The 53,277-nt window shown below is 69.4% G+C and carries 60 protein-coding genes and 1 pseudogene (1 of these 61 only partly in view); 28 read left to right on the plus strand and 33 right to left on the minus strand.

Annotated features, from left to right (window positions below; all coding sequences use genetic code 11):
• Nucleotides 1–220: 220 nt before the first annotated feature.
• From H5T77_RS12200 to cobA, 4 genes are all read right to left on the minus strand, one after another.
• Nucleotides 221–1,024: a TrmH family RNA methyltransferase gene (locus H5T77_RS12200; RefSeq protein ID WP_292649593.1), complete on the minus strand. Its 804-nt coding sequence runs from the start codon at nucleotides 1,022–1,024 to the stop codon at nucleotides 221–223.
• A gap of 3 nt (nucleotides 1,025–1,027) precedes the next feature.
• Nucleotides 1,028–1,348: a helix-turn-helix domain-containing protein gene (locus H5T77_RS12205; protein ID WP_292649595.1), complete on the minus strand. Its 321-nt coding sequence runs from the start codon at nucleotides 1,346–1,348 to the stop codon at nucleotides 1,028–1,030.
• 62 nt (nucleotides 1,349–1,410) lie between these two features.
• Nucleotides 1,411–1,695 (minus strand): type II toxin-antitoxin system RelE/ParE family toxin, encoded by a 285-nt coding sequence (locus H5T77_RS12210; protein WP_292649598.1) that lies wholly within the window; start codon nucleotides 1,693–1,695, stop codon nucleotides 1,411–1,413.
• Between the two features lie 121 nt (nucleotides 1,696–1,816).
• Entirely contained in the window at nucleotides 1,817–3,043 is a 1,227-nt protein-coding gene (gene cobA, locus H5T77_RS12215) for a uroporphyrinogen-III C-methyltransferase (protein ID WP_292649600.1), read from the minus strand.
• Between the two features lie 69 nt (nucleotides 3,044–3,112).
• On the opposite strand from cobA, the gene H5T77_RS12220 reads away from it, so the two are divergent.
• Entirely contained in the window at nucleotides 3,113–3,640 is a 528-nt protein-coding gene (locus H5T77_RS12220; protein WP_292649602.1) for a YbhB/YbcL family Raf kinase inhibitor-like protein, read from the plus strand.
• A 50-nt stretch (nucleotides 3,641–3,690) separates the two neighbouring features.
• Here H5T77_RS12220 and H5T77_RS12225 read toward each other — a convergent pair whose 3' ends face one another.
• The 3 genes from H5T77_RS12225 to H5T77_RS12235 form a co-directional block, all read right to left on the minus strand.
• Entirely contained in the window at nucleotides 3,691–4,353 is a 663-nt protein-coding gene (locus H5T77_RS12225) for a response regulator (RefSeq protein WP_292649605.1), read from the minus strand.
• Between the two features lie 115 nt (nucleotides 4,354–4,468).
• Nucleotides 4,469–5,113, minus strand: a complete 645-nt coding sequence (locus H5T77_RS12230; RefSeq protein ID WP_292649608.1) for an FMN reductase — start codon at nucleotides 5,111–5,113, stop codon at nucleotides 4,469–4,471.
• A complete protein-coding gene (locus H5T77_RS12235; protein WP_292649702.1) occupies nucleotides 5,110–6,285 on the minus strand; it encodes an LLM class flavin-dependent oxidoreductase in 1,176 nt (391 codons plus the stop codon). Before H5T77_RS12235 ends, H5T77_RS12230 begins: the two co-directional genes overlap by 4 nt.
• 149 nt (nucleotides 6,286–6,434) lie before the next feature.
• Between H5T77_RS12235 and H5T77_RS12240 the strand changes: the two genes are divergently transcribed.
• From H5T77_RS12240 to H5T77_RS12250, 3 genes are read left to right on the plus strand one after another with little or no spacing between them, the layout of a single operon-like run.
• Complete coding sequence (locus tag H5T77_RS12240; protein WP_292649611.1) at nucleotides 6,435–7,256, plus strand: ABC transporter permease; 822 nt, start codon at nucleotides 6,435–6,437, stop codon at nucleotides 7,254–7,256.
• Nucleotides 7,249–8,076 (plus strand): ABC transporter permease, encoded by an 828-nt coding sequence (locus H5T77_RS12245; protein WP_292649613.1) that lies wholly within the window; start codon nucleotides 7,249–7,251, stop codon nucleotides 8,074–8,076. Before H5T77_RS12240 ends, H5T77_RS12245 begins: the two co-directional genes overlap by 8 nt.
• Nucleotide 8,077: 1 nt before the next feature.
• Nucleotides 8,078–9,025, plus strand: a complete 948-nt coding sequence (locus H5T77_RS12250) for an ABC transporter ATP-binding protein (RefSeq protein ID WP_292649615.1) — start codon at nucleotides 8,078–8,080, stop codon at nucleotides 9,023–9,025.
• A gap of 40 nt (nucleotides 9,026–9,065) precedes the next feature.
• On the opposite strand, the gene H5T77_RS12255 is transcribed toward H5T77_RS12250, so the two are convergent.
• From H5T77_RS12255 to H5T77_RS12265, 3 genes are read right to left on the minus strand one after another with little or no spacing between them, the layout of a single operon-like run.
• Nucleotides 9,066–10,466: a condensation domain-containing protein gene (locus H5T77_RS12255; protein WP_292649617.1), complete on the minus strand. Its 1,401-nt coding sequence runs from the start codon at nucleotides 10,464–10,466 to the stop codon at nucleotides 9,066–9,068.
• Entirely contained in the window at nucleotides 10,447–11,871 is a 1,425-nt protein-coding gene (locus H5T77_RS12260; protein WP_292649618.1) for a condensation domain-containing protein, read from the minus strand. Before H5T77_RS12260 ends, H5T77_RS12255 begins: the two co-directional genes overlap by 20 nt.
• Nucleotides 11,872–11,902: 31 nt before the next feature.
• Complete coding sequence (locus H5T77_RS12265) at nucleotides 11,903–13,288, minus strand: condensation domain-containing protein (RefSeq protein WP_292649620.1); 1,386 nt, start codon at nucleotides 13,286–13,288, stop codon at nucleotides 11,903–11,905.
• A 310-nt stretch (nucleotides 13,289–13,598) separates the two neighbouring features.
• On the opposite strand from H5T77_RS12265, the gene H5T77_RS12270 reads away from it, so the two are divergent.
• From H5T77_RS12270 to H5T77_RS12290, 5 genes are all read left to right on the plus strand, one after another.
• The gene (locus tag H5T77_RS12270) at nucleotides 13,599–14,951 is read left to right on the plus strand and encodes a hypothetical protein (protein WP_292649621.1); all 1,353 of its coding nucleotides are present in this window, start codon (nucleotides 13,599–13,601) and stop codon (nucleotides 14,949–14,951) included.
• Nucleotides 14,952–14,955: 4 nt separating this feature from the next.
• Nucleotides 14,956–16,374 (plus strand): hypothetical protein, encoded by a 1,419-nt coding sequence (locus H5T77_RS12275; RefSeq protein WP_292649623.1) that lies wholly within the window; start codon nucleotides 14,956–14,958, stop codon nucleotides 16,372–16,374.
• Between the two features lie 12 nt (nucleotides 16,375–16,386).
• Nucleotides 16,387–17,328, plus strand: coding sequence for an alpha/beta hydrolase (locus H5T77_RS12280; RefSeq protein ID WP_292649625.1), 942 nt, complete (start codon nucleotides 16,387–16,389; stop codon nucleotides 17,326–17,328).
• A gap of 152 nt (nucleotides 17,329–17,480) precedes the next feature.
• Entirely contained in the window at nucleotides 17,481–19,259 is a 1,779-nt protein-coding gene (locus tag H5T77_RS12285) for a BCCT family transporter (protein ID WP_292649626.1), read from the plus strand.
• 51 nt (nucleotides 19,260–19,310) lie between these two features.
• Nucleotides 19,311–20,990 (plus strand): BCCT family transporter, encoded by a 1,680-nt coding sequence (locus H5T77_RS12290; protein ID WP_292649628.1) that lies wholly within the window; start codon nucleotides 19,311–19,313, stop codon nucleotides 20,988–20,990.
• Nucleotides 20,991–21,037: 47 nt separating this feature from the next.
• Here the strand turns inward: H5T77_RS12290 and H5T77_RS12295 are convergent, their stop codons facing one another.
• Genes H5T77_RS12295 through H5T77_RS12310 form a run of 4 tightly spaced genes read right to left on the minus strand, consistent with a single transcriptional unit; the run spans nucleotide 21,038 to nucleotide 24,120 of the window.
• The gene (locus H5T77_RS12295; RefSeq protein WP_292649630.1) at nucleotides 21,038–21,706 is read right to left on the minus strand and encodes a nitroreductase family protein; all 669 of its coding nucleotides are present in this window, start codon (nucleotides 21,704–21,706) and stop codon (nucleotides 21,038–21,040) included.
• Nucleotides 21,707–21,755: 49 nt separating this feature from the next.
• On the minus strand, nucleotides 21,756–22,517 hold the full coding sequence (locus H5T77_RS12300) for a sulfite exporter TauE/SafE family protein (protein ID WP_292649632.1): 762 nt from the start codon (nucleotides 22,515–22,517) through the stop codon (nucleotides 21,756–21,758).
• 14 nt (nucleotides 22,518–22,531) lie between these two features.
• A complete protein-coding gene (locus H5T77_RS12305) occupies nucleotides 22,532–23,611 on the minus strand; it encodes an SPFH domain-containing protein (RefSeq protein WP_292649634.1) in 1,080 nt (359 codons plus the stop codon).
• 47 nt (nucleotides 23,612–23,658) lie between these two features.
• Nucleotides 23,659–24,120 carry an NfeD family protein gene (locus tag H5T77_RS12310; protein ID WP_292649636.1) on the minus strand — a complete coding sequence of 154 codons (462 nt, stop codon included), beginning with the start codon at nucleotides 24,118–24,120 and terminating at the stop codon, nucleotides 23,659–23,661.
• A 166-nt stretch (nucleotides 24,121–24,286) separates the two neighbouring features.
• Between H5T77_RS12310 and H5T77_RS12315 the strand changes: the two genes are divergently transcribed.
• From H5T77_RS12315 to H5T77_RS12330, 4 genes are read left to right on the plus strand one after another with little or no spacing between them, the layout of a single operon-like run.
• On the plus strand, nucleotides 24,287–25,000 hold the full coding sequence (locus H5T77_RS12315; RefSeq protein WP_292649638.1) for a WXG100-like domain-containing protein: 714 nt from the start codon (nucleotides 24,287–24,289) through the stop codon (nucleotides 24,998–25,000).
• Nucleotides 25,001–25,009: 9 nt separating this feature from the next.
• Nucleotides 25,010–25,582 carry an HNH/ENDO VII family nuclease gene (locus tag H5T77_RS12320; protein ID WP_292649640.1) on the plus strand — a complete coding sequence of 191 codons (573 nt, stop codon included), beginning with the start codon at nucleotides 25,010–25,012 and terminating at the stop codon, nucleotides 25,580–25,582.
• Nucleotides 25,583–25,591: 9 nt separating this feature from the next.
• The gene (locus tag H5T77_RS12325) at nucleotides 25,592–26,155 is read left to right on the plus strand and encodes an ankyrin repeat domain-containing protein (protein ID WP_292649642.1); all 564 of its coding nucleotides are present in this window, start codon (nucleotides 25,592–25,594) and stop codon (nucleotides 26,153–26,155) included.
• A 36-nt stretch (nucleotides 26,156–26,191) separates the two neighbouring features.
• A complete protein-coding gene (locus H5T77_RS12330) occupies nucleotides 26,192–26,521 on the plus strand; it encodes a DUF2185 domain-containing protein (RefSeq protein WP_292649643.1) in 330 nt (109 codons plus the stop codon).
• 151 nt (nucleotides 26,522–26,672) lie between these two features.
• Here the strand turns inward: H5T77_RS12330 and H5T77_RS12335 are convergent, their stop codons facing one another.
• Nucleotides 26,673–27,470 carry an ABC transporter ATP-binding protein gene (locus H5T77_RS12335; RefSeq protein WP_292649645.1) on the minus strand — a complete coding sequence of 266 codons (798 nt, stop codon included), beginning with the start codon at nucleotides 27,468–27,470 and terminating at the stop codon, nucleotides 26,673–26,675.
• Nucleotides 27,471–27,533: 63 nt separating this feature from the next.
• On the opposite strand from H5T77_RS12335, the gene H5T77_RS12340 reads away from it, so the two are divergent.
• Nucleotides 27,534–28,304, plus strand: a complete 771-nt coding sequence (locus H5T77_RS12340; RefSeq protein ID WP_292649647.1) for a hypothetical protein — start codon at nucleotides 27,534–27,536, stop codon at nucleotides 28,302–28,304.
• A gap of 34 nt (nucleotides 28,305–28,338) precedes the next feature.
• Nucleotides 28,339–29,583 (plus strand): phosphoserine phosphatase SerB, encoded by a 1,245-nt coding sequence (gene serB / locus H5T77_RS12345; protein WP_292649648.1) that lies wholly within the window; start codon nucleotides 28,339–28,341, stop codon nucleotides 29,581–29,583.
• Between the two features lie 141 nt (nucleotides 29,584–29,724).
• Here the strand turns inward: serB and H5T77_RS12350 are convergent, their stop codons facing one another.
• From H5T77_RS12350 to fabG, 3 genes are read right to left on the minus strand one after another with little or no spacing between them, the layout of a single operon-like run.
• Nucleotides 29,725–30,231, minus strand: coding sequence for a SixA phosphatase family protein (locus H5T77_RS12350; RefSeq protein ID WP_292649650.1), 507 nt, complete (start codon nucleotides 30,229–30,231; stop codon nucleotides 29,725–29,727).
• A gap of 17 nt (nucleotides 30,232–30,248) precedes the next feature.
• Nucleotides 30,249–31,022, minus strand: coding sequence for an enoyl-ACP reductase FabI (gene fabI / locus H5T77_RS12355; protein WP_292649651.1), 774 nt, complete (start codon nucleotides 31,020–31,022; stop codon nucleotides 30,249–30,251).
• 2 nt (nucleotides 31,023–31,024) lie between these two features.
• Nucleotides 31,025–31,753 carry a 3-oxoacyl-ACP reductase FabG gene (gene fabG, locus H5T77_RS12360; protein ID WP_292649652.1) on the minus strand — a complete coding sequence of 243 codons (729 nt, stop codon included), beginning with the start codon at nucleotides 31,751–31,753 and terminating at the stop codon, nucleotides 31,025–31,027.
• A gap of 140 nt (nucleotides 31,754–31,893) precedes the next feature.
• Between fabG and H5T77_RS12365 the strand changes: the two genes are divergently transcribed.
• From H5T77_RS12365 to H5T77_RS12375, 3 genes are read left to right on the plus strand one after another with little or no spacing between them, the layout of a single operon-like run.
• The gene (locus H5T77_RS12365) at nucleotides 31,894–32,217 is read left to right on the plus strand and encodes a DUF3099 domain-containing protein (protein WP_292649654.1); all 324 of its coding nucleotides are present in this window, start codon (nucleotides 31,894–31,896) and stop codon (nucleotides 32,215–32,217) included.
• Entirely contained in the window at nucleotides 32,217–32,411 is a 195-nt protein-coding gene (locus H5T77_RS12370) for an acetone carboxylase (RefSeq protein ID WP_292649656.1), read from the plus strand. The genes H5T77_RS12365 and H5T77_RS12370 overlap by 1 nt, the downstream gene beginning before the upstream one ends.
• 25 nt (nucleotides 32,412–32,436) lie before the next feature.
• Nucleotides 32,437–33,375, plus strand: a complete 939-nt coding sequence (locus H5T77_RS12375; RefSeq protein ID WP_292649658.1) for a nucleoside hydrolase — start codon at nucleotides 32,437–32,439, stop codon at nucleotides 33,373–33,375.
• Between the two features lie 95 nt (nucleotides 33,376–33,470).
• On the opposite strand, the gene moaA is transcribed toward H5T77_RS12375, so the two are convergent.
• Nucleotides 33,471–34,490, minus strand: coding sequence for a GTP 3',8-cyclase MoaA (gene moaA / locus H5T77_RS12380; RefSeq protein ID WP_292649659.1), 1,020 nt, complete (start codon nucleotides 34,488–34,490; stop codon nucleotides 33,471–33,473).
• 66 nt (nucleotides 34,491–34,556) lie between these two features.
• On the opposite strand from moaA, the gene H5T77_RS12385 reads away from it, so the two are divergent.
• A complete protein-coding gene (locus tag H5T77_RS12385) occupies nucleotides 34,557–35,444 on the plus strand; it encodes an SURF1 family cytochrome oxidase biogenesis protein (protein ID WP_292649661.1) in 888 nt (295 codons plus the stop codon).
• Nucleotides 35,445–35,461: 17 nt separating this feature from the next.
• Here the strand turns inward: H5T77_RS12385 and H5T77_RS12390 are convergent, their stop codons facing one another.
• Nucleotides 35,462–37,345 carry an ABC transporter ATP-binding protein gene (locus H5T77_RS12390; protein ID WP_292649662.1) on the minus strand — a complete coding sequence of 628 codons (1,884 nt, stop codon included), beginning with the start codon at nucleotides 37,343–37,345 and terminating at the stop codon, nucleotides 35,462–35,464.
• Nucleotides 37,346–37,572: 227 nt separating this feature from the next.
• On the opposite strand from H5T77_RS12390, the gene H5T77_RS12395 reads away from it, so the two are divergent.
• Genes H5T77_RS12395 through H5T77_RS12415 form a run of 5 tightly spaced genes read left to right on the plus strand, consistent with a single transcriptional unit; the run spans nucleotide 37,573 to nucleotide 41,545 of the window.
• Complete coding sequence (locus tag H5T77_RS12395; protein ID WP_292649664.1) at nucleotides 37,573–38,931, plus strand: ATP-binding protein; 1,359 nt, start codon at nucleotides 37,573–37,575, stop codon at nucleotides 38,929–38,931.
• Entirely contained in the window at nucleotides 38,928–39,314 is a 387-nt protein-coding gene (locus H5T77_RS12400; protein ID WP_179658319.1) for a roadblock/LC7 domain-containing protein, read from the plus strand. The genes H5T77_RS12395 and H5T77_RS12400 overlap by 4 nt, the downstream gene beginning before the upstream one ends.
• A gap of 13 nt (nucleotides 39,315–39,327) precedes the next feature.
• The gene (locus H5T77_RS12405) at nucleotides 39,328–39,684 is read left to right on the plus strand and encodes a DUF742 domain-containing protein (protein ID WP_292649667.1); all 357 of its coding nucleotides are present in this window, start codon (nucleotides 39,328–39,330) and stop codon (nucleotides 39,682–39,684) included.
• Nucleotides 39,665–40,279 carry a GTP-binding protein gene (locus H5T77_RS12410; protein WP_292649668.1) on the plus strand — a complete coding sequence of 205 codons (615 nt, stop codon included), beginning with the start codon at nucleotides 39,665–39,667 and terminating at the stop codon, nucleotides 40,277–40,279. Before H5T77_RS12405 ends, H5T77_RS12410 begins: the two co-directional genes overlap by 20 nt.
• A 33-nt stretch (nucleotides 40,280–40,312) precedes the next feature.
• A complete protein-coding gene (locus H5T77_RS12415) occupies nucleotides 40,313–41,545 on the plus strand; it encodes a cytochrome P450 family protein (protein WP_292649670.1) in 1,233 nt (410 codons plus the stop codon).
• Nucleotides 41,546–41,561: 16 nt separating this feature from the next.
• On the opposite strand, the gene H5T77_RS12420 is transcribed toward H5T77_RS12415, so the two are convergent.
• Entirely contained in the window at nucleotides 41,562–43,160 is a 1,599-nt protein-coding gene (locus tag H5T77_RS12420) for an ABC-F family ATP-binding cassette domain-containing protein (RefSeq protein WP_292649672.1), read from the minus strand.
• Nucleotides 43,161–43,222: 62 nt separating this feature from the next.
• Here H5T77_RS12420 and ypfJ point away from each other — a divergent pair, with 62 nt between their 5' ends.
• A complete protein-coding gene (gene ypfJ / locus H5T77_RS12425; protein ID WP_292649673.1) occupies nucleotides 43,223–44,182 on the plus strand; it encodes a KPN_02809 family neutral zinc metallopeptidase in 960 nt (319 codons plus the stop codon).
• 128 nt (nucleotides 44,183–44,310) lie between these two features.
• Here the strand turns inward: ypfJ and H5T77_RS12430 are convergent, their stop codons facing one another.
• Nucleotides 44,311–45,222 (minus strand): phosphotransferase, encoded by a 912-nt coding sequence (locus H5T77_RS12430; RefSeq protein ID WP_292649675.1) that lies wholly within the window; start codon nucleotides 45,220–45,222, stop codon nucleotides 44,311–44,313.
• A 102-nt stretch (nucleotides 45,223–45,324) separates the two neighbouring features.
• Between H5T77_RS12430 and H5T77_RS12435 the strand changes: the two genes are divergently transcribed.
• Nucleotides 45,325–45,765, plus strand: coding sequence for a hypothetical protein (locus tag H5T77_RS12435; protein WP_292649677.1), 441 nt, complete (start codon nucleotides 45,325–45,327; stop codon nucleotides 45,763–45,765).
• An 11-nt stretch (nucleotides 45,766–45,776) separates the two neighbouring features.
• On the opposite strand, the gene H5T77_RS12440 is transcribed toward H5T77_RS12435, so the two are convergent.
• Genes H5T77_RS12440 through H5T77_RS12465 form a run of 7 tightly spaced genes read right to left on the minus strand, consistent with a single transcriptional unit; the run spans nucleotide 45,777 to nucleotide 49,413 of the window.
• Nucleotides 45,777–46,391, minus strand: a complete 615-nt coding sequence (locus H5T77_RS12440; protein WP_292649679.1) for an acVLRF1 family peptidyl-tRNA hydrolase — start codon at nucleotides 46,389–46,391, stop codon at nucleotides 45,777–45,779.
• Nucleotides 46,392–46,400: 9 nt separating this feature from the next.
• Nucleotides 46,401–46,763 carry an MmcQ/YjbR family DNA-binding protein gene (locus H5T77_RS12445; protein ID WP_292649681.1) on the minus strand — a complete coding sequence of 121 codons (363 nt, stop codon included), beginning with the start codon at nucleotides 46,761–46,763 and terminating at the stop codon, nucleotides 46,401–46,403.
• A 7-nt stretch (nucleotides 46,764–46,770) separates the two neighbouring features.
• Nucleotides 46,771–47,064, minus strand: a complete 294-nt coding sequence (locus H5T77_RS25650; protein ID WP_366816624.1) for a DapH/DapD/GlmU-related protein — start codon at nucleotides 47,062–47,064, stop codon at nucleotides 46,771–46,773.
• Entirely contained in the window at nucleotides 46,973–47,329 is a 357-nt protein-coding gene (locus H5T77_RS25655; protein WP_366816625.1) for a maltose acetyltransferase domain-containing protein, read from the minus strand. Before H5T77_RS25655 ends, H5T77_RS25650 begins: the two co-directional genes overlap by 92 nt.
• Nucleotides 47,330–47,335: 6 nt before the next feature.
• A complete protein-coding gene (locus tag H5T77_RS12455) occupies nucleotides 47,336–47,884 on the minus strand; it encodes an ASCH domain-containing protein (RefSeq protein WP_292649684.1) in 549 nt (182 codons plus the stop codon).
• A gap of 25 nt (nucleotides 47,885–47,909) precedes the next feature.
• On the minus strand, nucleotides 47,910–48,752 hold the full coding sequence (locus tag H5T77_RS12460) for a GNAT family N-acetyltransferase (RefSeq protein ID WP_292649686.1): 843 nt from the start codon (nucleotides 48,750–48,752) through the stop codon (nucleotides 47,910–47,912).
• 31 nt (nucleotides 48,753–48,783) lie between these two features.
• Nucleotides 48,784–49,413, minus strand: coding sequence for a maleylpyruvate isomerase family mycothiol-dependent enzyme (locus tag H5T77_RS12465; RefSeq protein ID WP_292649688.1), 630 nt, complete (start codon nucleotides 49,411–49,413; stop codon nucleotides 48,784–48,786).
• A gap of 233 nt (nucleotides 49,414–49,646) precedes the next feature.
• Between H5T77_RS12465 and H5T77_RS12470 the strand changes: the two genes are divergently transcribed.
• The gene (locus tag H5T77_RS12470; protein WP_292649689.1) at nucleotides 49,647–49,988 is read left to right on the plus strand and encodes a WhiB family transcriptional regulator; all 342 of its coding nucleotides are present in this window, start codon (nucleotides 49,647–49,649) and stop codon (nucleotides 49,986–49,988) included.
• Between the two features lie 53 nt (nucleotides 49,989–50,041).
• Here the strand turns inward: H5T77_RS12470 and H5T77_RS12475 are convergent, their stop codons facing one another.
• Nucleotides 50,042–50,710 carry a TetR/AcrR family transcriptional regulator gene (locus H5T77_RS12475; protein ID WP_292649690.1) on the minus strand — a complete coding sequence of 223 codons (669 nt, stop codon included), beginning with the start codon at nucleotides 50,708–50,710 and terminating at the stop codon, nucleotides 50,042–50,044.
• 53 nt (nucleotides 50,711–50,763) lie between these two features.
• Here H5T77_RS12475 and H5T77_RS12480 point away from each other — a divergent pair, with 53 nt between their 5' ends.
• Nucleotides 50,764–51,147, plus strand: coding sequence for a hypothetical protein (locus tag H5T77_RS12480; RefSeq protein WP_292649692.1), 384 nt, complete (start codon nucleotides 50,764–50,766; stop codon nucleotides 51,145–51,147).
• A gap of 56 nt (nucleotides 51,148–51,203) precedes the next feature.
• Here the strand turns inward: H5T77_RS12480 and H5T77_RS12485 are convergent.
• The 3 genes and pseudogenes from H5T77_RS12485 to H5T77_RS12495 all read right to left on the minus strand — a co-directional run.
• A pseudogene (locus H5T77_RS12485) lies at nucleotides 51,204–51,293 on the minus strand (metal-sulfur cluster biosynthetic enzyme); the annotation flags it as partial.
• Nucleotides 51,294–51,610: 317 nt separating this feature from the next.
• Nucleotides 51,611–52,237 carry an HAD-IA family hydrolase gene (locus H5T77_RS12490; RefSeq protein WP_292649693.1) on the minus strand — a complete coding sequence of 209 codons (627 nt, stop codon included), beginning with the start codon at nucleotides 52,235–52,237 and terminating at the stop codon, nucleotides 51,611–51,613.
• On the minus strand, nucleotides 52,230–53,277 hold the 3' portion of the coding sequence (locus tag H5T77_RS12495) for an ABC transporter ATP-binding protein (RefSeq protein WP_292649695.1). The gene runs 14 nt beyond the window's last position; 1,048 of the gene's 1,062 nt are visible here — the last part of the coding sequence; its start codon lies beyond the right edge, outside the window; the stop codon is at nucleotides 52,230–52,232. The genes H5T77_RS12490 and H5T77_RS12495 overlap by 8 nt, the downstream gene beginning before the upstream one ends.

Consider the following 53,277-nt stretch of genomic DNA (forward strand, 5'->3'; position numbering starts at 1 on the left):
AGGACCCACGCGCAGCGCTCCGTCGCGTCAGCAACCACACCTGACCCAGCAAGGCCCGACCAAGCAGCGCCACGTGTCCTCGATCTCAGGCACACTCCGGTCGGCCGAGCTGGCACCACCTCGCCAACTCGGCCAGCACACCAGGCCCTTCACCCGACGCACGTGACGCCTCGGCCGACGCACGTGACGCCTCGGCCGACGTACGGGACGCCTCGGCCGGTTAGCGGCGGGCGGTGACGTAGCAGGCGACGGCGGTGGCGGCGGCTACGTTGAGGGAGTCGATGCCGGCAGACATCGGGATGATGGCTCGGCGGTCTGAGGCCTGCTGCCAGCGCGGGGAGATGCCGTGGCCCTCGGAACCCAGGACGAGGGCGACCTTGTCGACGCCTTCGACGGCCTTCTCGATGTCGACGGCGTCGTCGGCCAGGGTGAGGGCGACGGTGGTGAAGCCGGCGGCGGAGAGGGTCGGGAGTGCTTCGTACCAGTCCGGCAGGCGGGTCCACGGCAGCGCGAAGACCGCGCCCATCGCGACCTTGATCGAGCGCCGGTAGAGCGGGTCGGCGCAGCGGGGTGCCAGCAGCAGCGCGTCGAACCCGAGCGCCGCGCCCGACCGGAAGATCGCGCCGACGTTGGTGTGGTCGACGATGTCCTCGAGCACCAGGACCGAGCGGGCGCCCGCCAGCACGGAGTCGACCGACGGCAGCGGTCGCCGCTTCAGCGATGCAAGCGCACCTCGGTGCACATGGAACCCAGTCACCTCCTCAGCAGCCTTCTCGCTCATCACGTAGCACGGCGCATCGGTCGTGGCGAGCACGTCGGAGAGCCCGTCGAGCCACTTCGGCGCCATCAGGAACGACCGCGGCTCGAAGCCACCGGCCACCGCGCGACGTACGACCTTCTCCCCCTCGGCCAGGAAGAGTCCCTCGGACGACTCCATCGACTTGCGCAGCTCGACGTCGCGCAGGTCGCGGTAGTCGGCGAGCCGTGGATCGGCGGGGTCGGAGATCTCGATCAGCTCAACCATGGGTCAGGCGACCTGCACCGAGTCCTTCATGTCCCCGGGCACTTCCTCGGGGAAGGAAAGGACCAGGTGTCGACCGAGTGCGGTCGCAACCCGGGCCAGGGTGTCGATCCGGTTGCGAGCTCCGCCGCCTTCCTCGAGACGGGAGATGACCGACTGCGTCGTGCCCATCCTCGATGCCAGCTCGCGCTGGCTCAGCCCCGCTCCCGTACGCAGGTCGTAGATCAGCTGTCCGAGAGCAAGATCCTGCTCGACGCTCGCCCGGGTCTCGTCGGACGGGGCCGGACGCTCGGCCCGAACCTCGGACCAGCGGGAGTAGTTCGCCATCGTTGCTCTCCTAGGGATAACGCCGAGCACATTCGGCCGCGGCCTTCCGGGCCCTGGCGACCTCAGCGCTCGTTGTCTCGTTGCTTGTGAAAGGTCGTCAGAAGAATGATCCGCGCGTCGTTGGTGAATCTGTAGGTGATTCTCCGGGCAGTCGGCCCCAGAGTGAAGCGGAGCTCGAAGAGACCCTCGCCCAAACTCCGCGAGAGCGGCATCCGGGCACGAGGACCCATGTCCGCCAGCCGATCCACGATCACCACGACCCGGCCCCACTCCTCATCGCTAAGAGAATCCAGCCAACTCACGACCTCGTCGTGGAGCTCGATATACATTCTCATGATCGCATCCATGCGATCATCGCACAAGTGCGATCAACGAGAGGCAGTTCACCGCTCCGACAACGCGCCACATCCATGCGTCGACCGTAGGCGCCTACTCATGGCAACGAGTCGACGCGCGCCGACCCGAGTACTAGAACGCGTCCGGGTGGGCGACGCGGACGACCTCGCCGATGACGATGATCGCGGGGGGCTGGACGTTCTCGTCGACGAGTACCTTCTCGAGAGTCTCGAGGGTCGCCAGGACCGTACGCTCCGTGGGCATCGTGCCGTCGCAGATGACCGCGACCGGGGTCGACCGGGAGCGGCCGCCGTCGAGCAGGGCGGCGGCGATCGCGGGCGCGTTCTGGACGGCCATGAGGAGGACGAGGGTGCCGCCCAGGCCGGCGACGGCGGGCCAGTTGGTCAGCGAGGTGGGGTCGTCGGGCGGGACGTGGCCGGAGATGACGGTGAACTCGTGCGCGACGCCGCGGTGGGTCACGGGGATCCCGGCGACGCCGGGCACCGTCACCGGCGAGGTCAGGCCGGGGATGACGTGCACCGGGACGCCGGCCTCACGGCAGGCCAGCACCTCCTCGAAGCCGCGCCCGAAGATGAAGTTGTCTCCGCCCTTGAAGCGCGCGACCGCCTTCCCCGCCTTGGCCGCCTCGACGATGATCCGGTTGATCTCCTCCTGCTGCGCCGAGCGGCCACGCGGAAGCTTGGCGACGTCGACGAGTTCGACGTCGGCGGGCAGCTCGGAGAGCAGCTCTCGCGGCGCCAGCCGGTCGGCGACGACGATGTCGGCCTCCATCAGGGCCTTGCGCCCGGCGACGGAGATCAGGCCGGGGTGTCCCGGACCGCCGCCGACCAGGGTCACTCCGGGGACGCGCTGGCGCTCGTGCGGCGCCATCAGCTCACCGGAGCGCAGCCCGTCGAGGATCCGGTCGCGAACGCCCGCGGAGCGCCGCGGGTCACGGTTGGCGAGCACAGCGACGGTCAGGTCGCCGTCGTGGCCGGTCGCCGGTGTCCAGGCGGTGGCCTGCGTGCCGTCGTCGGAGCGTACGCAGAAGATCCGACGCTCCTCGGCCGCGGCCGAGACCGCTTCGTTGACGTCGGCATGCTGGGCCGCGGCGATGACGTACCAGGCGCCGTCGAGCACGTCGGCCGAGAAGCGGGCCTGGTGCCAGGTGATCTCCCCCGACCCGAGCAGACCCTCCAGCGCGGGCGTCAGCGACGGCGAGACGACCTCGACCCGCGCCCCGGCGGCGATCAGCGCCGGCACACGCCGCTGCGCGACCCTGCCACCACCGACGACGACCACCCTCCGCCCCTCCAGGATGAGACCGGCGGGATAGGGAACGGCATGCTCAGAACTCATGGGTACATCCTCGCCCAACACCGGGGTGCGGCCTGACAACGGGTCGATTCGCGGACTACGTTGGTGGGCATGGCACTCGATCGCCCGGTGAAGCCGGATCCCTACTCGCTCATGCCCGCCCTCCCCTCCTTCACGCTGACCAGCGAGGACGTGACGGATGGACAGCCGCTGAAGCAGGACCAGGTCCACGACGGTGGCAACACCTCCCCGCAGCTCAGCTGGAGCGGAGCGCCGGAGGGGACGAAGTCGTACGTCATCACCTGTTTCGACCCCGACGCGCCCACCCCCAGCGGGTTCTGGCACTGGGCGCTGGTCGACGTCCCCGCCGACGTGACCGAGATCCCCGCCGGCGCCGGTGCCGGCAGCGCCGAGCTTCCGGGCAAGGCGTTCCACGTCGCCTCCGACTTCGGCACCAAGGAGTTCGGCGGCGCCGCACCTCCTGCCGGCGACCAGGTCCACCGCTACTACTTCGTGGTCCACGCCGTCGGCGAGGAGACGCTGGGCGTGAACGACGAGGTCACTCCCGCTGTCGTCTCCTTCAACCTGGCCTTCAAGGCGCTGGCCCGCGCCGTCCTGGTGGGCACCTACCAGCACTGAGACGCGCGTGGGGCCCGGGGCGACCCGGGCCCCACGCGACTCAGCACGTCTCAGGAGAGATGGGTCAGCGGCGTCGGTGTACGTCGATGCTCGACGTCGAGAGACAGCCCGAAGGCGAGGAACATCTCGCTCAGACACTGCTCGAACTGCCGTCGTCCGCTGAACAGCCTGCCGATGATCGCCCGCTCGGGGAACCCGGCGTGGATCAGGCCCAACACCTCGCTCTGCCGCATCGTCAGCCTCCCCATCGCCTCGGCATCGGCGTCCGGCGACGCCTCGACCATCCGCGAGATGACCTCGGGGTCGACGACGACCTCACCCGACGCCACCCGGCCGACGACGTCGAAGAAGTGCGGGACGGTGCGTACGCGCGACTTGCGCAGGTAGCCGAGACCGCCGGTGCCGGCGCTGGCGAAGACCGAGGCGGCGTAGGCCGTGTCGACCGAGTCGGCGAGCACGACGATGCCCATCTCCGGCACCTTCTCGTGCAGCCGGAGCGCGGCGCGGATGCCCTCGTCGGCCAGTCCCTCGCCCAGCCGCGCGTCGGTCACCACCAGCGTCGGCAGCGTGTCGGTGGCGGCCTGGATGAGCCCCTCTGCGTCCTCGGCGTCGGCGACCACCTGGTAGCCACCGCGCGCAAGCAGGGCCGTGAGTCCAGCACGAAGGAGAGGCGACTCGTCGGCAACGACGACGCTCGGCTCATAGCTGTGCACAACGGCTCCGCTCGCGGTTCGGGGTAGCGGTCGACACGCATTCTGTCGCACGCCACCGCAAACCCCCGGGATCTCGCGCCCGTGTTCGCACCGACGCCCCCGAAAGAACCCCGGGTCAGAACTGCTGCGGCCCCTCGGAGGCGCGCTTGAGCAGCGTCTCGAAGGAGGTCGGACTGGCGAACTCGTCCTCCACCAGCGTCCGATGGGGCGCCGGAGCGGGCGCGCCGTCGGACACGGCGAGCAGAGCAGCCAGCTCGGCGGCACCGCGGTCGACCCGCTTCGCGAGCTCCGGGCCTCCGGCGAAGTCCTCCGTCGCTGCGAACACGCCGGTCGGCACCACCACTGCGTGCAGGTAGGCGAAGAGCGGCCGCAGCGCGTGCTCGAGCACCAGCGAGTGCCGGACGGTGCCGGCCGTCGCGGCGACCAGGACCGGCTTGGCGTCGAGGACGCCCTGCTCGAGCACGTCGAAGAACGTCTTGAACAGGCCCGAGTACGACGCGGAGAAGACCGGGGTCACCGCGATGACGCCGTCGGCACGGCGCACCTGGTCGATGGCCGCCTGGAGCGCCGGCTTGGCGAACCCGGTGAGCAGGTTGTCGGTCAGCTCGTGCGCCAGGCCTCGCAGCTCGACGTGCTCGACCTCGACCTCGGCGCCCCGGGCCTGCACGGCCCGGGTCGTCGCCTCGCCGAGCATGTCGGCGAGCAGCTTGGTCGAGGACGGGACCGAGAGCCCCGCGGAGACCACTACGATCTTGGTCACAGCTCCCCCTCGAGCACCTTGTCGACCTCAGGGTCGGAGAGGTCGCGGTCGGACGAGCCGGTGGCGGAGTCGCCCTCGGCATAGACGGTCGAGTCCTTCGCGCCGCCGGCCTTCGCCACCAGGGAGGCGTGGGTCGGGGCGTCCGGGACACCGGGCTTACGCAGCTTCTCGAACTCCGCGCGCAGCGTCGGCAGGATCTCGCCGTAGAGGTCGAGCTGCTCCAGCACCGTCTTCAGCGGCAGCCCGGCGTGGTCGAGCAGGAAGAGCTGACGCTGGTAGTCACCGACGTACTCCCGGAACGAGAGCGTCCGCTCGATGACCTGCTGCGGCGAACCGACGGTCAGCGGCGTGGCCTCGGAGAAGTCCTCCAGCGAGGGGCCGTGACCGTAGACGGGCGCGTTGTCGAAGTAGGGCCGGAACTCGTCGACCGCGTCCTGGGAGTTGGGCCGCATGAAGAACTGCCCGCCCAGACCCACGATCGCCTGGTCGGCGGTGCCGTGGCCGTAGTGCTCGAAGCGCTGGCGGTAGAGCTGCACCATCTGCTTGGTGTGCGAGGCCGGCCAGAAGATGTGGTTGTGGAAGAAGCCGTCGCCGTAGTACGCAGCCTGCTCGGCGATCTCCGGCGAGCGGATCGAACCGTGCCACACGAACGGCGCCACGCCGTCCAGAGGCCGCGGCGTCGAGGTGTAGCCCTGCAGCGGCGTACGGAACCGGCCGGACCAGTCGACGACGTCCTCGCTCCACAGCCGGCGCAGCAGGGCATAGTTCTCGATCGCCAGGTTGATGCCTTGGCGGATGTCCTTGCCGAACCAGGGGTAGACCGGGCCGGTGTTGCCGCGGCCCATCATCAGGTCGACGCGGCCGTCGGTGAGGTGTTGGATCTTGGCGTAGTCCTCCGCGATCAGGACCGGGTCGGTGGTGGTGATCAGCGTGGTCGCGGTGCTCAGGATGATGTTCTCGGTCTGCGCGCCGATGTAGGCCAGCGTGGCGGTCGGGTTGGAGGCGATGAACGGCGGGTTGTGGTGCTCACCGGTCGCGAAGACGTCCAGGCCCACCTCCTCGGCGTGCTTGGCGATCTCGACGGTCGCCTTGATCCGCTCGTGCTCCGTCGGGGTCCTGCCGGTCGTCGGGTCCGTCGTCACGTCGCCGACGGTGAAGATGCCGAACTGCATACCCATGTTCCCCTGCCCCTTTCGTGGCCCGAGACTGTCCCGGTCCACGGTAGTTGAAATCCGAACTACTCGGCAAACAGTTGCTCGATCAACGTTATTCCAGGAAACCCCTTGGCGTACGCGGGACCCCGTGTGCCAACGTACGTCAGGTGTCCGGGCCACTGCATCCACAGATCAGCCTGTACGCAGCGATCGCGACCCGGTCCTTCCGCCGCTACTCCACCTACACCGCAGCCACGCTCGCCGGGATCTTCACCAACTCCGTCTTCGGGATCATCCTCAGCTTCGCCTATCTGGCGCTGTGGGAGCAGAACCCCTCGGCGGGCGGCTACGAGGCCGACCAGGCGGTCACCTTCGTCTGGATCGGGCAGGCCTTGCTGATGACCGTCGCGCTGTGGAGCGGCGGCTCGACCGACGACCTCGCCGAGCGGATCCGCACCGGCGACATCGCCGTCGACCTCTACCGCCCCGTCAGCGTCCTCGGCTGGTATCTCGCCGCCGACCTCGGCCGCGGGCTCTACCACTTCACGACCCGAGGCGTGGCCCCGGCGATCGTCGGCGCGCTGCTCTTCGGGCTCGTCACTCCCTCCCCCGCCGGCGCGGCAGGATTCCTGGTCAGCGTCGTCCTCGCCGTGGTGGTCAGCTTCGCCGTCCGGTTCCTCTTCGCCGCCAGCGCCTTCTGGCTCCTGGACGCCACCGGGCCGCGGGTGCTGCTGAGCGTGCTGGCCACCTTCTTCAGCGGACTGACCCTGCCGCTCAACCTCTTCCCCGACGGCCTGCGCCAGGTCGCGCTCGCGCTGCCGTTCGCCTCCTACATCCAGACCCCGGCCGACATCTGGCTGGGCCGCCACACCGGGCTCGACATGATCGCCGCGATCGGGCTGCAGGTGCTGTGGGCGGTCGTGCTCCTGGCGACGTGCGCTCTCGTGCTGCGCGCGGCGACGCGCAAGGTGGTGGTCCAGGGTGGTTGATACCGACACGCCTGCGGCGTACGTCGCTCATGCGGTTCGCTCCTACTGGCTCATCGCGCTGCTGTGGATCCGGGCAGCGATGGCCTATCCGGTCTCGTTCTGGACGATGCTGGTCGGCGGCGTGCTCATCACGTTCCTCGACTTCGTGGCGATCTGGCTGATGTTCACCCACGTCGACACCTACGGCGGCTTCACGCTGCGCGAGATCGCGCTGCTCTACGGGCTCACCTCGATCGCGTTCCGGGTCGCCGACATGCTGGTCGGGAGCGTGGAGAAGATCGGCCAGAAGGTGCGCAGCGGGGATCTCGACGCGATGATGACCAAGCCGGTCCCCGTGCTGGTGCAGCTGTGCGCCGACCGGTTCGAGCTGCGCCGGCTCGGCCAGATCGCGCAGGGTCTCGCGGTGTTCGCGTGGGCGGCACCGATCGTGGAGTGGACCCCGCAGCGCCTACTGGTGCTCGTGGTGGCACTCGTCTCGGGCGTGGTCATCTACTTCTGCGTGTTCGTGATCTTCTCGACGATCCAGTTCTGGACCACGGACGCCTCCGAGTTCGCCAACGCCTTCACCTACGGTGGCAACACGATCATGCAGTATCCGATGACGATCTTCCCGCGTGAGGTCGTCCGGTCGCTGACCTACCTGCTGCCGCTGGCGTTCGTGAACTGGTACCCGTGCCTGTTCCTGCTCGGCCGCACCGACCCATTCGGCTCTCCGGACTGGTTCCGCTTCGCCTCGCCCCTGGCCGCGCTGATGCTGGTCGTCGTCACCACCCTCGTGTGGCGTCAGGGGCTCCGTCGTTACCGATCGACCGGGAGCTGATGTGTCTCTGATCGAGGTGCGGGACCTGTCCCGCGAGTTCACGATCCGCAAGCGTGCGGGTGCCTTCAGACGTACGTCCGTGGTGAAGCACGCCGTGCACGACCTCTCGTTCGACATCGAGGCGGGCGAGATGGTCGGCTACATCGGCCCCAACGGCGCCGGGAAGTCCACCACCATCAAGATGCTCACCGGGATCCTGGGGCCCTCCGGCGGGTCTGCGCTCGTCGCCGGCCTGGAGCCGTCTCGCCAGCGCCGCGAGCTGGCCCGACGGATCGGGGTGGTCTTCGGGCAGCGTACGTCGCTGTGGTGGGACCTGCCGCTGCGCGACTCCTACGAGCTGCTGCGACGGATCTACCGGATCCCGGACCAGACCTTCCGCCGCAACCTGGAGGACCACGTCGCGCTGCTCGACCTCGGCGACCTGATGGACACCCCGGTGCGGCAGCTGAGCCTGGGCCAGCGGATGCGCGGCGACATCGCCGCGGCGCTGCTCCACGACCCCGAGATCCTCTATCTCGACGAGCCGACGATCGGTCTCGACGTGGTCTCCAAGGGGCGCCTGCGGGAGTTCCTGCGAGCCCTCAACCACGAGCGTGGGACGACCCTGATGCTCACCACGCACGACCTGCAGGACATCGAGGCGCTCTGCGACCGGGTGATCGTGATCGATCACGGCACCGCCGTCTTCGACGGGCCCCTTCCGTCGCTGCGAGCGAACGGCGACGCCTCCCGCACCCTCGTCGTCGACCTCGTCGACGAGGCCTCCCCCATCGCCATCGAGGGCGCCCGGGTCGTGAAGGTCGAAGGCCCCCGCCAATGGTTGGCCTTCCCCGCCGGCGCCTCCGCCGCGCCGCTGGTCGCGCAGGTCGCCGCTGCGTACGACGTCGCCGACCTCTCCATCCACGAACCCGACATCGAGGACGTCATCCGGAAGCTCTACGCCCGCTGAGTCGGCTCATCCTGACCGAGTTCTCCGTCGAGTCGGCTCGTCATGACGCGCCGACTCGGCGATCTCTTTGGTCAGGATGCGCCGACTCGGCAGATGTACCGAGATCGGCGAGGGTGTGCTCCAGGCGCTCCAGGAGCTCGCTGACCGACGCCGACGCGACCTCTGTGTCAGGATGGCGGATCCGGACGGCTAGACCCGTGTGGGTGCGGGAGAACCAGATCTGTACGTCGTCGGCCAGAGCCGAGGCGGAGATGTGCTGCGCGTCGCGCTCGAGGTGCGCCGAGCCGCCCGGGACGTGGCGGTAGTCGACCCAGGAGACGACGAAGACGTCGTTGCGGGCCTGAACCAGCGGTTCGGGGAGCGAGCCGATGACCTGGTCGAGCGGCACCGACCCGAGGCGTACGCCGCGACGGACTGCCTCACCGGCCTCGGCCAGACCCGCGGCGGTGAGCGAGGCGGGCACGGTGAGCGGGACGGTGGTGGTGTACCAGCCGATCGAGCGGGTCAACCCTGACTCGTTCAGCGCCGGCGCGGAGCGGGTGGAGACCGGCGCCAGCGTGTCCAGCCGCTCACCGCCGCCGAGGTCCGCGACCGCGGTGGCGAGGGCGGCCAGGACGGCGGCGTACGTCGAGGCGCCGCTGCTGCGGGCACGGGCGCCGATGCGGTCCATCGCGGCGGCGTCGGCGAGCGGAGCCACGACGGTGGCCTGGGCGGCCCGCTCCCCCGGCTCGAGCCCGAGCGGCAGCGGGAAGGTCGGCAGCTGGTGGCCACGACCGCCGAGGTGCTCGGCCCAGCCACGCAGCAGCGGGTCTTCGGGGTCGACCCGTGCGGGACCGTCGTAGCCCTGCTCGACCGCCTCGAGGAACGATCCGACGTCCGGCAGGGCAGGCTCCGCGCCCTCGGCGAAGGCGGCGTAGAGGTCTGCGAGCTCCTCGACCGCGACGGCGACCGAGTGGGCGTCGCAGTGCAGGTGGTACATGCCGAGGACGATCGTGGAGCGGTCCCCGCGGGAGATCGCGGCCGGTAGGAAGGCGGGATAGCCGAACGGCGCGCACCGCTCGTCGAGGGCGGCGCGCAGCGCGGCGCGAGTCTCCTCGCCGGTTCCGGTGGGGCCCACCGAGGTGAGCGACCAGGTCAGAGCCGCCGGTTGGTGCCGGCGGGCCTGCAGACCCTCAGGCCCGGCGAGGACCTCGAGCTGGAGGCTGCTGTGGCGGGCCACGAAGGCTCGCCAGGTGCTCGTGAGCGCAACCGGGTCGATCGGGCCGTCGACGTCGAAGGCCGCCGCCAGCCAGACGGTCGGCGCCCCGGCCGTGGCCCCGGCGAGGTGGTTGCGCTGGTTGAGCGAGAGCGTCGCCGGCACGCCGCTCGCCGGCGCGGAGACGTCCCAGCGCAACAGCGTACCCGGCCGCGGCTCCCACAGGTCAGCGGTCGTGACCAGCATGCCCGGCCTCGACGGGACGTACCGACAGGCCGAGATCGGCGAGCACCGCGTGGACCGCCTCGAAGAAGGTCGCCACGGCGCTTCCGCCCGCCTCGGTGTCGGGACTCTGCGTGGCCAGCTCGAAGCGGTCGGCGAAGCGGTTGACCCACAGGCTCGCGTTGGCGGTGCGCCCCTCGCCGGTGAAGTGCAGCCCGGTGTCGAACGGGACGGTCCCGGCGCCGGGGAACTTGCGTACGTCGAGATAGGAGACCATCTGCGGGCTGGTCAGCTCGCTCGGCGGGAGGAGCCCGTCGGCGACCATCGCTCCCAGAGCGACGTGGACCGGGGTGCGGGCCAGCTCGCGGGCGGTCCCGAAGGCGTCCTCCGCGGCGCGCACGGTCTCCGCGAAGGTCTCCCCCAGAGCCATCGACACCGGGCCGAAGTTGCAGAACCAGCCGTGCGACATCGCTGTCTGCGCCGACCGGGTGCCCAGCACGGTGATCCCCAGATAGTCCGAGCGGCCGGTCAGACGCTGCTCGGCGTGGGCGAGGAGCGCGAAGACACCGCTGGTGAACCTGCCGCCGGCGGCATGGCAGAGCTCCTCGAGCGCGTCCACCTCGGCACCCTCCAGAGCGGTCCAGCGACGAATCCGGACCGGCGCGGTCTCGCCCGCGGACAGTCCCAGGGAGACCGGGAACCGCGGCAGCCGCCCGCCGTGACGCGAGACGATGTCGACCCACTCGCGCACCGCCGGTGTCTCCGCGTCGCACTCGGCAGCCAGCCGCTGCTCGGCGGCTGCGTACGTCACGAAGCTGCCCGCCTCGGGCAACGGCTCGACGTCGACCCCCAGCGCTTCGGCATAGGCGGTGCCGAGCTCGGCCGGGACCATCAGCTGCGAGGCTCCGTCGGTGAAGGCGTGGTCGCAGCCCCAGAAGTAGGTGAAGCCCTCCTCGTGCACGATCGCGCCGAGGAGGAACGGTGTCCAGGAGTCAGGGCGGCACTGCTCGTCCCACAGACTGACCAGCAGGGACTCCCAGCCGTTCGACCAGTCGGCAGGCGCCTCGACCTCGACGGCCTCGAAGGCGATCGCCTCGGCCGGCACGAGCCGCCGCACGGGCGCTTCCCCGGAGAGGTCGAACCAGGTCCGCAGGCCTTCGTGACGGCGCACGAACGAGGTCAGCGCCGCGGCGTAGGCAGGCTCGGAGAAGTCGGCGTCGAACTCGCCTGCGGTGCCGGTCCAGGCCCGGTGTACGCCGCCGCCAGCGACCTTGGCGCGATAGGCGTCGAGGTGGTCGGCCTGCAGGAACGAGGGTGCTCCCGGCGAGACCGGCGCGACATCGGCCGCCGCCTGACACTCCGGGGTCGGGCGCAGCACGACCACCCTGCCGGGCCTCGGCGCCAGCTCGGCGAGCGCTCCGATCCTCATGCCGCCGCCTCCGTCGTCAGCCCGCGCTCACTCATGCCGTCCCCTCCAGCTCCGCGGCCTCGGGGTGCGCGATCTCGTCGACTAGCGCGCTCATCCCGCTGATCAGGCCACGTACGACCCGCTCGGCGGCGACCGTCTCCGGGTAGCGCGTCGAGACGTTGAGACCGTCCCGGTCGCGCACGAGCCACAGGTAGACCTCGTCGTCGGCGCGGACGGGGGCCCGCAGCGTACGCGCATGCCAGTCGTTCCAACGCTCGGCGCCGGGCGTGAAGCGGGTGTCGACGAAGGTGACCACGAAGTGCGGGGCGTCGTCGACGTCGAGCAGCTCCGCGACCCGCGCGAACGGCTGCCGGACCAGCGGCTTCGACTCCGCGAGCGCGGTCTGGACGCGGGCGGCGACCTCGGGCAGCGTCTCGGCACCGGTGATGTCGAGAGTGACGGGCGCGAGGCCGACGTACCAGCCGACGGCGGTGGCGTACTCAGCGGTGTGGCGCGTGTGCATGGGCGCGACGAAACGCATCCGCTCGACGCCGTGCTGGGCCCGCAGGACGTACGCCATCGCGCCCATCATCCCGGCCTGGAAGGAGGCGCCGGAACCCTTGCACAGCTCGCCCAGGACTCGTGCCTGGCGGTGGTCGCCGAGCCACTGCGACAGGCTGGCCTGCGGCAGCGGCGCCGCCGAGGCGGCTACGTCGGTGATGCCCGGGACCGGGAAGTCGGCGAAGCGCAGGGTGCCCTCAGCCGTCGTCAACCAGTCGCGCCAGGCCCGCACCGACTCGCTCTCCAGCGACATCGCCTCACCGGTGACCCGCTCGTCCGCGGCGTGGTCGAGGTGGCTGCCGACCGAGGCCGCGGCCAGCTCGGGGAACGGCTCGCCGGCCCGAGCCCGGTCGTAGAGCGTGGCGATCTCCTCGAACCAGAGCAGCTGGGAGTAGGCGTCCATGACTCCGTGGTCGGCACCGAAGACGAGGGTGAAGCCGTCGGCGTCGGCCACCGTCGCGAACACGACGTAGGGCCAGGCTTTCGGGTCGATGTGATCGGCGAGGAGGTCCGAGAGGCGGGAGCGGACGTCCGCGGCGTCGAACCAGCCCAGGTCGGTCGCACTCACCGACACGTCCGCAGGGGCGACCGTACGACGCCGGCGGCCGGCCGGGGTCTCCTCGACGGTTCCGCGCAGCGCCTCGTGGCGGCCGATCCAGGCCCGCACCGCGAGGTTCAGCGCCGAGGGGTCGAGCGCCCCGGGCAACCGCATGATCGAGCCGATCCAGGCCCCCGCCTCGGCGGTGTCGAGGTGCAGCTCGTGGTTGTGCGACAGCCGGCGGTCGTCGTCGCTCCAGGCGCTCGGCGCCGCGGTGGGGATCCACGCGGTCACCTCGCCCGGGGGTACGTCGTACGCGGACAGCTCGGTGTACTCCATCGGAGGTGGAGTTCCTCTCTGAGGTGGGGGCTCGTTGCGGCAAAGGGCCATCTCAGGAAGCTGAACGAACCTCAAGAACGCCGTAGCCCGAGAAGGCGACCCGCCAGTGACGACAGCAGATGTCATCACATGTCGGTGTCCATTGTGCACACAGCACAGCCCCCGAATTCGACCTTCTCGGACGTGGGGATCACCACACCACCTTTGTTACCCCTGGGGGTTTACAGAGGAGGGCAACTTCGATTTACTCCCCCTTCGCGCGCTATCGCCCCGCCTTCGCCCGGCCGCCCGCCCTATCTCGAGGACCCCCATGCCCGCTGCCACCCGTGCACCGATCGACAACTCCGGCCGTCTGCAGTTCGCCGACGACCTCTTCGCCCGACGCCATCGCGGTCTCGGAAGCCCGATCGCCAACCAGTGGATCTGGCGGCTCGACGATCCCTACGACGCCGACCGGCTCCGCCACATCGCGGCCGGGCTGGCCGAGGGTGGGCTCTCGCGGAGGCTGCACCGGGCGAAGCTGCCGGGCGCCCGCGACCTGTGGACCAACGCCGACCGGGAGCCGTCGATCGAGCTCTACGACGAGACCCTCCCGGTCGGCGGGATCACCGGCTGGCTCCAGGAGCGCCACAGCGACCACCTCGACCCGCACGAGGGCCTGACCCACCGGCTCACCGCGATCAACCTCGACGACGGCACCTCGGTCGTCTCGCTGCTGCTCGCCCATGCGGTCGGCGACGGCGGCTCCGTGCTGGACGCGGTGTGCCGGGCCTCGCGCGGCGAGCCGCTGCGGCTGCCGCCCGCGCCTGCCACGGGCTGGCACCGTCTTCGCGCCGACGTGGCCGACAGCCGCGCGCAGTGGCGCGCGGTCCGGGACTGGGCCAAGGCACGTCGCCAGGCCAAGAAGGACGGCACCGCCGCACTCGCCGCCAAGGCGCCTCGCGTCTACCCGAAGTCCACCCCGAACCCGGACCCGGCTGCCTGGCGGATGCCGCGGATGATCGCCGAGTTCGACACCGAGACGATGACGAAGATCTCCGCCGAGCACGGCGGCTCGACCAACGCCTGGTTCATCAACGTGGTCGCCGACCTGCTCGTCCGCATCGATCATGTTCCGGTCGACCGTGGCGACGTCCCGGTCTCGCTTCCGATGAGTGACTTCCAGCCCGGGGACGTACGCGCCAACTCGACGCGCGTGGCCATGGTCGAGGTGCCTCGCGACGTGCTGGACAGACGAGACCTCGCCGAGATCAAGAAGCTCTCCAAGGCGGCCTACATCCGCCTCGGCCAGGCAGGGCCGGGCCTCGTGCCGGTGCCGCTGGCGATGATGCAGATGCTGCCCGACGCGGTCCTCGACAGGCTCCCCCAGCCGCCGGCCGCGGCGTGCATGGCCTCCAACCTGCCCCGGCTCCCCGACGACTACCGCTATGCGATGGGCGAGAACGTACGCCTCGTGGCCGGGCTCGCCGGCTACCAGAACGCGACGGCCCAGGACGCCTACGACATCGGCGGCGGGATCATCTCCTGGCTGATCCAGTCGGGGCCGCGTACGACGCTCAACCTGGTCGCCGCCGAGCCCGACCGGGTGCCAGACCTGGATCACCTGAAGAACCTGGTCGTCGAGGAGCTCGGCTCGTGGAGCCTGCCCGTCGAGGTGTGGTGACCCCATGCCCGAGCCCGTGAGCCTGCCCTCGCTGCCGCCCGCGAGCCTGGGCGCCCGGCCGGCGCCGTTCGCCCCCGAGCCGACCAACCGGCTGACCTACGACGACGAGGTCTTCCTCCGCTCCGCGACCGTGATCGGCGTTCCGGTCGTCAACCAGACCGCGTGGCGATTTCCGACGGAGATTCCGGTCGAGGCAGTCCAGGAGATCGTCGACGAGCTGGCCGTGGGTCCGCTCAACCGCCTCGTCGTACGCCCCAAGATTCCCGGTGCGCGCTCGCACTGGGTGCCGGCGACGCGGGCCGAGCCGGTCCACCTGCACCCCGACCGGATCGAGCGCGAAGAAGTCGTGGCCTGGCTCGACGGCACCACCGACGAGGTTCGGTTCGACCCGGTCGAGGGACCGCTGTGGGCGTTCTTCATGGCCCACACCGCCGACGGCGGCACGGTCGTGGCCTACAACGCCTCCCACATCGTCTGCGACGGCGGGATGAAGCTCGGTGCCCTGATCGCGGCCGTACGCCGCCAGCCCCTGTCCCGACTCCCCGTCGATGACCCCTCGGCGGCCGAGGTCACCCGGAAGGACGACTGGCGAGACGCGCGAACGATGGCGCGCGCGGCCGTCCGCGGCCTGCGAGCGACCCGGAAGACGGGCAGGCTTCCCGCGCTGGAGGCCCAGTGCTCTTCGCTGCGGCCGGTGCCGCCGCCTCGACCCGACGACGACGTCGTCCACGAGGCCGCCAACGCCTCTGCCGACTGCCCGGTCGACGAATGGAACGCTGCCGCCGAACGGGCCGGCGGCACCTCCAGCGCACTTCAGATCGCGATCTCGGTCGAGGTGCTGCTCGAGGCCGGGATCGTACGCCCCGGCGAGCCGGTCAAGATGTCGCTGCCCGTCTCGCTGCGTGGCGGGGGCGACCTGCGTGCCAACGCCACCTCAGGCGTGTCGATCGCGGTGGAGGCCGAGCTGCGCGACGGCGTGGGCCGAGTCACCGACCTCGCCCACATCCGGGAGCGGTCGAGGAAGGAGCTCTCCTCCCTCTTCAAGGGCACTCGGCCCGACCCGACCGCCGACCTCGCGCCGCTGGCGCAGATGATCCCGGACAGGATCGCCCGGCCGTTGCTCAAGGACGTCGTCACGCCACTCGGCCTCGCCTCCAACCTCGGCCGCCCCGACCCCGACTTCGTCGCGCCGTTCGGCGTGGCCGCCGACTCGATCCTCATCCGTGGCCTGGCCCTGGGCGCGACCCGTGGCGGCCTGCGCCGGATGCGCGGCGGAGTCACCTCGTGGTGGTGCCAGACCGGCGAGACGTGCAACCTCGCCATCCGCGCGCTCGACCCGGACGCGGTCCCCGACTCAGAGCGTCTCGAGGAGATCGTGACGAACGTCTACGGACGCTGGGGGCTCACTCCTGGGTTCTGGTGAGAAGATGCGTTCATGACGATCGACGTACTCGGTGAGCCCTACACAGTCGAGACCATCGAGCTCTCGGACGACTTCGAGGGCACGGTCGTGGCCACGCTGGTCAAGCGGGACGCCGACGGCGACGCGAAGGGCGCGGTCCTCTACGTCCACGGCTTCTCCGACTACTTCTTCCAGAAGGAGTACGCCGAGTGGTGGACCGCACGCGGCTACGACTTCTACGCCCTGGACCTGCGCAAGTACGGTCGCTCGCTGCTAGAGCACCAGTCGGGGACGTACATCGGTGATCTCTACGAGTACTTCGACGAGATCGACGCCGCCTGGGAGCGCATCACCGAGCGCGACGGCCACTCCCACATCATGCTCAGCGCCCACTCCACCGGCGGGCTGACGGTCTCGCTGTGGGCTCACGACCGCCAGCCCGACGCCCTGGCCGGGATGGTGCTCAACTCCCCGTGGCTCGACCTGCAGGGCTCGTTCCTGCTGCGGGAGCTGGCGACGCCGGTGGTGCGCCGGATCGGCCACCGGGTCCCGATGCGTGAGCTGGGTCGTGACGTGAGCGGCTTCTACACGATGTCGCTCCACGTCGACCACGACGGCGAGTGGGAGTTCGACCTCGGGCTCAAACCGGTCGGCTCCTACCCGATCCGGCTCGGCTGGCTCAAGGCGATCCGCGACGGCCATGCCAGGCTCCACCGGGGCCTGGACGTGAAGGCGCCCGTGCTGGTGCTCTCCTCCGACCGCTCCAGCAAGCCCAAGGCGATGGGCGACATCGTCCACACCACCGACATCGTCCTCGACGTGCGCCAGATCCGCCGCTGGTCGACCGCCATCGGCAGGCACGTCACCTATGTCGCGGTCCCAGGCGCGAAACACGACGTGATCCTATCTCGCCCCGACGTCCGCAAGCAGGCCTACGCGGAGATCGAGCGCTGGTTGGCCGCGTACGGCGTCTGAGCCACAGACGCCGCACGACCCATGAACTGGCCCGACACAGTCGGGCCAGTTCTCGATTTCATTGGCAGACCGGCCGACCCCGGCCCCCGGGAAGCAAAGGCCGAAAGGGTTAGAGTGCTGAGGTTCTACCAACGATCCGGAAGGCCAACGGTGTGACTTCTGAGAAGAAGCCAGACAAAGGAAAACCCGACGAGCGCCGTCGCTCAGGGCTCATCAAGTCCCCGACGGGCGATGTGGTCCCCCACCCCGCACTGGACCTGCCGATCTCGAGCGAACAGGACCACCGCAGGGGCATCGACTGGGTCGTCTTCGGCATAGCCGCGGCCATCGCGATCGCCTTCATGACGTGGGGCTTCGTCAACACCGACGGGATGAGCTCGCTCGCGGACAAGGCCCTCGGCTGGGTGCTGGACAAGGCCGGCTGGTTCTTCGTCCTCACGGCCAGCGGCTTCGTCATCTACATCATCTGGCTCGCCGTCAGCAAGTACGGAAACATTCCCCTGGGCCGCGACGACGAGAAGCCGGAGTTCAGGACGGCTTCCTGGATCGCGATGATGTTCAGCGCCGGCATGGGTATCGGTCTGATGTTCTACGGCGTCAGCGAGCCGATCTCGCACTTCGTCACCCCGCCGCCGGGCACCGGCGAGGCGGGCAACCCCGAAGCCATCCAACACGCCATGGCGACCACCATGTTCCACTGGACGCTGCACCCGTGGGCGATCTACGCGGTCGTCGGTCTGGCGATCGGCTACGGCGCCTACCGCAAGGGCCGCGTCAGCCTGATCTCCTCGGCCTTCACGCCACTGCTCGGCAAGAAGACCGTCGAGGGCCCCGCGGGCAAGGCGATCGACATCTTCGCGATCTTCGCGACGCTGTTCGGTTCGGCGACCTCGCTCGGGACGGGCGCGATCCAGATCGAGAGCGGTCTGCAGATCGTGGCCGGGCTCGGCGAGGCCGGCAACAACGTGCTCATCGGGATCATCGCGGTCCTGACGGCCTGCTTCGTGGTCTCGGCGGTCTCGGGTGTGGCCAAGGGCATCCAATGGCTCTCCAACATCAACATGGTGCTGGCCCTGCTCCTGGCGCTGTTCCTGTTCGTGGTCGGCCCGACGGTCTTCATCCTCGACCTGATCCCGACCTCGCTCGGCACCTATCTCGGCGATCTCGCGCAGATGTCCGCGCGCACCGGTGTCGGCGGCGCGGAGACCTCCGACTGGCTCGGCAAGTGGACCATCTTCTACTGGGCCTGGTGGATCTCCTGGACGCCGTTCGTCGGCATGTTCATCGCGCGCATCTCGCGCGGGCGCACGGTCCGGCAGTTCGTCTCCGGCGTCCTCCTGGTGCCGAGCGCCGTGAGCGTGATCTGGTTCTGCATCCTGGGTGGCACCGCCATCGACCTGCAGCGTGACGGCACGGTTGACATCGCTGGTCTCGGCGGCGTCGAGTCGCAGCTGTTCACCACCCTCGAACAGTTCCCGCTGGCGACCGTGATGAGCGTTCTGGTCATGGCCCTGGTGGCGATCTTCTTCGTCTCGGGTGCCGACGCGGCCTCGATCGTGATGGGCACGCTCTCTGAGCGTGGCACCGAGGAGCCGACCCGGCCCACGGTCATCTTCTGGGGTGTCGCGACCGGGGTCGTGGCGGCCCTCGGGCTGATCGCCGGTGGCTCGGATGCGTTGTCGGGACTGCAGACGATCACCATCGTGGCGGCGCTGCCGTTCACGGTGATCATGGTCGGGCTCACCGTGTCGCTCCAGAAGGATCTGCAGACCGACCCGCTGATCGTGCGTGGCCAGTACGCCGAAGAGGCCGTCGAACGAGCCGTCATCGCCGGTGTCACAGAACACGGCGACGACTTCGCATTCGCCGTCGTCGAGGATGACCACAGCAACGAGACCGGGCCCAGCTCAACTCCCACCGACCAGGCTTGAGTTCCAGTAGCCTGGCGGGCGATTTTCGCATATCCAACGGAAGGCACAGTCATGTCAGAGCCAACGCTCAGTACACAAGAGCCAGACTCCGAGCCCGCGAAGCACGTGCCTCCAACCGGGAAGTTCATCCCGAAGCCCGGGGTGTTCGTCCCCTCGGCAGCGCTGTTGATCCTCTTTGTCGTCATCACCGCCATTTTCCCCACGAAGATGGGTGAGTGGATCGGCAAAGCCAACTCCACCGTCGTCGGCGACCTCGGCTGGTGGTACATCGCACTCGTCACCGGCTTCGTGGCCTTCTCCATCTGGGCCGCGATCGGTCGCACCGGCGATGTCGTCCTCGGCAAGGAAGGTGACGAGCCCGAGTTCCGGCTCGGATCCTGGTTCGCGATGCTCTTCGCCGCCGGCATGGGTATCGGTCTCGTGTTCTGGGGCGTCGCCGAGCCGCTCAACCACTTCAACTCGCCGCCGCCGGGAACCAACCCCGACACCGCTGCCGGGCACGCCCGGACCGCGATGGACATCACGTTCCTGCACTGGGGCCTGAGCGCCTGGGCGATCTACGTCGTGGTCGGGCTCGGGGTGGCGTACGCAGTCCACAGGCGTGGTCTTCCGGTCTCGATCCGGTGGGCGCTGGAGCCGGTTCTCGGCAAGTACGCACACGGGTTCATCGGTGACGTCGTCGACGTCATCGCCGTGCTCGGCACAGTCTTCGGTGTCGCCACGTCGCTCGGACTCGGCGTCAGCCAGCTGGGAGCCGGGTTGGACTTCCTCGGCTGGGTCAACGACCCGAGCAAGTGGGTGCTGATCCTGTTGGTGATCGTCATCACCGCATGCGCTCTCGTCTCCGTCGTCACGGGCGTGGACAAGGGCATCAAGTGGCTCTCGAACATCAACATGGTCCTCGCGGTCGTGCTGGTCGTCTTCGTGCTGATCGCGGGTCCGACGGTGTTCATCCTGACCGACTTCTTCACCCAGATCGGATCCTACCTGCGCAACTTCCTGTCCCTGACCTTCGACGGTCGCCCCTACGAGGGCGAAGCCGGTCAGGCTTGGCTCAGCGGCTGGACGACCTACTACTGGGGATGGTGGATGAGCTGGGCACCCTTCGTCGGTGTCTTCATCGCCCGCATCTCCAAGGGGCGCACGGTGCGTGAGTTCGTCGCCGGCGTGCTGCTGGTTCCGACGCTGGTGACGTTCCTGTGGTTCTCCGTGATGGGTGGCACCGCCATCTACCGCGAGATGTACCAGGGCGGCGGGATCATCGGCGAGGACGGCGTGGACACCAACACCGCGCTGTTCCAGATGCTCGACGGGCTGCCGTGGCCGGCGATCACCAGCGTCGTGGCGATGATCCTGCTGGTGATCTTCTTCGTCACCAGCTCCGACTCGGCGTCGTTCGTGGTCGATATGCTCTCCTCCGGCGGCAACCCGAACCCGCCGAAGTGGAGCCGGGCGATGTGGGCCTCGATGGAGGGGGCGATCGCGGCAGTGCTGCTGTTCGTCGGCCTGACCCTCCAGGAGACCGACCCCGACGCCAACCCATTGGGCGCATTGCAGACGATGGCGATCCTGTTGGCTCTGCCGTTCAGCATCGTCATGGTGATGATGGTGGTCTCGATCACCAAGTCGCTGCTCGCGGAGGCGCGTTCCGCAGAGGTGGAGTCCCGAAAGTGGCTCGCCGAGCGGGTCGCCAAGCACATCAACGACAACGACATGGTCGACAAGTCCTGAGTCGAGACCTCTGAGGAGTGATGGCAGGGTTCTTCGGAACCCTGCCATCACTCATTTGTCAGGGGCTCGCCGGCGTACGTCTCCAGCGTCACGAAGTCTTCGACCCGCTGCCGGCTCAGCTTGGTGAGCTGCTTGACCGGCCTGCCCATCGGGACCACGGCCGCGACGGCGTAGCCCTCGGGGGCGCCGAGGAGATCGAGTAGCGCCGGCTCCTCCGCGACGGCCATCGTGGTGATGACCCCGCCGAAACCCTCCTCGCGCGCGGCCAGGAGGGTGTTCCAGACCAGCGGGTAGACCGAGGCGCCGGAGACGAGTCCGATGCGGTCGAGCTCGGAGTCGAGGGAGGCGACCACGCCGAGGTCGACGAGGAAGACGAGCACCACCGCAGCCGTGAGCAGCGGCTCGGTCATCCCGCGTGGGACCCGGGTCGAGGCGATCTGCTCCTCGATGACCGCGCTCGGGTGGATGGTGTTCCACGGCATCTCCCCCGCCGACTGCTGCGCGAGGTACCTGCGGGCACCCGTCGCGCTCAGCTCGACCAGGCGCTCGCGGGTCTCATGGCTGCGTACGACCACGACGTGGGCGCCCTGCCGGTTGCCGCCGGAGGGCGCGAAGCGGGCGTTGTCGAGGATCCTGGCGAGGACCTCGTCGCTCAGCGGGTCGTCGGTGAAGTCGCGTACGGCATGGGTGGTCCGCATCGCCTCGTAGAGCTCCATGAGGCCTATCCCATCAGACCCGGCCCAGCCACGGGCCGTCCCAGCGGGCTCAGTCCAGCAGGAAGGCGACCAGCGCCGTGATGCCGACGACGACGATCACGCCGCGGAGGACGTTGGGCGGCAGCCGACGGCCGATCCTCGCGCCGAGCAGGCCTCCGATCGTCGCGCCCACTGCGATAAGCGCCGCGATAATCCAGTCGACATCGGCCACGAGGGCGAAGAGCAGCCCGGAGATCCCGTTGGTGATCGCGACCAGGACGTTCTTGAGCGCGTTGAGCCGCTGCAGCGACTCGGCGATCCCGATCCCGATGATCGCGATCATCAGCACGCCCTGAGCGGCACCGAAGTAGCCGCCGTAGACGCCGAGCAGGGCGACCGCGGGCCAGACCCACCAGCGCTCGCTGCCATCGTCGGGCAGGTCGCCGTGTCGCCTGGCGACCCACCGGGAGATGCGCGGCCCGGTGATCACCAGGACCACCCCGAGCCCGATCAGGACCGGGACGATCGCCTCGAACGCTCCCGGCGGCAGCACCAGCAGCAGGACGCCACCGACCGCGCCGCCGATCAGCGCCGCGACCCCGAACTTCAAGATCCGTGCGCGCTGCCCGGCGAGCTCACGACGGTAGCCCCAGGCGCCGGCCAACGAGCCCGGCACCAGGCCGATCGTGTTGGACACGTTGGCGACGACCGGAGGTACGCCGAACGCCAGCAGGGTCGGGAACGTGATCAGCGTCCCCGACCCGACAGCAGCATTGATGGTGCCCGCCCCCACCCCGGCGAGCAGGATGAGGGCGGCTTGGAGAAGATCCACTCAGTCTCCGGACACTATTCCGTCGGCTCGACGGGAGGCTTCGGCCGGTTGGGGGCCTGCGCCTCCTTGGCCTCGGCGAGCGCCTCCTTGACGGCGGCGGCCGCGGAGGACTGCTCGAGGTCGATCGTCGGCTCGGCCGAGCCCATGTCGACGCGCTTGACCGGGCCCTCGACCTCGTCGGGGATGCCCTGGAGGCTGTTCATCGTCGAGCCGAGGCCCTCGAGCGCCTTGCCGATCTCGCTCGGGACGATCCACACCTTGTTGGCGTCGCCCTCGGCGATCTTCGGCATCATCTGGAGGTACTGGTAGGCCAGCAGCGACTGGTCGGGACGGCCGTCGTGGATCGCCTGGAAGACGGTCTGGATGGCCTGGCCCTCACCCTGGGCACGCAGGATCGCGGCCTCACGGTCGGCCTGCGCGGAGAGGATCTGCGACTCACGCTGACCCTCGGCGTTGAGGATGGCGGACTGCTTGTTTCCCTCCGCCGAGAGGATCGCGGACTGGCGCTGACCCTCGGCGGTGAGGATCGCCGCGCGCTTGTCACGGTCGGCGCGCATCTGCTTCTCCATCGCGTCCTTGATGGACATGGGCGGGTCGATCGACTTGATCTCGACGCGCTTGACCTTGATGCCCCAGCGGCCGGTGGCCTCGTCGAGCACGATCGAGAGGCCGGTGTTGATCTGCTCGCGGCTGGTCAGCGTCTCCTCGAGGGTCATGCCACCGACGATGTTTCGCAGGGTGGTCATGGTGAGCTGCTCGACGGCCTGGATGTAGTTGGCGATCTCGTACGTCGCGGCGACCGGGTCGTTGACCTGGAAGTAGATGACCGTGTCGATCGAGACGGTCAGGTTGTCCTCGGTGATCACCGGCTGCGGCGCGAACGCGACGACCTGCTCACGCATGTCGATCATGTAGCGCACCTTGTCGACGAACGGGATCACCGCGTTCAGACCGGGGTCTCGCTTCGACTGGAACTTGCCGAAGCGCTCCACGATGCCGACCCGCGCCTGCGGGATGATCTTGATCGTCTTGGCCAGCGTGGTGATAACCAGCACCGCCAAGATGACCAGTAGGGCCAGGATGATGCCACCCATTGCCAATCAGTCCTTGTCTAGTTCAGTTTGCGTCATTTGCCCGGTAGCTACAGGGTCCCGAGCTCCGGGAGAGGATGGACGTACGCGGTCGCTCCTCTGATCTCGAGGACCTCGACCGGCGTGCCGGGCGCGATCACGAGGGTCTCGTCGTAGGGCTGAGCCGTCCAGATCTCGCCGTCGAACTTGAGCTGCCCAGGTTTGTGGGCGCTGATCTCGACGGTCGAGACGGCCTGGGCACCGATCATCTTCTCCGCGCCGATCTGGATCTCCGGGCCGTTGTGGAGCCGTTTGGCCAGCCCGGGACGTACGACCGCGAGCATGGAGACCGAGACCACCAGCGCGACGATCGCCTGGAGCACGAAGCTGTCGGTGAACGCGCCGGTAAGTGCGCCCGCGAAGGCGCCGGTGGCGAGCATCAGCAGAATCAGGTCCAGGCTGAAGAGCTCGCCGACGACGAGCAGCGCCCCGAGTCCCGTCCAGAGTGCCCAATCCCAGTCCTGCCAGTCCATGGCGCCACCCTAGCGGCACAGTGTTCATCCTGCGGGGATCTTCTCGTACGAATGTGCGCACCGAAATTGAGTCGCGGCGTTCCGACGGCTGCCGGTAGCGTGCCACACCCCCAGGAACCCTGCTCCTGGGCTTCGATCCGGGCGAATATTCGGGAGGGTGACAGGCATGGGGATGACGATCCCTGCCGAGCTGGACCATGTCCTCGATCTGCTCGGCTACGAGTGGCCGAACGTCGACGAGGATGCGGTCCGCGACGCTGCGCAGCTCGTTCGGGAGCTCGAGGCTGATGTGCGAGGCACGCTGGATCGGCTCGAAGCTCGGATGATCGAGCTTCAGGAGGGAGCCAAGTCGAAGTCAGTCAGCGCCCTGATCCAGGCCTACTCCGACAACCGCACCTCGAACCTCGACCAGCTGCTGGATGCGTTGCCCGAGGTCGCGTCGGGCATCGACATGCTGGCGGACGCGGTCGTTGCGCTGAAGGTCAAGGTCGTCGCCGAGCTGACCATCACGGCGGCGCAGATCGCCGCGGCCGCGGCCACCGCGGTGGTCACCGCCGGCGCGAGCCTGGCCGCCAACGCGGCCATCATCGCCGCGCGGAAGAAGGCCCTCGACATCGCCACCGACATCGCAATGGACGAGCTGATCGGCCAGGTGGCGTCGATGGTGATCGAACCACTCACAGGCACGATCACCGATCTCGCGATCATGGCGATGGAGGCCCCTTTGGTGACCAGTGGGGATGACGTCGCCGGCGTCGACCTCGGATTCGACCTCATGGACCAGATCGCGACCGCCATCGACGACTGTGGTCTCGACCAGCTCGAGATCGGTCACAACTTCGCCGCCCGCCTGTCCGCGCTTCCGCTGTTCGCGTCCTGAGGAGTCCACATGGCCGACAGATTGTCCGATACCGTCGAAGACGCCCGCGAGACCGCGGTGCACACCCTGCGCGACGTGATGGTGAGGCTGGCCGAGCGCAAGCGCAAAGAAGCCGACAGACTCCGGAACGACGTCGAGCAGCGTCGTGACCAGGACAGCGACCTTGCCGACTCCGTCGACAGCAGCCAGCCGGGGTCGAACCCGGGGAATGACGCTCCCCCCGAACGCGGCAAGGACAAGGACGGCAAGAAGCTCCCCTACGCCAACCCGAAGCGGCGACCCAAGTACGCCGACGGTCAGGTCGACGACGTATGGGAGAACGCCAAGAACAGTGACGGTGAGGTCTGGGTCCAGAACCGGGATGGCGACTGGTATGAGGTCACGTGGCAACCCGGACAGTCCCGCAAGGGTGTCTGGGACATGGGCCACGTCCCCGGCGAAGAGTACCGGCGCCTCCACGACGACTACATGAGCCATCGCATCTCCAAGGAGGACTTCCTCGAACGCTACCGTGACGCGGACAACTACCGGGTCGAGGACCCTCTGCGCAACCAGTCTCATGATGACGAGGACCATGGCTAGGGTGGAGACATGAGCGCCGATCGAACCACCGAAGAAGGCCAACGCCTCCGCTCTCTGGCCAAGCGCGGCACCGTGGAGGAGTTCCGTACGCTCTACCGCCCCGCCGATGCCACCGACTCCGACCTGGGCCCCGGCCTCCTGTTCGACGCGTTGGCTCAGAAGGTGCCGGCGAACCGTCCGGTCATCGCCGGCATGCTGCTCGACGACGGAGCCGACCCCGGTTGGGAGCAGGCCGGTGGGGTCACCACGCTGCATGTGTTGTTGGGGCAGAACAAACACGACTTCGCGGCCGAGGCGCCCCTGCTACGGCGGCTTCTCGATGCCGGAGCCGATCTGAACAGGGTCTCATCACGACACGGAACCCCGCTGGAGACGATCGGGAAGGTCTTCAAGTTCAGTGAGTCCGAGATCGCGCCGTTCCTCGACGAGATCTTCGGCCGAGAAGATCTCGACCTCACCAAGATGAGCGTCGACGGCCGCACGGTGCTCGACAACATCAGGAAGTACCCGCGACGCCCCGACATGGTTGCCCGAGCCGAGGCGTACGCGAAGGAACACGGCATCGACCGCTAGCGGTCGATGCCCAAGATCAAGAGCGAAGGAAGCGACATGGAGTTCATCCCGAAGGCTGGCGCGTGCCTGACCACCAAGAACGTGCTCTCCGGTGCCGGCCGCGTGAAGTGGATGGTCCGTGAGGACTCCAAGGCAGCCGCCGACAACGGTTGGCGGATCTTCTCCAGCATCGACACGTCCGAATATCTGGCGGACTCGAACAACATGCAGATCGTCGACTACAACCGTCTCTGCGAGATCGAGCCTGCTCTCATCGGCATCTGGTCGCTGCCTGTCGGCTCCGATCTTCAGCTCGTCGACGACCCCGACGACGGCGGGATCCGCGTCGTCGACAACATCTCGGGCGACACCGTCCGCACCGGGTGACCGAACTGCCGTACGAGCGGACCTTCCCAGCCGCTCCCTCGAACAAGCTGGAGGACGAGGACGGCGCGAGCAGCCCCGTGGTCCTCGACCGCCTCGCGGACTCCCTGGGACGACTTCCTCTCGTCGATCGAGCCGTTCAAGGAGTAGGAACCTACCGGGTGTGGCGAGCGCGGCGCTTGGCCCAGTAACGACCGTCGCTCTCCTCCAGCTCGAGGGGCATGCCGAAGGTCTTGGAGAGGTTGGCCGCGGTCAGGGTGTCCTGGAGAAGCCCCTGGGCCGTGATCCGGCCGGCCCGCATCATCAGGACGTGGCTGAAGCCGGGCGGGATCTCCTCGACGTGGTGCGAGACGAGGACCGTGGCCGGGCTGTCGGGGTCGTAGGCGAGCGTCGACAGCGTGGAGACGAGATCCTCACGTCCGCCCAGGTCGAGACCGGCCGCAGGCTCGTCGAGGAGCAGCATCTCGGGGTCGACCATCAGGGCCCGGGCGAGCTGGACACGCTTGCGCTCGCCCTCGGAGAGGGTGCCGAACCGGCGCTCGCCGAGGTGCTTGATGCCGACCTCGATCAGCAGCTCCTGGGCACGGTCGTGGTCGAGGTCGTCGTAGTGCTCGCGCCAGCGCCCGACCACGCCGTAGGAGGCGCTCACCACGACGTCGCGGACCAGCTCGTTGCGCGGGATCCGGTCGGCGAGCGCGGCGGAGGTGAGGCCGATGCGCGGGCGCAGCTCGAAGACGTCGATGCTGCCGATCTGCTCGCCGAGCACCTTCACGATGCCCGAGGTCGGGTGGAGCTGGGCAGCGGCGGCCTGGAGCAGCGTGGTCTTGCCGGCGCCGTTGTGGCCCAGGACCACCCAGCGCTCGTCCTCTTCGACCACCCAGCTCACAGAGTCGAGAAGGGCGTTGCCCCCGCGGCGTACGGTGACGTCGGTGAACTCCAGCACGGCTGCCATGGCGGCAAATCTATCGGCAGGGGTGCTCGGCCTCGGGGATAGGGCCCCTTAGGGTGAACGGCTGTGAGTGTCGAGGATTCTGAGCCCGTCGCGGCGACCCCGGAAGGGCTGCGCCTGGCGTGGTGGGTGACGGCCTGGCTGCGGGGCGAGGCGGTCACCGACCTGGTGCTGGACGCGGTGATCGGGCCTGACGCGACCCACACCGTCAGCGGGCTCGCGGCGCTCGGGCTCGGCGGGGCCGAGGGGGTCGCGGACACCTTGGTGAGCGGGCTCGGCCGGCTGCGTACGGAGGGAGCGACCGCCCTCGGGGTCGCGTTCCCGGCCGAGGGCGACCCGGTCGGACTGGGTGGTCCGAAGGCCTTCAACGACGCCGCCCTCGAAGCCGGCGAGGCCGTGGTGAGCGATGCCGGCGTCGGGCTCGTGCCGGTCCGGGTCGGCGCGGTCCTCGAGTGGCAGGCGTACGCCGCCCAGCGCCGTCAGCTCCCCGACGTCGGCGAGGCCGACCGGGCTCTCCGGCTCGCGCTCAGCGAGTCCGCGACGGCGCTCGCCGAGCTCGACGTCGCCCGCTGGCGGCCCGAGGTCGCCGACCGGTTGATGAACCTGCGTCACCGGCCCGCGCTGGCGGGAGCCCCTGGGGTGCCGGCGCGGTGCGTGGAGCTCGCCGCCCGTGGCGTACAGGCTCGGGAGATCGTCGCGGTGGCGCTCGAGGACGACGGCGGCGCAGTGTCCGCCGCGGAGATGTTCCGGCGGCGCGAGGCGCTCGTCGGGCTCGACCGCGCGGCCCGGAGGGCGCTCACCGCGGCGGGATCGCCCGAGGCGTGGCCACCGAACTGAGACGTGGGGGCCCGCTCCACTATCCTTTGCAGCGATGACCGAGGAATTCGACGCGCTGGAGCGGCGTCCCGACACCCTGCTGATCACCCTCGCCGGAAACGACCGTCCCGGGCTGACCTCGGCCACGCTGGCGACGCTCGCGCTGGCCGGGGTCGACGTGGTCGACCTCGAGCAGATCGTGCTGCGGGCGCGGCTCGTGCTCGGGCTGCTGGTGACCGCGCCGGCCGACGCGGCGAGCATCGACGCGCTCAAGCACGCGATCGAGGAGACCGCCCACGCCCTCGACATGACCGTCGAGATCGAGGAGGGCGTCGGCGACACCCCGCGCGAGCCGGCCGACCGTGCCCGGGTCACCGTGCTCGGGCTGCCCTTGAAGGCGGCCGCGCTGGCGTCCGTGACGCGCACCATCGCCTCGGCCGGTGGCAACATCGACCGGATCATCCGGCTGGCCCGCTACCCGGTCACCGCCTTCGACCTGCACGTCTCCGGCGCCGCGCCCGACGAGCTCCGGGTGACCCTGGCGGCAGAGGCCGCCGCCCAGGGCGTCGACATCGCGGTGCAGCCCGCCAACCTGGTCCGCCGCGGCATGCGCCTGATCGTCATGGACGTCGACTCGACCCTGATCGACGGCGAGGTGATCGAGATGATCGCCGCCCACGCCGGCTACGAGAACGAGGTCGCCTCCGTCACCGAGGCGGCGATGCGCGGCGAGCTCGACTTCGAGGAGTCGCTGCGGGCGCGCGTGAAGTACCTCAAGGGTGTCCCCGCGACCGCGCTGGACGAGGTCTATGCCGGGCTGCAGCTGAACCCCGGCGCGCGGACGATGGTCCGCACCCTGCGCCGTCTCGGCTACCGCTTCGCCATCGTCTCCGGCGGGTTCTCGCAGATCACTGACCGGTTGGCCGCCGACCTCGGCATCCACTACGCCCGCGCCAACGAGCTCGAGATCGTCGACGGCGTGCTCACCGGTGAGGTCGTCGGCGAGGTCGTCGACCGGGCCGGCAAGGCCCGCGCGCTCCGCGAGTTCGCCGCCGAGATCGGCATCCCCGAGGCCGCCACCGTCGCCATCGGCGACGGCGCCAACGACCTCGACATGCTCGCCGCCGCCGGCCTCGGGATCGCCTACAACGCCAAGCCCGCGGTGCGCTCGGCCGCCGGGACCGCCATCAACGTCCCCTACCTCGACACGATCATGTACCTCCTGGGCATCTCCCGCGAGGAGATCGAGGCCGCCGACGCCGAGGCCGGCATCGTCACCCCCGCCCCTCCCCTCATCTGAGCCCTCCCGAGGCATCCCTTACGTCGAGCGAAGCGTCACTTACGTCGGGCGAGACGTCACTCGCGTCGGCCGAGATGGCAGCAAGTGACCTCTCGGCCGACGTAAGCGACGCCTCGACCGACGGGAGTGACGCCTCGGCGGTCAGGCTCGGGCTACGTGGAAAGCGGTGACGGCGGCCTCGGCCTCGTCGAGCTCGGACCAGTCGCCGTCGTAGCTGAGCAGAGCGACAGACGCGGTGGGGAAGCCGAGGGCCAGCTCGTTGCCGGCGTCGTCGTCGCCCTCGCCGCTGTCCAAGAGCTGCACCAGCGAGAACATGGTGGGGTTGTGGCCGATCACGACGACCGTCGAGTGACCGTCGTCGACCGCCCGGATCAGGTCGAGCGCGGTGGAGGCGCTGGCGGCGTACAGACCCTGGTCGTACTCCGCCAGCGTGAGGTCCCACGATGCCCCGATCGCGACGTCCTCCCAGGTCTGGGTGGTGCGGTCGGCCGCTGAGACCAGCACGTAGTCCGGGACCACGCCCTGCTCGGCCAACCACTCCCCCGCTGCGACCGCGTCGGCATGGCCGCGTTCGGTCAGCTGACGCTCGTAGTCGGTGGGTGCCGATGCCTCGGCCTTGGCGTGCCGCATGATGACGAGGGTCCGCATGCGGCAAGCCTATGGCCTCAGGCGCCCAGGGAGTGGTAGCCCCCGTCGACGTGGATGATCTCGCCGGTGGTCGCCGGGAAGAAGTCCGAGATCAGCGCGCAGACGGCCTTCGCGGTCGGGCCCTGGTCGGTGTTGTCCCAGCCCAGCGGCGCCCGGCTGCCCCAGCCCGCGTCGAGCTCCTCGAAGCCCGGGATCGCCTTGGCGGCGAGCGTCTTGAGCGGCCCGGCGGAGACGAGGTTGCAGCGGATCCCGTCGGGTCCGAGGTCACGGGCGAGGTAGCGCGAGGTCGACTCGAGAGCGGCCTTGGCGACACCCATCCAGTCGTACGCGGGCCAGGCGACCGTCGCGTCGAAGGTCAGCCCCACGACCGACGAGCCTTCCGACATCAGCGGCCGGCAGGCCATCGCCAGCGACTTCAGCGAGTAGGCGCTGACCTGGACCGCCTGGGCGACGTCGTCCCAGGGGCCGTCGAGGAACTTGCCGCCGAGGAGCGTCTCGGGATTGCCGTACGCGATCGAGTGCACGACCCCGTCCAGTCGCTCGACGCCGTGGGACCGGAGCGCGTCGGCCAGGCCGTCGAGGTGCTCCTGGTTGGTCACGTCGAGGTCGAGGACCGGCGGCTCCTCGGGGAGCCGCTTCGCGATCCGCTTGGTGATCGACAGCGCGCGACCGAAGTTGGAGATCAGGACGCGAGCGCCCTGCTCCTGGGCCACCCGGGCCACCGCGAAGCCGATCGAGGAGTCCATCGTGACTCCCGCGACGAGAACAGTCTTGCCGTCCAACAAACCCATGATCAGTGCCCCATTCCAAGTCCGCCGTCGACCGGGATCACGGCCCCGGTCACATAACCCGCATCTGCCAACCATGTCACGGCCGAAGCCACCTCGTCCGGCGAGGCGTAGCGCGCCAACGGCACCCGGTCCGTGATCGCCTTCTGCTGCTCCTCGGTGAGGCCAGCGGTCATCTCGGTCTCCACGAACCCCGGTGCGACCACGTTCGCGGTGATCCCTCGCGAGCCGAGCTCGCGGGCGAGCGAGCGGGCCATCCCGACCAGCCCGGCCTTCGAGGCGGCGTAGTTGACCTGGCCCGGGTTGCCCATCAGCCCGACGACCGAGGAGATGAAGATGATCCGACCGCGACGCAGCCGCAGCATCCCCTTCGAGGCGCGCTTGGCGAGCCGGAAGGACGCCGTCAGGTTGGTGTCGATCACCGAGGTGAAGTCCTCCTCCGACATCCGGAGCACGAGGGTGTCCTTCGTGATCCCGGCATTGGCGACGAGGACCTCGACGGGGCCGTGAGCGGCCTCTGCCGCGGCGTACGCCTCCTCGACGGCCGCTGGGTCGGTGATGTCGCAGACCAGGTCCAGAGCCCCCTCCGGAGCCCCGCCCTTGCGGGAGGTCACGGCCACGTGGTCGCCGTTGGCCACGAAGGCCTCGGCGATCGCCCGGCCGATGCCACGGCTGCCACCGGTCACGAGCACGGAGCGTGGTGCCTTGGTTGTGGGGTTTTCACTGTCAGTCACAGGCGCGACGGTAGCGATTACTTCGGCGTACGACCAATGCCCTCGATTTGCTTGTGAGAACCCTCCAAAGTCCCTCGGAGTGCCCCTGTTGGGACCACACCAACGGACGCGTGCCATCGGCCACGACCTAGACTGGCGGTATGTCCAAGGCGCAACCGATCAGGATCACGACCGCCGGCCGCAGCCGCGCCGAGGACATCGCGGTCCGTCAGAAGCGCTATGCCATCTCGATGTCGATCCGTTCGCTGTGCTTCATCGGCGCCGTCATCGCTGGCCTGGCCGGCATCGGCTGGCTGTGGCCGATCCTGATCGCGGCGGCTCTGATCCTGCCGTACATCGCGGTCGTCATGGCCAACGCGACCAACAACAAGAGCGACCAGATGAACCTCATGGACTCGCCCTACGGTCGGCCCCAGCTCACCAGCGGCCGCGAGCAGCAGATCCACGAGAAGGGCGAGCTCTGATGGGCGCGCTCGACTCCGACCTGTGCTCGGCGAAGGGCTGTCAGGACCCCGGATCCTGGGAGCTGCAGTGGAACAATCCCAAGATCCACACGCCCGAGCGGCGTAAGATCTGGCTCGCATGCGCGGCGCACAAGCAGTCGCTGAGCGACTTCCTGGGAGCCCGAGGGTTCCTCAAGGACGTCGTGCCTCACTAGCCGTTGCCTCCGAGAGGTCGTTGCGATGAACCCTATGCCCGTGCTCCTCGACTGCGACCCCGGCCACGACGACGCCATCGCGATCCTGCTAGCCCTGGGCAGCCCACACATCGACCTGCTCGGCATCACCACCACGTTCGGCAACTGCCCGGTGGAGAAGTCGACCTACAACACGCAGCGGATCCTGGCGCTGGCGGAGCGGTCCGATGTCCCCGTCGCCACCGGAGCCGCCGGACCGCTGGCCGGTGAAGCCCACATCGGCGACTACATCCACGGCGCCACGGGGATCGACGGTCCCGATCTTCCCGAGCCGCTCGCGCCGCAGCTCTCGCTCGAGGCCGTCGAGTTCCTGCGCACCTCGCTCCTGGCCGCCCCGGCACCAGTCACCGTCGTCGCCATCGGGCCGATCACCAACATCGCCCGCCTGCTGCGCGACCATCCCGGGGTCGGTCCGAAGATCGCCGAGGTCGTCTTCATGGGCGGCTCGACCGAGCGCGGCAACGCGACGCCGGCTGCCGAGTTCAACACCTACGCCGACCCCGAGGCGCTCGACATCGTTCTCACCAGCGGCCTGCCGATCCGGATGGTCGGGCTCAACCTGTCCCACCAAGCGCTGGCCACGCCCGAGATCGTCGAGCGGATGCGGGCCATGGACCACCCGGTCGGCCGCGCGTGCGCCGACCTGATGGGCTTCTTCGGTGGCACCTACTCCGACGTCTTCGACTTCGCCGCTCCCCCGGTGCACGACCCGTGCACCATCGCCGCGCTCATCGACCCCGGCCTCATCGTCTGGCACAAGGCGTTCGTAGCCGTCGAGACCGAGGGCCGCTGGACCCGTGGCGCCACCGTCGTCGACCTCCACGACCGCCTCGACGAGCCGCCGAACGCCCAGGTCGCCATCACCCTCGATGTCGAGGGCTACTGGGATCTCGTCCTCGACGCCCTCGACCGCGTCGGCTCCTGACCTGTCGAGAGGTCAGGTACGTCGGCCGAGAAGTCACTCCCGCTGATCGAGACGTCACCGAAGTGACGTCTCGGCCGACGCGGGTGACGTCTCGGCTATCCGCCGATGGCGCTCATCGGGCGGTCGGGCTGGAGGAAGCCGAGGTCGTCGATGCCGTGGCCGGCGCGCTTGCCGGCCATGGCGGTGACCCAGCGGGCGGCGAGGTCGGCGTCGGAGGCGCCGGCACGCAGCGGCGTACGCAGGTCCGACTCGGAGCGCGCGAACAGACAGTCACGCACCTGCCCGTCGGCGGTGAGGCGGACGCGGTCGCAGTCACCACAGAACGGCCTGGTGACGGAGGCGATGATGCCGACCTTGGCCGGGCCACCGTCGACGTGGAAGAGCTCGGCGGGGGCGCTGCCGCGCGGCTCTTCGGCCGGGGTCAGCTCGAACGCCGCCGACAGCGCCGCGAGGGTCTCGTCGGCGGTGACCATGTTGTCGCGCGACCATCCGTGCTGGGCATCGAGGGGCATCTGCTCGATGAACCTGAGCTCATAGCCACGCTCGACGGACCAGCCGAGCAGCTCGGCGGCCTGGTCGTCGTTGACTCCGCGCAGCAGGACCGCGTTGATCTTGATCGGCCCCAGACCGGCGTCGGCCGCGGCCTCCAGGCCGGCGACCACGTCGTCCAGCCGGTCGCGACGGGTGATGTCCGCGAACGTCTCGCGCCGGACCGAGTCGAGCGACACGTTGACCCGGTCGAGCCCAGCATCCGCGAGCGTCCCGGCCATCCGGGCCAGGCCGAGCGCGTTGGTCGTGATCGAGAGCTCGGCCTCGGGAGCGACCTCGCGGGTGCGGGCGACGATGGAGACCAGCCCTCGCCGCACCAGCGGCTCACCACCGGTGAACCGCACCTCCTTGACGCCGAGGTGTCCGGTGGCGACGCCGATCAGCCGCACCACCTCGTCATCGGTGAGCACCTCGTCGCCAGGCATCCAGTCGAGCCCCTCCGCCGGCATGCAGTAGGTGCATCGCAGGTTGCAGCGGTCGGTCAGGGAGACCCGCAGATCGGTCGCGACGCGGCCGAACCGGTCGACTAGCCGCGGCGGGGCCTGATCTGTCGGAGAGGTCGTCATCTCACCAGTCTAGGCAGGCGCCACCCGGATCGTGAGCCATGACCGCATTCCAGTTAATCTCGTACGGTGAGTTCGTTCCGTTTCCTGCTCAGCCGACGCTGGGTTGGTTTCACGGTGTTCGTGCTGATCCTGGCCTACGGGACCTGGTGGCTCGGCCAGTGGCAGTTCGACCGTCTCGAGGACCGCAAGGCCAGCAACCAGATCGTCCGCACCAACGAGCACGCCGAGCCCGTGCCCGTCTCAGACGTGCTCGCCCCCGGCGAGGAGGTCGCCGACGAGGACGAGTGGCGGCGGGTGACCGCGACCGGGACGTACGCGGTCGACGACACGATCATCTGGCGCTACCGCACCCCCGACGAGGCCAAGGGCGTCGACATCGTCGTCCCGCTGGTGCTCGCCGACGGCACCGCCGTGCTGGTCGACCGCGGCTGGCTCCAGACCACCTCCCAGAACGAGTTCGTGGACCTCCCCTCGCCGCCGTCGGGCGAGGTCACGATCACCGGCTGGGTGCGCGCCGACGGCACCGGCGACTCCACCGACGTCGCCCAGGTCGACGGCTACCACGCCACCCGCGCGCTCTCCTCGACCCAGGTCGCCGAGGTGGTCGACAAGGAGCTGCTGACCGGCTGGTTGCACCTCGACACCGAGTCCCCCTCGCCCGCCACCGAGCTCCGCAAGGCCGACCTGCCCGAGCTCGACAACGGCCCCCACTTCTTCTACGGCCTGCAGTGGTGGTTCTTCGGCGTCCTCGCCGTCGCCGGGTTCTTCTACCTGATGTACGACGAGCGGCGTACGCAGCGCCTGGACGTGCCGGCCACGCCGGACGACGACCCGTCCGGCGACGAGGCGCCCGACGAGCGCTCCCGCAAGAAGGCCGCCAAGCTCGCGCAGAAGCAGGCCGTGAAGGCGGCCTACCAGGCTGCGTACGAGAAGGAGAAGACGAAACAGTCCTGACCCGCCGACTCGGAGGGTCAGCGGCGGAACTGCGTCTCGTAGAGCTCCGCGTAGAGCCCGCCGTCGGCGAGCAGCGACTCGTGGGTGCCGGACTCGACGACCCGCCCGGCCTCGATGACGAGGATGCGGTCGGCGGCGCGGATGGTGGAGAGCCGGTGGGCGATGACGATGGAGGTACGTCCCGCCAGGGCGGCGTCCAGAGCGGTCTGCACCGCAGCCTCGGACTCGGAGTCGAGGTGGGCGGTGGCCTCGTCGAGCACCACGATGTGGGGCGCCTTCAGCAGCAGCCGGGCGATCGCGAGTCGCTGGCGCTCGCCGCCGGAGAGCCGGTAGCCGCGGTCGCCGACGACGGTGTCCAGACCGTCCGGGAGCGCCTCGATGACGGCCGCGATCTGGGCGGCCTCGAGCGCGGCCCAGATCTCCTCGTCGGAGGCACCCGGCCGGGCGTAGAGCAGGTTGCCGCGCACGGTGTCGTGGAACATGTGCGCGTCCTGAGTGACGTATCCGACGGCGGCCTCGAGCGACTCCAGCGTCACCTCCCGCACGTCCAGGCCACCGACCTCGACCGACCCGGAGCGTACGTCGTAGAGCCGCGCGATCAGATGGGTGATCGTCGACTTCCCGGCACCCGAGGGACCGACCAGGGCGACCATCTCGCCCGGCTCGGCGGCGAAGTCGATGTCGGTCAGCACCTCGCGCACCTCGCGACTCTCCGGCCGCGCGATCGCCTCCAGAGAGGCGAGGGAGACCTCGTCGGCGCGCGGGTAGGTGAAGGCGACATGGCGGAACCGCACCGAGGCGGCGTCCCGGGGCACCTCGGCCGCGTCCGGCTTCTCCTTGATCAGCGAGGGCAGGTCGAGAACCTCGAAGACGCGATCGAACGAGACCAGCGCGGTCATCACATCGATGCGTACGTTGGAGAGCGCCTGCAGCGGCCCCAGCAGCCTCACCAGCAGCAGACCGAGCGCGGTGAGCGTGCCGAGGGTGATCTCGCCCTGAATCACCATCCAGCCACCGAAGCCGTAGACCAGAGCGGTCGCCAGCGCCGGAACAAGCTGCATGGTCGCCCCGAACATGCGGGTCAGCAGGGCGATCCGGATCCCCAGACGACGTACGACGTCGGCACGCTGCGCGAAGGCGGCATCCTCCTCCTCGCGGCGGCCGAAGAGCTTGAGCAGCAGCGCCCCGCCGACATTGAACCGCTCGGTCATCGTGGTCGCCAGCGCCGCGTTGCCGTCCATCTGCTCGCGGGTCATGCCGGCCAGCTGGCGGCCGACCCAGCGCGAGGTCAGGAACAGGATCGGGAACAGCGCGACGCACATCAGCGTCACCTGCCACGACAGCACCATCATCGCCGCGCCCACCACGACCACCGAGATCAGGTTGGAGACGCTGTTCGACAGGGTCGAGGTGAAGGCTCGCTGCGCGCCGAGCACGTCGGTGTTAAGCCGGCTCACCAGAGCACCGGTCTGCGCCCTGGTGAAGAATGCCAGCGACTGCCGTTGGACGTGCCCGAAGACCTGAGTTCGCAGGTCGAAGATGAGTCCTTCGCCGATCCGCGTCGAGAGCCAGCCCGAGATGACCCCGAAGATCATGTCGACCACGGCCACCAGCGCCATCGCGGCGGCCAGCCAGATGACCAGCGTGACGTTCTTCTGGAGCACACCGTCGTCGATGATCCGCTGGGTCAGCAGCGGGGTGACCACCACCAGCGCGGCGTCGAAGATCGTGAACAGCAAGAACGCGCCGAGCAGAGCGCGGTGGGGCCGGGCGTAGGAGACGACCCGCTTCAGCGTGCCCTTCGGCAGCCCGCGCTCGAGAACCGTCCGGTCGGCACGCAGGTTGCGCATGATCCCGCCGCCGCCCATCGCACCGCCGGTCGCACCGAATCCAGGACCCATTTGTGACACCCCGTCACCTTAGTCGCCCGCGGCCGTATGGCCGCGCCGAGGAGGCACCGGCGAATTATGGTCAAAATCACCTTGAATAGATGACCAAGCGCTCAGTTGGTGGTAAGAAGTGGGGCGCGTGTGTGCGCCGGTCTCCGGGGGTTGGATCAGGACATCCAGACAACCCCGAACCCGCGGTCTCATGCCCTGACTGCTCGCCCCCACACCAGGTGCCTGACATGACCCGACCAATACTGGACCGACTCCACCGAGCCGCTCCATGGTTCTGCAGTACCGCGATCCTCCTCTTCGTCGCGCTCTCCCCCGTCATCTTCGTCACCGCCAGCGGCGAGGAGTGGCTCTGGCGCTGGATCCTCGCCGGCGTACCCGTCGTCGCCCTCACCCTGTGGCTGACCGCGATGGCCTACGACTCCGAGCCCAAGCGGACTCCCGCCGAAGCGTCACTCCCGTCGGGCGAAGCGTCAGGTACGTCGGGCGAAGCGTCACTCACGTCGGCCGAGTCGGCATCGGATGACGTCTCGACCGACGCAAGTGCCGTCTCGACCGACGCAAGTGCCGTCTCGACCGACGTACCTGACGTCTCGGCCGACCGGCCTGACGTCTCGGCAAGGGGCGGGGAGGCCGGGATGCGGGTGGCGGTGCTGTCGCTGTCTCGCAAGGTGCAGGCCTCCGCGCACCGGATCCAGGAGGAGTCGACGCGGATGGTCGCGAAGTTCCCGGCCGAGCCGGACGTGCTCGAGGCCGGGATGCGGGTCGACCACGCGGCGGCGCAGCAGGCGCGGCTGGCGCAGAGCATCGCCACGCTGTGCGGCGAGCAGCCCGGGCAGCACTGGCGTGACCCGCTCCCCATCGCAGACGTCGTTCGCGGGGCAGCCGGCCGGATCACCGCCTATCGACGGGTCCGGGTCGAGGGCGATCCGCCGGTCGCGGTCCAGGGCGCCTACGTCGAGCCGCTGATCCACCTGGTCGCCGAGCTCCTGGCCAACGCGACCCAGTCCTCGCCGCCGGCGACGGAGGTGCTGGTCACGATCCGTTCCGTACGCCGCGGCGCGGCCCTCGAGATCGACGACGCGGGCGTCGGCATGGACGAGACCAACCTCGCCTGGATGCGGGAGATCGCCTCCGGCACCCGGCAGGTACGCCTGCACGACCTCGGCGAGATCCCGCAGACCGGCCTCGCGGTGGTCGGCACCTATGTCCGCCGCCACGGGTTCCGGGTCGACCTGACCGAGTCCGTCCACGGCGGCCTGCGGGTGGCCGTTCTCGTCCCCGAGGCGATGACCACCCCAATGAGCGCGGACCTCCCCGAGCAGGTCGCGCCCCCTGAACCGGCCCCAGCCGCTCTCCCCCTGCAAGATCATCATCAGCCGTCGCCGTTCACGTCCGACGGCCTGCCACAGCGCCGGTCGAAGCGCGGCGAGCGCCCTGCGACCGGACAGCAGCGAGCAGCGGGGAGCCAGGTCGTGGCTCCTCGCGCGGAGCCGACCGCGGAGCAGGCGGGCGCCTGGATGAGCAGCTTCCTCAGCACCGCCGCTGAGACCGATCCCGCACCCGAGAGCCACTGGAGGAGACCATGACCGACGAGAACAGCTGGATGCTGGAGCTGGTCGCGGGAGTGCGCGGCGTACGTCATGTCGTGGTGCTCTCCGCCGACGGGCTCGTCCGGGTCCGAACGAGCCACACCCCGCGCGAGGAGGCCGACAAGCTCGCCGCGGCGTGCGCTGGGCTGACCTCCCTCGGCCACGGGATCAGCCGCCAGTTCGGCGCCGACTCCCACCCCCGCCAGGTGATGGTCGAGTTCAACGGCGGCTTCCTGTTCATCCGTGGCGCCGGCGACGGCTCCCGGCTCGCCGTGATCACCGAGATGAGCATCGACCCGGCGCTGGTCGCCCAGCAGATGCAGGCGACCGTCCTGATGATCGGGGAGCGCGCGATGAGCACCCCGAGACGCTCGGTCTGAGCCAAGCGAGCCGATGCCCGACGCCACCGACGACGACTACGTCGACCACCCGATCCGGTCCTATGTCCGGACGGGCGGTCGGGTGCGGCCGACCCATCGGTTGACGCCGGCGACGCTCCTGATCGGCCACATCAGCCCGACGGCCGCATCGGCCGGCCGGCAGGAGCGCGAGGTCCTGTCCCAGTGCATGGGCGTGATCTCCATGGCCGAGATCGCCGTCCACCTCGGCCAGCCGGTCAGCGTCCTGGCGGTGATCGTCTCGGACATGATCGACGCCGGCCTCATCGGCATCCGACCCGACAGCGACACCGCCGACGGCCCCTCCCGTGAAATCCTCCAGAAGGTCCTGCATGCTCTCAACCACCTCTGACAGCCACGGCCGAAGCGGAGCCAGAGGCGATCAGCACTATCTGGCGCCGACGGTCGTCGAGTCGGTCAAGATCCTGGTGGTCGGCTCCTTCGGGGTCGGCAAGACGACGCTGATCGGATCGGTCAGCGAGATCGACCCGCTCCGCACCGAGGAGACGATCACCCAGGCCAGCGAGGGGATCGACGAGCTCGAGGCCACCCCGGAGAAAACGACGACCACGGTCGCGATGGACTTCGGCCGGATCACGCTCACCGACGAGATCGTGCTCTACCTGTTCGGCACCCCCGGCCAGCGTCGCTTCTGGGACCTGTGGTCCGGCCTCGCCGAGGGCGCCGCCGGCGCGCTCGTCCTGGTAGACACCCGCCGTCTGGCAGACTCCTTCGAAGTGCTGGACCAGCTCGAGACGCGTACGTCCCTGCCGTTCGTGGTCGCGATCAACCAGTTCCCCGACGCACCGAACTACGAGCCCGACCAGATCCGCAAGGCGCTCGACCTCGATGACGAGACGCCGATCGTGGTGTGCAACGCCAAGAACCGCAACGCCTGCGCCCGAGCGCTCGCCGCGCTCGTACGCCACGCCCTGAAGACGCGCTGACCCCGACCCGACCAACGAACAGGCACCTCCGCGATGACTCCCGTCCGCACCGTACGTCTCGCCGACCTCACCGACCTCGTCCAGGCGCCCGAGACCGTCGGCCCTCGCGCACGAGAGGTGCACCAACAGCTCAGGGCCCAGTGGGGTCCGGTCGCCCCAGGCGAGATCTCCCCCGGCGTACGCTGCTGGTTCGCGATGGGCTATGCCGAGTTCAGCGAGGTGATCCGCAACGAGGAGGTCTTCTCCCGCAACGGCGACAACTGGAGCGCCGTGCAGGAGGGCAGGATCAAGCCGGACATGCCGATCTACCCGTTCGTGACCACCCGGCAGAACTCCTTCCACAACGACGGCGAGCTCCGCCAACGGCTGCGTTCACCGATCGACCGAGCCCTCTCGCGGGTCGACGAGCACGGCTACGCCGCGCAGGTACGCGGCATCTGCAACGACATCGTCGACGACATGCTCGAACGCGGTGAGGCCGACCTGGTCCAGGACTACGCCGTGCTGATCCCGCTGCTCTCGGTCGCCGCGATGTTCGGCATGGGTCCCGAGGTCGGGGACTCGATGCGCAAGGCCGCCCACAAGGTCCTCGGCGGCGGCCAGCTCGCCCAGGAGGGGGTCATCGAGCTCGCCGTGGAGATCGCCGACCACATCGCCAGGCGACGCCGGGATCCCAGCGACGACCTCACCTCCCACCTGATCGACGACCCCGGCCTATGGGACGACATCGAGGTCACCGAGGCGATGATCGTGATGATCATCGCCGGCAACGAGCTGACCATCGCGACCATCACCCAGACGCTGCTGCTGATGCTCTCCGACGATCGTTTCGCGGGCCGGCTGCGCGGTGGCCGCCTCGATGTCGACCAGGCGATCGAGGAGGTCATGTGGCGCGACCCGCCGTGCTACAACATCACGCCGCGGTTCGCGCTGCGCGACGTCGAGCTCGGCGGCCAGCTGATCCGCAAGGGTGACGCCGTGGTGCCCTGCATCGCGGCGGCCAACCTCGACCCGCTGATGACCGGCGACGACCCGTGGCTCGAGATCGGCAACCGGGCGCACATGTCGTGGAGCGCCGGCCCGCACTCCTGCCCCGCGCAGCGACCGGGCACGATGATCGTGCAGGCAGCCGTACGCACCGTCCTGGAACGGCTTCCCGAGGTCTCCCTCGCGGTGCCGGCCGACCAGGTCGAGCGCAACACCGACTCGCTCTCCTACCGCTACCCGACCTCGATGCCGGTGAGGTTCGCCCCCACCCTCTCCTGAGGGCTGCGGACGAGGGTCAGGCGAGCGAGACCAGGTCGGCGTACTCCTCGTTCCACAGGTCCTCGACACCGTCGGGGAGGATGAGCACCTTGTCGGGCTCCAGCGCGTGCACGGCGCCCTCGTCGTGGGTGACCAGCACGATCGCGCCCTCGTAGCGGCGGATCGCACTGAGCACCTCCTCTCGGGAGGCGGGGTCGAGGTTGTTGGTGGGCTCGTCGAGCAGGAGCACGTTGGCCGCCGAGACCACCAGGGAGGCCAGCGCCAGCCGGGTCTTCTCCCCACCGGAGAGCACCCCGGCGGGCTTGTGCACGTCATCACCGCTGAAGAGGAACGCACCCAGCACGGTGCGGGCCTCGGTGTCGGTCAGCTGCGGCGCGGCGGACTGCATGTTCTGCAGGACCGACCGATTGGTGTCGAGCGTCTCGTGCTCCTGGGCGTAGTAGCCGACCTTGAGCCCGTGCCCCGGTACCACCTCGCCGGTGTCGGGCTTGTCGACCCCAGCCAGGATGCGCAGCATCGTGGTCTTGCCGGCACCGTTGAGCCCGAGGATGACCACGCGGGTCCCGCGGTCGATGGCCAGGTCGACGGCGGTGAAGACCTCCAGGGCGCCGTACGACTTCGACAGGTCGTGGGCGGTGAGCGGAGTCTTGCCGGAGGGCGCCGGTGAGGGGAACTTGATCGCGGCGACCTTCTCCTGCTGCCGCTCCCCCTCGACCCCGGCCATGATCTTCTCGGCGCGCTTGAGCATGCTCTGCGCAGCGGTCGCCTTGGTGGCCTTGGCGCGCATCTTGTTGGCCTGGTCGGTGAGCGTCTTGGCCTTGTTCTGCGCGTTCATCAGCTCACGCTTGCGGCGGGCCTCGTCGGTCTCGCGCTGGATCAGGTACTGCTTCCACGGCATGTTGTAGATGTCGATCACCTCGCGGTTGCCGTCGAGGTGGAAGACCTTGTTGACCGTCTGGGCGAGCAGGTCGTTGTCGTGGGAGATCACGATGAAGCCACCCTTGTAGGACTTCATCCAGTCGCGCAGCCAGATGATCGAGTCGGCGTCGAGGTGGTTGGTCGGCTCGTCGAGGATCAGCACCTCGGCCGACGAGAACAGGATGCGTGCCAGCTCGACCCGGCGTCGCTGGCCGCCGGAGAGGGTCCTGAGCGGCTGGGTCATGATCCGGTCGGGGATGCCGAGCGACTGGGCGATCTGCAGCGCCTCAGTCTCGGCCGCGTAGCCACCGCCAGCGTCGAGCTCGTCGTGGGCGCGCTGGTAACGCTTCATCGCCTTCTCGCGCAGCTTCGGGTCCTCGGACCCCATCTCCTCCTCGGCGATCCGCATGCGGCGTACGGCATCGTCGAGGCCGCGCGCGGACAGGATGCGGTCCTTGGCGATCACCTCGGGATCACCGACCCGCGGGTCCTGGGGCAGATAGCCGATCTCACCGGTGTTGGACACGGTTCCGGCTGCGGGCAAGTGGTCGCCGGCGAGCACCTTCGTCAGGGTCGTCTTACCCGCGCCGTTACGGCCTACGAGCCCGACCTTGTCGCCGGGTCCGACTCGGAAGGTGACGTTCTCCATCAAAAGTCTGGCGCCGACGCGGACTTCTAGGTCATGGGCAGTGATCATCTCCGTCACTAGTGTATGGGCGGGGCACTCGGTCCCACACATCAGCACCCCAGGGGGACAAGATGCGGTTCAACCCGAAGGCCAGACTCGACACCAGCCGGACGTCCGGTGGCGGTGGCCGCGGCGGCTTCGGTGGCGGCGGTGGTGGCGCCCGGATCCCGATCCCCGGCGGCAGGGCCGGCGGCGGGATCGGCACCGTCATCGTGCTGCTGATCTTCTTCCTCGTCACCCAGTGCACCGGCGTCGGCCCGCAGGTTCTCGGGGACGGCGGCGGCTCGACGTCGGTCGGCACCGGCACCTTCGGCGGCATGCAGAGCGCCGAGGGCGGCAACACCGGCGACTTCGGGTCGTGCCGGACCGGCGAGGACGCCAACAACGACGAGTACTGCGCGCTGGTGGCGCTGGAGAACTCGATGACCGGCTACTGGGACTCCCACCGCGACCTCTCCGGCCGTTTCCAGCCCGAGCAGGCGGTCGTGATCTTCTCCGACCAGGTCCAGACCGGTGGCTGCGGCGCCGCATCGAGCTCCGTCGGGCCGTTCTACTGCCCGGCCGACCAGACCATCTACCTCGACCCGACCTTCTTCGACTCGATCTTCGAGCAGCTCGGAGGCCAGGACACCACCTTCGTACGCGCCTACGTGCTCGCTCACGAGTACGGCCACCACATCCAGAACCTGCTCGGCACCATGGGCCAGGTGCGCACCCAGCAGGGCCCCGACTCCGACGCGGTTCGTCTGGAGCTGCAGGCCGACTGCTACGCCGGTATGTGGACCGCCGCCGCAGAGGGCGACGGCTTCATCCAGGACATCACCGAGCAGGACATCGCCGAGGGCATCGACGCCGCCAAGACCGTCGGCGACGACCACATCCAGTCGAGGACGACCGGCCGCGTCGACACCTCCTCGTTCACCCACGGCTCCTCCGAGCAGCGGATCGCCTGGTTCCGCAAGGGCATGACCAACCCCGACTCGATCGCCGGGTGCGACACGTTCCGGGCTCGGGATCTGGACAACCCGTAGCAGTCCTCGCTGGTCGAGCCGGAGTCGTGAGGAACGAGCGACTCCGTGTCGAGACCAACACATTCCCATCGCGACTGTGTTGGTCTCGACACGCTCGCTGGCGCTCGCTGCTCGACCAGCGAGAACCGTCACATGTCGAGCAGCGCCTCGACCAGCGGAGCCTGCTTCTGCAGCGTACGCAGGTGCGGCGCGACCGCGGGGTGGCGGAACTTCGCGAGCAACGGGCCCTCCCCCGGAGTGATCCGGCTCAGCGCCCACTCGGCCCGGCTCATGGCGGTGTAGACGGCACAGATCTGCGCTCCCAGGGTCGCCTCCTCGCGAGTCGCGAGCCCGGCGGGCAAGCCCAGGGCGTACGCCTCCAGCAGCGGTTCGAACGCCTCCCTGGCGTGCAGCAGATAGAGCCCGAGGTCGCCGCCGACGGGACCACGGCCGATGCTCGACCAGTCGATCGCGATCAGCCGCTCGCCGTCCTCGGTACGGCCGACGAGGTTCTGCGGCGCGGGGTCTCCGTGCTGGGCGACCTGGGGAAGCTCGTCGAGGAGGTCGATGAAGTGCCCGCGACGCTCCCAGAGGACGTGGGCGATGTCCGAGGCGGTCGTACGCATCATGGTCGGCCAGCCGCCGTTGTACTCCACCCGCGCCATCCGGTCGCGGAACTGGTCCCGCGCGAGCCAGCGGGCCTCGCCGAGGTCCGCCTCGGCGAAGCGGCCCATCGAGAGCGCCGCGAAGAGCCCGGAGTTGGCGGCGTCCTCGACCCAGTCGGTGGTCAGCGTGATCCCCTCGTCGTCCTCGGCGACGCTCGTGCGCGCCCCGATCATGCCGGGGGTGTCGTCGACGAGACCCGAGATGGCGACGTCTGCGGCCCGGCGCCAGTAGGCGAAATGTCGCCGACGGCTCAGCTCGGCCGGATCGTACGTCCCCGGCCGCCCGAGCCGCTTGATCACGACGGGCTCCTCGCCCACGGCGGTGCGCCAGACCCCCAGCGTGGAGGGTCCGGTGCCTCCGGGAAGGACGAGCCACCCGGGGTCGGGCTGCCACATGCTTGCCAAAGTAGCGCATCCTCGCAGGTCGAAAGGGCATTCACCGCCGGGGCGCCACGACAGGATGCTGAGTCCGAGGCTGGGGCCGATATGGTTGTGCCGATGTCCGAGACTGACTATTGCGAGCTGTGCGACCTGCCGTTGTCGCAGTGCATCCATGGGCGGCCCCCGGCCCCGCCCGCTCCGGCTCCCCCCGCGAAGAGGGCAGCGAAGCCGGCGACCAGGACGCGCAAGACCACGACGAGCACGACGGCCGCCGCGCCGAAGGTCGTCACCAAGTCCGCTCCCCGCAAGTGGACCCCACCTGCCGCCTTCGCGCCGCTCATCCTCGAGATCCTCGAGAGCGCCGGCGGCTCGATGTCCGCGGACGACGTTCTCGACGAGCTCGAGAGCCAGCTGGCCGACAGCCTCCTCCCGGGCGACTTCGAGACCACGCCGGAAGGCGAGCTCCGCTGGCGCTACGCGGCGCGGCGCGCCCGCCAGACGCTCCTGACCGACGGCTCTATGGTCAAGGGTTCGCCGGGAGTCTGGCAGCTCCCGTGACGTCGTAGGCGTCAGCCGTCGGCGTTGAGCACCTCGATCCGCACCTTCTGGGCATCCTCGATGGCCTGGTCGAGCACCGCGCGGTTGGGATCCTGCACGGCCAGCCACGGTCCGGTCACCGTGAGCTCTTGAAGCCGCCGGTCCCCGAGCACGTCGTCGACGCCCCCGTGGTCGCCGCCGGTGACGAGCGGGCCTCGCAGCCCGTCGAGGATCCGGGCGGCGTGGTCAGCCGCCGCCTCGTACGCAGCGCTGGCCTGGTTGGCCCGGCGGCGGGCGAAGCGCTGCTGGCTCCAGCCACCGGCCTTGGTCTTCCCCTGAACGTGCCGGCGCCCGATCTTGTGTTCGGCGATGCCGCCGCCGCTCATCCGGGCGATCGCGAAACCGCCCTTGCGCACCAGCAGGATGCCCCACTGGGCCGGCGGCGCCGCGGCGACGATGAACGCCTCTACCTCGGCCGGACCGGCGTACGTCTTCTCGAACGGCAGCGCCGCGATGAACGACGACCCGTCAGCCGCGGCACCGGTCAGCGCACCGGAGTCGACCGCCAGCCGGGTCTCACCGTGGCGCGCGGCGAAGTTGTCGACCCATCGTTGGATCCGAACGATCGGGACGGCGACGTTGGGCATGTCAGTACGCTACCGGTCCAGGTCGCGCAGCAGTCGTGCCGGCGCGATGTGCCGGTAGGCGTCCTCGCAGATCTCGGCGACCTCGCCCCAGTCGACCTCACCGTCGAGCCGCATGCCGACCCAGCCGCGGCCGCCGACGTAGGGAGGTACGAAGAAGCGCTCGGGGTCCGCCCCGACGACCTCGTCCTGCGCCCCCGCCGCCGCGGCCGCCCACAGGTGCGGCTCATCGCGCCGGTGATGGCCGTGCGGCCACAGCATCACGAACTGCTTCCTCACGAAGAACCCGGGCGCACCGTGGGTGACCCGCTCGGCGCTCTCCGGGAACCGGAGACAGATCTCCCGGACCCGGTCGGTCAGCTGCTGCGGTGTCATACGCCCATCATCCGACCTCTCGGATCACTCGCGCGGGTACGCCCGCCGCGACGACCCGATCAGGGATATCGCTGAGCACCACGCTTCCCGCACCGATCACGGAGTCGGCGCCGATCGTGACACCCGCACAGACCGTCACACTGGTCCCCAGCCAGACGTTTGCACCGACCTCGATCGGCAGCGCCCGCTCCCAGCCCTCGCCCCTCAGCTCAGGATCGTCGACCGGATGCAGGGCGGTCACCAGCTGGGCACCGGGCCCGATGCGAACCTCGGCGCCGATCCGGATCGGCGCATCGTCCATGAAGAAGGCGTTGGCGTTCACGAACGCCCGGTCCTCCAGGCTGATGTTGTAGCCGTAGGGGCACTGGAAGCGAGGTACGACCTCGACGCCCCGAGCCGACCTCGCCGAGCAGGTCACGCAGCACGCGGTGGCGTACGTCGTCATCGTCTGCGCCGGCCCCGTTGAAGACATCCAGCGCGCGCCAGCAGTCGCGGCGGAGCTTCTGGAGCTCGGCATCGTCGAGGTACCAATCGCCCGCCTCCAGCCGGGCCCGCTGCTCGCCCACAGGGCCTCAGTCGGGTTTCGGCCAGACCAGCTCGAAGCGCTCGAGGACAACTGGCATGTCGTTGGCAAACCCGCGGTCATGGCCGGCCTCTTCGGTGAAGAAGCGCTCGTGGACCTCGCGCCAGTGCTCCAGGGAGCCGTCGCCCTCACCCTCTGCCAGGGCGTGCTCGGCGGAGACCTCGTCGAACGGCACCACGTCAACGGCAGTCGTCACGACCAAGGCGCGCGGGTGACCGGCGCCGTCGAGCACGATCCCGAGGGTGCCGATGGTCGGGATCGGCTCCTCGGCGGCCTCGTAGTCCCACATCGCCGAGGCGGTCGCCGTCTTCACGCCCTCGAGGACGAGCTCGAGAAGCTCGTTGGACTGCTCCGGCGTGCCCCCGAACGCCCATGCCGGCGGCTGCAGCGCCTCCAACGGCGACGCGCCGAAGTAGCCAGGCGCGGCGCTGAGGTGGGCGTGGTGCTTCACGTCGTCCCAGAACGCGGCGACGTCAGCCTCCTGCTGGGAGTTGGACACAGGGACATCAGAAGCAGGGGTCACGGCGTCGTCACTCATGCACGACACTCAATCACAGTTCGGCCTAGCCGTGGCGGGACTCGACGGACGTCGGCGGCGTGGCCGATCGAGCCATCACCATACGAGCCTCGGCGTGCCAGCCGAGGCCGGCGTAGAGGGGCTCGCCCATCTCGCTGGCGACCAGGAGACCGCGGACCGCGCCCGCGTCTCGGGCCGCTGCGACGAGCAGACCCATGACCGCGCCGCCGAGCCCACGGCGCCGGTGCTCAGGGTCGGTCTTGATCCGGTCGGCGACGGCATCGGTGCCGATGACCGCCATCTGCCCGGTAGCCGTCACCGTCTCCCCAGCACGCACCGTCACCGTGATGATGCCGCCGTCACGCTCCACCTCGGCGCGGTAGCTCACCGGGAGGTCGCGGGACGGGTGGTCGGCGAGGTCGATGGACATCAGCGCCTCCTCCCCGTCGGCCTGCAGCCCGCCCTCGGCGAACCACGGACGTACGCTGCCGGGCGAGTCGGTCACCACCGACAACCAGGCCTCAGGTGTGGCCCGGGCCGTGTCGACCAGACCGGCGAGCGTGTCCGGGGCATCGGTCGCCACCCACTCGACCCGGCGTCCAGGCTCCCCGACCTCGACGCGTACGCCGCCAGGGACCGCCTCGGGGCGCGGGAAGCCCCGCGAGTAGGCCCAGCCCCGGGCCCACCGGGAGACCAGCTCGGGGAGGTCGGCGTCCTGCGCCGCGGCGGCGAGGGCGGCCTGGCGACCGCGATACCACTCCCCCAGCACCGTCGCGACCAGCACGAGCGCAGCGAGCCCGATCGCCAGCAGATCCAAGGTCACCAGCCCGACCAGCGTGATCGCCACCGCGGCGATGTATCCGAACCAGATCCGACCGGGAGCCTCCACGTCCGCGGAGCCTACCCGCCGGTCGGCCTCCTCAGGCGATCCGCTCGCGCAACCTCGCCACCCCTGGTCCGTCGAGGTCCGCCAACGCTGCCGGCCGACCGGCCAGGGCCATCGCCAGGGCCTCGCTGGGACCGGCGACCTCCGCGCCGGTGCCCCAGGACCAGTCCTGGTCGGTCGTACGCAGCGCGAGCCCGTCGAGCCGGCCGGCCGGGACGACCCCGAGCGAGGCCTGCTTCGTCGGCAGCCAGTCGAGGACCGCCCGCCAGTCCTCGAGCGGGACGTCCGCGTCGAGACCGAGCGGCCGGGCGCAGTCACGCAGGTGGATGCAGTGGTCGGTGAACTGCCCCATCGGGCCGACGCCGGGCGCGGGCACCCGCTTCTCGGCGTACGTCCTCAGCAGCCCGGTCAGCTCAGCGACCGGCCGTCGCGCCTGCTCCTCCGCGATCGCGGCGGCGGCCCGGTCGATCGAGCCGCCGGCCAGCAACGTACGCCACAGCAGGCGCCCGATCCCGACCGAGAACGGCATCGCGCTGTGGCCCAGCACCTCCCTCACGGTCCAGGCCGAGCAGAGGCTCTGGGTCTCCAGCTGGGACTCGTCGAGGCTGTCGAAGAAGTCGGCGAGAAGACGGCGGTTGACTGCGGTGCGGGCGGCTACGTCCATGGCTTCACTTTGCCAAACAAACCAGTGGCCGCGCAGGGGTCCGGTCAGTAGCGTTGAGGACATGCGCAAGTGCATCAACACCTACGACGTCCCGAGCCAGCCGGTCCGGGACGTGGAGTTTGCGCGCATGGAGCCGCAGCAGACGTAGGTGCTCACCGCATCCACCAGGGCCGCTCCGATCGACGAGGAGCGGCCCTTTCCGTGTTCAGCAGCACCACCAGGAGGTGAACGAGATGGAGATCATCACGCTATTCGGAGAGGGTTTCAGCTCCAAGACCTACGAGCTGACGCTGAAGCACCCGACCCCCCGGACCGACGCCTGGGCCTGCGTGGGCGAGGACCCGGAGCTCTTTCATCCCGACGACCTCACCCAGCTCGCCGAGGCTCAGCAGGTCTGCGCAGACTGCCCGATGCGTCAGGCCTGCCTCGACCTCGGGGTCTCCCGGCGGGAGTGGGGAGTCTGGGGCGGTGTGCTTCTGGAGAGCGGCAAGCCGCGTGAGAAGCCCAGGATCCCGGGGAGAAAGCCCTACAAACGCAGCCAGGAGGCGATCGCGCGGGCGGGCCGGGTCGCCTGAATGATCTGGGAGTGCTCGGACGACGACCTGCACCGGACGAACGACAGGCAGACCTACCCCGGTCGCCCGTTCTGATCCGGTCGAGATCCGACGCGAGCTCGAAGGCCGTCGACGAGCACTTCCAGGCCGAAGGCGAACTGTTCGGCCGAGCCGGCGGCGGGCATGTGACCGACGGGCAGGTCGTTGTCGCTCAACGGTCCGAGAGCGTGCACGACATCCTCCCAGCGATCGTCGCGCTGCCCGTGGGTTTCCATCGCCATGACGATCGAGCTGGACACGTAGGCGATCAACACCTGGCTCGACGCCACGGTCTCGCGGCCGCCGAGTCCAGACTCCCGCAGCGCGTCGAGCAATCCGCGGGCGATCCGCAGACCATGCGGCCCCAATGGCGGGCGGGCGGCGATATGGGGAGCGATGCCCGGATGCGCAAGCGCACCTGAGCGTACGCCGACGAGAAGGTCTCGCAACCGCACCGCCCACGGCACTTGATCATCGGGTACGACGACGTCGGCCAGTGCCAGGTCGGCAACCGCATCGAGGAGTGCGCGGCGGTTGGCGAAGTGGCGATACAGCGCCATCGGATCGCAGCCGAGGTGCGCAGCGATGCGCCGCAGCGTCATCGCGTCCGGACCCTGTTGATCACCGAGAGCGAGTGCGCTCGCCGCGATTGCTTCCGGTGACAGCGTGCCTCGGATCGATTCGCCGTTCCCTCGAGTGGCCATGTCTGCAATCTACGCCGTAGACAACCCCACCCACACATGTCTACGGTGTAGACATGGCTCGTAGAGGACTTCCCATCGCTCGCGGCGTCGCCGGCCTGCTGGCGTTGTTCATGGCGGCATACTTCGCTACCGACAACTTCGGCGGTGACTCCGTGCTTCGACTCGACAACCTGTTCCTCGTACCCGACCTGCTGATCGTCGTGCTCCTGGCCACCGCTGCCGCGCTCCCTGCCCGGTTCGCCCGCCCGGCGCTGACCTTCTCGTTGGCGTGGTCAGCCGCCGTGTGGACAGTGTCGCTGTCCCAGTGGGTGGTCGCAGACCAGGTCGGGCGCGGCCTGGGACACTTGATCCTGATCCTGCCCGCCGTCATCGCAGCAGGCTTGGCAGCCGGCTCTCCACCCGCAGACGTGTCGCCAGAGATGACGAGGCTGAAATGACAAGGGAGCCCTGAGGTCACCCATGTGACCCCAGGACTCCCACGTCAGGTGGAGCCTCAGACGTTGAACCCGAGAGCGCGCAGCATCTCGCGGCCGTCGGGGGTGATCTTGTCCGGGCCCCAGGGCGGCATCCAGACCCAGTTGATGTCGGCCCCTTGGCAAAGAAAGGGCCTCGCAAACTTGCCGTTGAACTGGGCAGACGCTGATCTGGCAGCTACCGCACAGACGGCACTACGCGCAGCACTACGCGCAGGACAGGCGCACCGACGGCGCCCTCTAGATACCTAGAGCGCCCTGATTGTTCTGATCCACAGCACATCGCTCGCCCTGGACGTCGTTGTCTATGGACGCCTGCAGACCTGTACGGATAGGTCCGCTCGCCATATAGATGTGCCTGCCGAAGCTGTATCCCGACGCACCGGTCATCCCTGTCGTCGACCTCCGGTTCCTGCCACCCAGATGACTAGACGCACGCGCGCAGCAGCTCCGCGATCGTCTTGGCGGTGTCGATGTGGTGTACGGCCCGCCAGCCACGGGCGCGGGCCGCGGCGCAGTTCTCGTCCGTGTCGTCGACGAGGAGTGTCGCGGTGACGGGTGCCGGAAGGATGCGCTCTGCCTCCGCGTAGATCCGCGGGTCGGGCTTGCGGACGCCGAGATCGTGGGAGCGTACGACCCCGTCGAAATCCCGTTCGTCGAACAGCAGGGCTCGGTGTGGTTCCCACTCGCGCACGCTGTTGGTCAGCAGGCCGACCCGCACGCCGGTGCTGCGCAGCGTGGCGAGCCCGGCGAGGAGGTCGGGATTCGGTGCACGGCCGGCGTACCAGTGCTCGTCCCATCGCCGCAGGTCGATCCTCGGCCGACGGGGCAACAGCTCTGTCACGCGGGTGCCCCACTCCGACTGGCTGAGCAGGCCGGTCTCGAGCGGTCCCATCCCGGTGAGTCCGAATCGGGCCGCGACCTCATCGATCGCCTCCCACAGCTCGGTCCACGTCAGTCCGGCCGCGTCGACCAGGCCGCGCGCCGCATCGGCGACCGGCGAGGTGAGCACACCGCCCACGTCGCACCAGACGACGGTGACGGGTTCAGCCATCGGTGCGCGTCCCGTCCGGACCGAAGCGGTGTACCGCGGAGGCCGGCACGTGGGCATGTACGCCATCCCCCGGACGAAGCCACGCCTCACCCTCGCCCTGCAGCAGCACGAACGGGCCGGCGTCACCGACGCTGTGCAGCTCCTGCCCGGCGCCAGTGAACTCGCAGACGTCGACCGTCCCGGCGATGTCGAGCCCGGATCCGGTCGGGCAGGGGCCCCAGCGCGCGTCGCTCGGTCGCCAGCCGACGGTCTCGTCACCGTCAGTCCATAGGTTCATCCGCGGCGAGCCGACGAAGCCCGCGACGAAGACCGTGGCCGGGCGCCGGTAGACGTCCTGGGGCGGGCCGCTCTGGACGACCCGCCCCCGGTCCATGACGACCAGGTGGGTCGCAAGCGAGAGCGCCTCGTGCTGGTCGTGGGTCACCAGCACCAGGGTCGTGCCGAGGTCGCGGTGCAGCCGGAGCAGCTCTGCCCGCGCGTCCGCCCTCAGCGCCACGTCGAGGGCGGAGAGCGGCTCGTCGAGCAGCAACACCTGTGGGCGGCGGACGACGGCGCGGGCGAGGGCCACGCGCTGGCGCTGGCCACCGCTGAGGTCTGCCGGCCTGCGGTCGAGCAGGTCGTCGATGCCGAACCGGGCGGCGACCTCTTGGGTGCGCTCGGTGATCTCACCCCGGGTCGGACCGTCGGTTCGGTCGTGCCGGCGCGCCAGCCGCATCCCGAAGGAGATGTTGCGCTCGACGCTCATGTGCGGGAACAGGGCGTAGTCCTGGAAGACCATGGCGATGTCGCGCCGGCCGACGGGTGCGTCGGTGACGTCGGCCCCAGACGCGAGCAGGCGGCCGGTGGTCGGGCCGTCGAGGCCGGCGAGGATGCGCAGCAGGGTGGACTTGCCGCATCCGGACGGTCCGACGATGACGGTCAGGCTGCCTGCCGGGACGCGGAGGTCGACGCCGTTGAGTGCGATCGAGGTGCCAAAGCGGCGTTCGATGCCGAGGAGTTCGAGGTCCCCGGCCTGGGTGTCAGGCCGGGTCGTGGGCCGG

It is taken from the genome of Nocardioides sp. (assembly GCF_014360585.1).
Lineage (GTDB): Bacteria > Actinomycetota > Actinomycetes > Propionibacteriales > Nocardioidaceae > Nocardioides.

What these genes read in the sequence shown, in the direction of transcription:
- H5T77_RS12420 (WP_292649672.1), bottom strand. Translation starts at nt 43,160, where the DNA reads ATGATCACTGCCCATGACCTAGAAGTCCGCGTCGGCGCCAGACTTTTG.
- H5T77_RS12350 (WP_292649650.1), bottom strand. Translation starts at nt 30,231, where the DNA reads ATGCGGACCCTCGTCATCATGCGGCACGCCAAGGCCGAGGCATCGGCA.
- serB (WP_292649648.1), top strand. Translation starts at nt 28,339, where the DNA reads ATGACCGAGGAATTCGACGCGCTGGAGCGGCGTCCCGACACCCTGCTG.
- H5T77_RS12400 (WP_179658319.1), top strand. Translation starts at nt 38,928, where the DNA reads ATGACCGACGAGAACAGCTGGATGCTGGAGCTGGTCGCGGGAGTGCGC.
- fabI (WP_292649651.1), bottom strand. Translation starts at nt 31,022, where the DNA reads ATGGGTTTGTTGGACGGCAAGACTGTTCTCGTCGCGGGAGTCACGATG.
- H5T77_RS12275 (WP_292649623.1), top strand. Translation starts at nt 14,956, where the DNA reads ATGCCCGAGCCCGTGAGCCTGCCCTCGCTGCCGCCCGCGAGCCTGGGC.
- H5T77_RS12220 (WP_292649602.1), top strand. Translation starts at nt 3,113, where the DNA reads ATGGCACTCGATCGCCCGGTGAAGCCGGATCCCTACTCGCTCATGCCC.
- H5T77_RS12200 (WP_292649593.1), bottom strand. Translation starts at nt 1,024, where the DNA reads ATGGTTGAGCTGATCGAGATCTCCGACCCCGCCGATCCACGGCTCGCC.
- H5T77_RS12370 (WP_292649656.1), top strand. Translation starts at nt 32,217, where the DNA reads ATGGGCGCGCTCGACTCCGACCTGTGCTCGGCGAAGGGCTGTCAGGAC.
- H5T77_RS12205 (WP_292649595.1), bottom strand. Translation starts at nt 1,348, where the DNA reads ATGGCGAACTACTCCCGCTGGTCCGAGGTTCGGGCCGAGCGTCCGGCC.
- H5T77_RS12480 (WP_292649692.1), top strand. Translation starts at nt 50,764, where the DNA reads ATGGCTCGTAGAGGACTTCCCATCGCTCGCGGCGTCGCCGGCCTGCTG.
- H5T77_RS12365 (WP_292649654.1), top strand. Translation starts at nt 31,894, where the DNA reads ATGTCCAAGGCGCAACCGATCAGGATCACGACCGCCGGCCGCAGCCGC.
- H5T77_RS12490 (WP_292649693.1), bottom strand. Translation starts at nt 52,237, where the DNA reads ATGGCTGAACCCGTCACCGTCGTCTGGTGCGACGTGGGCGGTGTGCTC.
- H5T77_RS12320 (WP_292649640.1), top strand. Translation starts at nt 25,010, where the DNA reads ATGGCCGACAGATTGTCCGATACCGTCGAAGACGCCCGCGAGACCGCG.
- H5T77_RS12270 (WP_292649621.1), top strand. Translation starts at nt 13,599, where the DNA reads ATGCCCGCTGCCACCCGTGCACCGATCGACAACTCCGGCCGTCTGCAG.
- H5T77_RS12390 (WP_292649662.1), bottom strand. Translation starts at nt 37,345, where the DNA reads ATGGGTCCTGGATTCGGTGCGACCGGCGGTGCGATGGGCGGCGGCGGG.
- H5T77_RS12305 (WP_292649634.1), bottom strand. Translation starts at nt 23,611, where the DNA reads ATGGGTGGCATCATCCTGGCCCTACTGGTCATCTTGGCGGTGCTGGTT.
- H5T77_RS12470 (WP_292649689.1), top strand. Translation starts at nt 49,647, where the DNA reads ATGGAGATCATCACGCTATTCGGAGAGGGTTTCAGCTCCAAGACCTAC.
- H5T77_RS12475 (WP_292649690.1), bottom strand. Translation starts at nt 50,710, where the DNA reads ATGGCCACTCGAGGGAACGGCGAATCGATCCGAGGCACGCTGTCACCG.
- H5T77_RS12465 (WP_292649688.1), bottom strand. Translation starts at nt 49,413, where the DNA reads ATGGACGTAGCCGCCCGCACCGCAGTCAACCGCCGTCTTCTCGCCGAC.
- H5T77_RS12235 (WP_292649702.1), bottom strand. Translation starts at nt 6,285, where the DNA reads ATGCAGTTCGGCATCTTCACCGTCGGCGACGTGACGACGGACCCGACG.
- H5T77_RS12325 (WP_292649642.1), top strand. Translation starts at nt 25,592, where the DNA reads ATGAGCGCCGATCGAACCACCGAAGAAGGCCAACGCCTCCGCTCTCTG.
- H5T77_RS25650 (WP_366816624.1), bottom strand. Translation starts at nt 47,064, where the DNA reads ATGGACGATGCGCCGATCCGGATCGGCGCCGAGGTTCGCATCGGGCCC.
- H5T77_RS12375 (WP_292649658.1), top strand. Translation starts at nt 32,437, where the DNA reads ATGAACCCTATGCCCGTGCTCCTCGACTGCGACCCCGGCCACGACGAC.
- H5T77_RS12430 (WP_292649675.1), bottom strand. Translation starts at nt 45,222, where the DNA reads ATGTGGCAGCCCGACCCCGGGTGGCTCGTCCTTCCCGGAGGCACCGGA.
- cobA (WP_292649600.1), bottom strand. Translation starts at nt 3,043, where the DNA reads ATGAGTTCTGAGCATGCCGTTCCCTATCCCGCCGGTCTCATCCTGGAG.
- ypfJ (WP_292649673.1), top strand. Translation starts at nt 43,223, where the DNA reads ATGCGGTTCAACCCGAAGGCCAGACTCGACACCAGCCGGACGTCCGGT.
- H5T77_RS12455 (WP_292649684.1), bottom strand. Translation starts at nt 47,884, where the DNA reads ATGAGTGACGACGCCGTGACCCCTGCTTCTGATGTCCCTGTGTCCAAC.
- H5T77_RS12260 (WP_292649618.1), bottom strand. Translation starts at nt 11,871, where the DNA reads ATGAGGATCGGAGCGCTCGCCGAGCTGGCGCCGAGGCCCGGCAGGGTG.
- H5T77_RS12310 (WP_292649636.1), bottom strand. Translation starts at nt 24,120, where the DNA reads ATGGACTGGCAGGACTGGGATTGGGCACTCTGGACGGGACTCGGGGCG.
- H5T77_RS12290 (WP_292649628.1), top strand. Translation starts at nt 19,311, where the DNA reads ATGTCAGAGCCAACGCTCAGTACACAAGAGCCAGACTCCGAGCCCGCG.
- H5T77_RS12295 (WP_292649630.1), bottom strand. Translation starts at nt 21,706, where the DNA reads ATGGAGCTCTACGAGGCGATGCGGACCACCCATGCCGTACGCGACTTC.
- H5T77_RS12405 (WP_292649667.1), top strand. Translation starts at nt 39,328, where the DNA reads ATGCCCGACGCCACCGACGACGACTACGTCGACCACCCGATCCGGTCC.
- H5T77_RS12210 (WP_292649598.1), bottom strand. Translation starts at nt 1,695, where the DNA reads ATGGATGCGATCATGAGAATGTATATCGAGCTCCACGACGAGGTCGTG.
- H5T77_RS12255 (WP_292649617.1), bottom strand. Translation starts at nt 10,466, where the DNA reads ATGCTGGTCACGACCGCTGACCTGTGGGAGCCGCGGCCGGGTACGCTG.
- moaA (WP_292649659.1), bottom strand. Translation starts at nt 34,490, where the DNA reads ATGACGACCTCTCCGACAGATCAGGCCCCGCCGCGGCTAGTCGACCGG.
- H5T77_RS12265 (WP_292649620.1), bottom strand. Translation starts at nt 13,288, where the DNA reads ATGGAGTACACCGAGCTGTCCGCGTACGACGTACCCCCGGGCGAGGTG.
- H5T77_RS12315 (WP_292649638.1), top strand. Translation starts at nt 24,287, where the DNA reads ATGGGGATGACGATCCCTGCCGAGCTGGACCATGTCCTCGATCTGCTC.
- H5T77_RS12435 (WP_292649677.1), top strand. Translation starts at nt 45,325, where the DNA reads ATGTCCGAGACTGACTATTGCGAGCTGTGCGACCTGCCGTTGTCGCAG.
- H5T77_RS12335 (WP_292649645.1), bottom strand. Translation starts at nt 27,470, where the DNA reads ATGGCAGCCGTGCTGGAGTTCACCGACGTCACCGTACGCCGCGGGGGC.
- H5T77_RS12330 (WP_292649643.1), top strand. Translation starts at nt 26,192, where the DNA reads ATGGAGTTCATCCCGAAGGCTGGCGCGTGCCTGACCACCAAGAACGTG.
- H5T77_RS12410 (WP_292649668.1), top strand. Translation starts at nt 39,665, where the DNA reads ATGCTCTCAACCACCTCTGACAGCCACGGCCGAAGCGGAGCCAGAGGC.
- H5T77_RS12440 (WP_292649679.1), bottom strand. Translation starts at nt 46,391, where the DNA reads ATGCCCAACGTCGCCGTCCCGATCGTTCGGATCCAACGATGGGTCGAC.
- H5T77_RS12395 (WP_292649664.1), top strand. Translation starts at nt 37,573, where the DNA reads ATGACCCGACCAATACTGGACCGACTCCACCGAGCCGCTCCATGGTTC.
- H5T77_RS12445 (WP_292649681.1), bottom strand. Translation starts at nt 46,763, where the DNA reads ATGACACCGCAGCAGCTGACCGACCGGGTCCGGGAGATCTGTCTCCGG.
- H5T77_RS12415 (WP_292649670.1), top strand. Translation starts at nt 40,313, where the DNA reads ATGACTCCCGTCCGCACCGTACGTCTCGCCGACCTCACCGACCTCGTC.
- H5T77_RS12280 (WP_292649625.1), top strand. Translation starts at nt 16,387, where the DNA reads ATGACGATCGACGTACTCGGTGAGCCCTACACAGTCGAGACCATCGAG.